This is a genomic window from Streptomyces sp. NBC_00510 (assembly GCA_036013505.1).
GTDB lineage: Bacteria > Actinomycetota > Actinomycetes > Streptomycetales > Streptomycetaceae > Actinacidiphila.
Genome location: CP107851.1, coordinates 4722410 through 4777735, shown reverse-complemented (window position 1 = coordinate 4777735; position 55326 = coordinate 4722410). Strand labels below are relative to the sequence as shown.

Genomic DNA, 55326 nt, shown 5'->3' with positions numbered 1-55326 from the left:
ATGACGATGGTGAAACGCTCCTTGAGCTCACCGATCAGGTCCTCGATGGCGAGGGTGGAGATCGGGTCGAGCGCGGAGCAGGGCTCGTCCATGAGCAGGACCTGGGGCTCGACCGCGATGGCGCGGGCGATGCACAGACGCTGCTGCTGACCGCCGGACAGGCCCGAGCCGGGCTTGTTGAGGCGGTCCTTGACCTCGTTCCAGAGGTTGGCGCCGCGCAGCGACCGCTCGACGATCGCGTCGAGGTCGCTCTTCTTCTTGACGCCGTTCAGCTTCAGGCCGGCCGCGACGTTGTCGTAGACCGACATCGTCGGGAACGGGTTGGGGCGCTGGAAGACCATGCCGACCGTGCGGCGCACGGAGACCGGGTCCACGCCGGGGCCGTAGAGGTTCTCGTCGTCCAGGAGCACCTTGCCCTCGACGCGGCCGCCGGGGGTGACCTCGTGCATGCGGTTGAGGGTGCGCAGGAAGGTGGACTTGCCGCAGCCGGACGGGCCGATGAAGGCCGTCACCGTGCGCGGCTCGATGTTCATCGAGATGTCGTCGATCGCCCTGAAGCCGCCGTAGTACGCGGAGAGTCCGCTGACGTCGATTCGCTTGGCCATGGTGGTGATGCTCGCAATCCTTGGGTCGCTGATGTTGGCCGCGTCAGCGACCGGTCTTCGGGGCCTTCCAGCGCGCGATGCCGCGCGCCATCAGGTTGAGGATCATGACGAAGGCGATCAGCACGAGTGCCGCCGCCCACGCCCGGTCATAGCTCGCGTCGTTGCCGTTCTGGTACTGCTGGAAGATGTAGAACGGCAGCGAGGCCTGAGGGCCGTTGAACGGGTCGTTGTTGATCAGGTTGTTGCCGAAGACCAACAGCGCGATGGGGGCGCTCTCGCCGGCGATGCGGGCGACCGCGAGCATGACGCCCGTGGTGATGCCGCCGATCGCGGTCGGGATGACCACCTTCACGATGGTGCGCCACTTGGGGACACCGAGCGCCAGCGAGGCCTCGCGCAGCTCGTTCGGGACGAGCTTGAGCATCTCCTCGGTGGAGCGGACGACCACCGGCATCATCAGGATGGCCAGGGCCATGGCGCCGGCGAAGCCCGAGGGGCCGAAGCCCAGCAGCAGGTTCCAGGTCGACAGGATGAACAGACCGGCGACGATCGACGGGATGCCCGTCATGACGTCGACAAAGAAGGTCACCGCCAGGGCGAGCCGGCCCTTGCCGTACTCGACCAGGTAGACGGCGGTCAGCATGCCGATCGGGGCCGCGATGGCGGTGGCGATGCCGACCTGCTCCAGGGTGCCGATGATGGCGTGGTACACACCGCCGCCCTCGCCGATGGTCAGCACGCCGTTCATGGAGTGCGACAGGAAGGCGCCGTCGAGGATCTTGACGCCCTTGCTGACCGTGGTCTGGATCAGCGAGTACAGCGGGAGCGCGGCGAGGATGAAGGACGCCCAGACGACGCTGGTGGCGACCCGGTCCTTGGCTTGGCGGCGGCCCTCGACCGCCGTGGCGATCGCGTAGGTGCCGAGCACGAACAGCAGGACGGCGATCAGGCCCCACTGGAGCTTGCTGTCCAGGCCGGCACCGAGGCCGATGCCGACGGCGAGCACGAGCGCGCCGGCCGCTATGCCCGCGGGGGCCCACTTCGGGAGCCGGCGCTGGGCCAGGGCCCGCTGCGGCACCGCGGGGGCGGAGCGCTTGTCTGCTACTGCGTGGCTCATGCGTTGGCCCCCGAGTATTCCTTGCGCTTGGCGATGATCGCGCGGGCGGCGCCGTTGACGAGCAGGGTGATGACGAAGAGCACCAGACCGGAGGCGATCAGCGCGTCACGGCCGAACTCGTTGGCCTCGCCGAACTTGGCGACGATGTTCTGGGAGAAGGTCCCGCCGACCGGGTCCAGGACGTGCACCGACAGGATGGGCGCGGCGGACAGCACCGTGGCGACGGCCATCGTCTCGCCGAGCGCGCGGCCGAGGCCGAGCATCGAGGCGCTGATGATGCCGGACCGGGCGAAGGGGAGCACCGACATGCGGATGGTCTCCCAGCGGGTCGCGCCGAGGGCCAGGGCGGCCTCCTCGTGCATCCGCGGCACCTGCCGGAAGACCTCGCGGCTGACGTTGGTGATGATCGGGAGGATCATGATCGCCAGCAGGATGCCGACGGTGAAGATCGAGCGGGCCGCGCCCTGCGGGTCTTCCTTCTCGAAGACGACGGTCCAGCCGAGGTACTCGTCCAGCCACATGTTGAGGCCGGTCAGGTGCGGGACCAGGAACAGCGCGCCCCACAGGCCGTAGATGATGCTGGGCACGGCGGCGAGCAGGTCGACGATGTACGAGAGCGGGGAGGCGAGGCGGCGCGGCGCGTAGTGCGAGATGAACAGCGCGATGCCGACCGCGATCGGGACCGCGATGGCCATCGCGATGATCGAGCTGACGATCGTGCCGTAGGCCAGCACCGCGATGCCGAAGACCGGCGGGTTGGCGTTGGCGTTCCACTCGAAGGTGGTCAGGAAGTTGCCGTGGTCCTTGGAGATCGCGTTGATCGCGCGGATCGTCAGGAAGATCGCGATCGACGCCATGACGACCAGCAGCAGGATGCCGGAACCACGGGACAGGCCCGAGAAGATCTTGTCGCCAGGGCGCGTGACGTTCGCCCCGGCGTGCTTCGCGGCCGTTGGCGGGGTGGGGTTCTGTGTAGTTATAGCCATCGGTTTTTTCTCCGGTCTGGGTGGGGGATCACTCCCCCGGCGGCGGTGCACCGGAAGTGCGACCGGCCCCGCGACGTGCGTCGCGGGGCCGGTCGACTGGGTTAGGACAGGGCGTCCACGGTGGAGCGGACCTTCGTGGCGATCTCGGCCGGGAGCGGCGCGTAGCCGGCCTCGGACAGGATCGACTGGCCCTCCTCGGAGGCGGTGTAGCCCAGGAAGGACTTCACCAGCGGCAGGGTGTCGGCCTTGTTGCCCTTGTCACAGGCGATCTCGTAGGTCACCAGGACGATCGGGTAGGCGTTGTCGGCCTTGGTGGTGTACGCGGCGGACATGTCCAGGGACAGGTCGGCACCGGTGCCCACGACCTTCGCCTGCGCGATGCCGGCGGAGGCGTTGTCGGCGGTGGCCTCGACCGGGGCGGAGGCGCCGGTGTCGACCTTCACCGTCTTGATGCTGTTGGCGGTCGCGTAGGAGAGCTCGAAGTAACCGATGGAGCCGTTGACCTGCTTGACCTGGGCCGCGACACCGGCGGACTTGGCGGCGGACTGGCCGCCCTTGCCCGCCCACGCCTTGGCGTGCTCGTACGGCCACGCGTCCTTGGCGGCACCGTTGAAGTACTTGGTGAGGTTGTCCGTGGTGCCGGACTCGTCCTGACGGTGGAAGGTCTGGATCTTGGAGCTGGGGAGCTTGGCGTCCGGGTTCAGCTTCTTGATGGCCGCGTCGTCCCAGGTGGTGATCTTCGAGTCGAAGATCTTGGCCAGGGTCGGGGCGTCCAGGACCAGGTTGTCCACGCCGGAGACGTTGTAACCGATGGCGATGGGGCCGCCGACCATCGGGATGCTGATGCCGGTGCCGTCGGTGCAGACCTTCTTGGACGCCTCGACCTCTTCGGGCTTCAGCGGCGAGTCGGAGCCGGCGAAGCCGTCCGTGCCGTTGTTGAAGTCGATGATGCCCTCACCGGAGGACGACGCCTTGTAGTTGATCTGGGCGTCGGCGCAGGCCTGCTGGTAGTTCTTGACCCAGGCGTCCATGGCGTTCTGCTGCGCCGAGGAGCCCGAAGCGAGGAGCTGGCCGCCCTTGTCCGCGCACTTGATGCTGCTGGACGAGGTGGGCGCCTTGCTGCTGTCGCCGCCCGCGTTCGTGTTGTCGTCCGAACCGCACGCAGTGAGCATGAGGGCACCGGAGACCGCGACCGCGCCGACGGTCAGGGCGCGGAGCCCGCTCTTACGCTGAAGCTTCACCTTTGGTGATTCCTTCCTGAAGCCCGCCGGTGGACGGCGAAGCAGAGGTATGGATTTCTGCATCCACCCGGCGGCTGCTCGCTCACCGGTAAGGCCGAAATTAGGCAGATCAGGTGAAGTGGTCGACGGCCAAGGGTGAACGCAAGGTGAACCTCGCATATCAGTGCGGTGCTGTAGCCCACACCGAGTGGCGTACGTCTCAGCGTGCCATCGTCACCTGCGCGTTCCGCGCAGGAACGCGTCGAGCACGGCACGGTCCCGCTCATGGGTGAGCCGGTTGCGCGCGGCGGCCGGCGGCAGCCAGACCATGCGGTCGACCTCGTGGTTCGGGGCGAAGGAGCCCTCACGCGCCTCGGCGGCCCAGTAACGCACGATCTTCGTGCGCCCCTCCACGACGTACGTGGAGGAGGGGAGCACCCGCCCGGGCACGCAGTCGAGCCCGGTCTCCTCCTTGACCTCGCGGAGCGCGCCGTCCAGCGCCGTCTCCCCGCGCTTCAACTTCCCCTTGGGAAGCGACCAGTCGTCGTACTTGGGGCGGTGGATCAGCGCGATCTCCAGGCCGTCGTCGAACGGGGAGCGGCGCCACAGCACCGCTCCGGCGGCGAGGATCGGGGTGTCGGCGGTTCCGGTGGAGGCGATGGCGGTGCTCCTTTCCGGGCGGGGCTGCGGGTCACGGGCCGCTCCCGCGGGCGGGCGGACGCTCAGTGCGACCGTCAGCGTGACCACAGGTGGGCGAAGGCGTACCGGGCCGCCTCCACCTCCAGGCGCTGGTCGGCGTGGAGCACGCCCAGCGCGTAGGCGGTGGCGGGGGCGATCCGCGGGGTGCGTGCGGCGGCGGTGACGGCGGTCGCCGCCTCCGAGGCCTCGCGGTGCTGCTCCAGCACCCGCGCCGCGGCGGCCAGCCGGGCGGCGGAGTCCCCGTCGTCGTAGGCCAGCACCTCCTGGGCGTAACGGCGCAGGCGCAGCAGGACGCGGACCCGGTTCCACGCGGCGTCCTGGCGTTCGGCGGGCAGTTCGCCGGCGAGCGCGGCGTGGAGCGTCTCGCCGTTGTACGGGTGCCGTGCGCGCGTCAGCGGCAGCGCGGCCGCGGCCTCGGTGAGCCGGGCGTGGGCCTGTTCCGCCAGCAGCGGCAGCACGGTGGCGGCGGGTTTGCGCGCCGCGGGGGACAGCGGCACCTCGGAGGCGAGCACCGCCACCGCGTCCACCACCGCGTGGAACCGCGAGGAGCCCATGGCCTGCAGGGCGGCGGAGTGCGCCCGGGTCCGGGCGAGGGTGAGCTGACGTTCCAGCAGGGCACCGGCCCGGGCGGCGCCCACGGCGAGCGGGCCGCTCGCGGCGCCGCCGCGTTCGGCGGCCTGCGGCGGAGCGGGGGAGCGACGGGTCCCGGCGGCGTGGGCCACCGCGGTCAGCGGTTCCGGGAGCTCGGCGGGCGCCTGGGGCGCGGCCGCCGTGCCGCGCGGGGTCTCCGCGACGCCGCCCAGGCGCTCGCGGGGCGGTTCGGACACCGCGGCCGCCGGGTCCGGCGCGGTGGGCACCGGCAGCCACAGGCCGAGGTCGTCGTCGGAGGGAGCGGCGGGGATGCCCCCGGTGTCCTCCGCGGAGGCCAGCCGCTGCAGTGCGCCGATCAGCCGGCTGAGCCGGGCGGCGTAGCGGTGCTCGCGGCCGAGGGTGTCGGTGAGCCAGCCGAGCTCGGCCCGCAGGGGGTCGGCCCAGCCCGGGTCGGTGAGCGACCCGAAGGTGTGCAGCGTGCCGGCGATGCGGCGGGCCGAGCGGCGCATCTGGCGGCCGCTCTCGGCGGTGTCGTCCTGGGGGCGGCCGGGTTCGCCCTCACGTGGTGCCAGTGCGCGCAGAAAGGCCGTGGCCTCCTCCCGCAGGTACTGTCCGAGGACCGCACCGGCCTCACGGTCGGGGAGCCCGCCGGCGGTCAGGCCGGCGGGCGTCGCTGCCGTGTCAGGGTGTCGCTGGGCCACGCCGGCGCCTCCGCGCATCGATGAGCATCTCCTGGATGTGGGGCAGCGGACGCCCTTCGGCGTCGGTGCTGTGCCGGGTCCAGTCCCCGTCCGGGCCGAGCCACCAGGACGAGGTGGAGTCCGAGGTTCCGGTCTCCAGGAATCGGTTCAGGGAGGCGCGGTGCGCCGGGTCGGCGACCCGGACCAGCGCCTCGATCCGGCGGTCGAGGTTGCGGTGCATCATGTCGGCGCTGCCGAGCCACACCTCGGGGTCGCCTCCGTTGCCGAAGACGAAGACCCGGGAGTGCTCCAGGAAGCGGCCGAGCACGCTGCGCACCCGGATGTTCTCCGACAGCCCCGGCACCCCCGGGCGCAGCGCGCAGATGCCGCGCACCCAGACGTCGACGGGCACGCCGGCCATGGAGGCCCGGTACAGGGCGTCGATGATCGCCTCGTCGACCATCGAGTTGGCCTTGATCCGGATGTACGCGGGCCGGCCCTCGCGGTGGTGGGCGATCTCCGCGAGGATCCGCGAGACCAGCCCGTCGCGCAGGCTGCGCGGGGCCACCAGCAGCCGGTTGTAGGTCTCGCGGCGCGAGTAGCCGGAGAGCCGGTTGAACAGGTGGGACAGGTCGGCGCCGACCTGCGCGTCGGCGGTCAGCAGCCCGAGGTCCTCGTAGAGCCGGGCGGTCTTCGGGTGGTAGTTGCCGGTGCCGACGTGGCTGTAGCGGCGCAGCGTGTCGCCCTCCTGGCGGACCACCAGCGACAGCTTGCAGTGCGTCTTCAGCCCGACCAGGCCGTAGACGACGTGGCAGCCGGCCTCCTCCAGCTTGCGGGCCCACTTGATGTTGGCCTGCTCGTCGAAGCGCGCCTTGATCTCGACCAGCACCAGCACCTGCTTGCCGGCCTCGGCGGCGTCGATCAGCGCGTCCACGATCGGCGAGTCGCCGGAGGTGCGGTACAGCGTCTGCTTGATGGCCAGGACGTCCGGGTCCTGCGCGGCCTGCTCCAGGAACCGCTGCACGGAGGTGGAGAAGGAGTTGTAGGGGTGGTGCAGCAGCACGTCGCGCTCGCGCAGCGCCGCGAAGACGTCGGTGGCGTGCGCGGACTCGACCTCGGCCAGGTCCGGGTGGGTGCCGCCGACGAACTTCGGGAACCTCAGCTCCGGACGGTCCTGCCCGGCGATCGCGAACAGCCCGGTCAGGTCGAGCGGTCCGGGCAGCGGGTAGACCTCGGCGTCCTCTATGTTCAGCTCCTGGACCAGGGTGTCCAGGGCCTGCGGGGAGATCGACTCCTCGACCTCCAGGCGGACCGGGGGACCGAAGCGGCGCCGCAGCAGCTCCTTCTCCAGGGCCTGGAGCAGGTTCTCCGCGTCGTCCTCCTCGACCTCCAGGTCCTCGTTCCGGGTCACCCGGAACATGTGGCTGTCCAGCACCTCCATGCCGGGGAACAGCTCCTCCAGGTGCGCGGCGATGACGTCCTCCAGCGGGACGAAGCGCTGCGGGCCGGCCTCGAGGAACCGGGACAGGATCGGCGGGACCTTCACACGGGCGAAGTGGTCGTGACCGGAGACCGGGTTGCGCACGGTGACGGCCAGGTTCAGGGACAGGCCGGAGATGTACGGGAACGGGTGCGCCGGGTCGACGGCCAGCGGAGTCAGGACCGGGAAGATCTTGTTGCGGAAGAGCGTGAAGAGCCGGGCCTGCTCCTTCTCGGTGAGGTCGCTCCACCGGATGATGTGGATGTCCTCCTCGGCCAGCGCCGGGGCAACGTCGTTCTGGAAGCAGGCGGCGTGCCGGGCCATGAGCTCGCGGGCGCGGGTGAGGATGTTCTCCAGCACCTTGGTGGGCGACAGGCCGGAGGCCGAGCGCTGGGCGACGCCGGTGGTGATGCGGCGCTTCAGGCCGGCGACGCGGACCATGAAGAACTCGTCCAGGTTGCTGGCGAAGATCGCGAGGAAGTTGGCCCGTTCGAGGAGGGGCGTGCCCGGATCCTCGGCGAGTTCCAGCACGCGCTCGTTGAAGGCCAGCCAGCTCTGCTCGCGGTCAAGGAAACGGTTCAGCGGGAGCTCTTCGTCCGTGCCCTCGTCCACCGCCGCGTCGGCCGGAAGGGCCTCGCCCGACTTCTCCGCCGGCCGCGGCACGGTCGCGAGGCCGTCCAGGCGCTTGAGCTCGGGGTGCAGGGGCGGGACGACGTGCGGGCGGCCGTAGGACGGGGACTGCTCCGCCGGGGGCTGTTCCGCCGGGGTCTCGGACTCGGCGGGAGCACCGGAGCCGGACCGCTCGGTCCGGGCGTTCGTCGGGAAATTCATCGAGGCCATGGGTGCGAGCCCTCCTCCGGATCCGGCACGTCGTTCACGTGGACGGCGGCGCACGGAACCCGGCCACCGACCATGCCTCCATTGTCCCCGGCGCGCCGGGATACCGGCAGGTCGAGAGGGGGGAGGTGGGTCGCGGCGGGCGTCTGCATTCACAGATGCTCGCAAGCGAGTTTGAATCGCCGGTAACGGGCAGGTGGCGGTCAGGAAATCGCCGTACGTACCGGCCGTGTCCGGGCGGGCACCCGGATGGCTCCGCCGGAGGCCCGATCGCCCGCCCGCGGGAGCCTCAGGTCTCCGTCCGGTACATCAGGTCGACCTCGTGCGTGGTGAAGCCGAGACGTTCGTAGACGGCGAGGGCGGGGGCGTTGTCCGCGTCGACGTAGAGCATCGCGGTGGGCAGGCCGCGGTCGTGCACGAGGTGCCGCAGCCCGATCAGGGTGAGCGCCCGGCCCAGGCCGCCGCCCTGCTCCTCGGGGTGGATGCCCAGGACGTAGACCTCGCCGAGACGCTCGCGCTCGTGCACCTTCGTCCAGTGGAAGCCGGCCAGCCGGTCGCCGCGGAAGGCGAGGAAGAAGCCGGCCGGGTCGAACCAGGGCTCGGCCTTGCGGTCGTCGAGGTCGCGCTGGGTGAGGCTGCCCTGCTCGGGGTGGTGCGCGAAGGCGGCGGCGTTGACCGCCAGCCAGGCGGCGTCGTCCTGCCCGGGGACGAAGGCGCGCACGGTGACGCCGGCGGGGAGCACGGGCTCGCCCAGCGGGGGCGCGCCGGCGCCCTCCTCCAGGGGGCGGCGCAGCTGCCGCAGCTCGCGGAAGAGGGCGAGGCCGAGCAGCCCGGCCAGGTGGCGGGCGGCGGGATGGCCGCCGTGCGCCCACACGCGCAGCCGTTTGCCGGAGGCGCCGAGCAGTGCGTGGCCGAGGGCGCGGCCGTGACCCTGCGCGCGGTACGCGGGGTGGATGACCATCTCGGCGGCGGGGGCCTCGACCGGGTCGGTGTCCTCCAGTTGGGCGTACCCGACGAGCACGCCGTCGCTCTCGACCACCAGGTGGCGTACGCCCTCACGGGCGCTGCCGCGCAGGTTCAGCCGGCCCTGCTCGGAGACCGCGGCCTGGCCGTCGACCGCCGCGGCCGCCTCGATCAGGGCCAGGACCGCCTCGGCGCGGCCGGGGCTCAGCGCGTCGAGGGTCTCGATCCTGCGTGGGCCCACGGCGGTCTGCTGCGCTGCTGCGTCGGTCATGGGACCGAGCTTACGGCCGTGGGGGTGCGGGAGGTGTCCATCGGCACCAGTGCCGCCGCACCGCAGGCCACGGCCGCCGCGGCGGCGAGGGCGGGCCAGTAGCCGGTGGCCGAGATGAGGGCGGCGCTCAGCGGCGGGACGACGGCGGCGGTCAGGTTCTGGCCGGTGTTGTGGACGCCGAGGGCACGGCCGGACCAGGACGGGCCGGCGCGTTCGGCCGTGGCGGTGAAGGACAGGCCGTTGGTGCTGGCGGTGATCCCTATGGACAGTACGAGGGCGGCGGCGGTCACCGGGGAGGGGAAGGCCGCGGTCACGGCCGCCGCGACGACCACCACGGCGGTGGCGACGGCGAGTTGCCGCATCGGCCGCAGCCGGCTGCCGACCCGGTCCGACCAGCGCCCGGCGGCGATCCGGAAGCAGGCCCCCAGCACCTGCGCGAGGGCGATCAGCCGGCCGGCGCCGACCGGGGACCAGCCCCGGGTGTCCACCAGCAGCACGAGGGCGAAGGCCCCCGCCGTGAACTGCGGTACGACCAGCAGCGCGCCCGCGCCGTGGATCCGCCACAAGGTCGCCGAGCCCCGGTAGGGGTTGGCGGCCGGCGCCGCGCCGGGACCGGTCCGCGGGCGTACCGGGTCGACGGCGAACAGTGCGACCAGGCAGGCGACGACCCCGCACACGGCGGCCAGGAAGCCGAAGGCGCCGTGCACCCCGTACGCGGCGGCGAGCGGGGGCATGGTCAGTGCGGCCACTCCCATGCCCAGCGGGGTGGCGGTCTGCCGGATGCCCATGGCCAGCCCGCGTTCCCCGGCGGAGAACCAGCCCATGACGAGGCGTCCGCTCGCGGAGTACACCGAGGCCCCCGCCGCTCCCGCCAGGGCGAGCAGCGCGCCCAGCGCCGTCGTGCCGCCCCCGGTACCCACCGCGCCGGCCGCGACGGCGAGCAGCGCGGCGGCGCCGCCCAGACCGGTGGCGATGACGACGCGTTCGCCGTACCGGTCGGCGGCGGCGCCCCACACGACGAGGGCGGCGACCAGGCCGGCGGTGGGGCAGGCGATGAGCAGCCCGATCTGCGGCAGCGTCAGGTGCGCCGTGTCCCGCAACGTGGCGGCCAGATAGGGGACTCCGTAGACGAAGGCGCAGGCGGCGGTCTGTGCGGCGGTGCCCAGGGCGAGCATCAGCCAGCGACGGGGCATGGGTGCACCTCCTCGGTCGGTGGTGGATCCAACTATGTCGCTTGTTTGAATGGCGAGACAGATCATTCCGGTGGGTGAGACGGAATTCCCGGCTGCCCGTCATGTACCGATCAGTCGAAACCTGCCCGTAACCGCAAAGCCACTGACAACTACGCGCGTTGACAATAGGCTGCGGCCGTCCTCCGCCTCCATCCATCGTTCACGTCCAAGGGGACCCATGTCAGTGACCCACCCGCGTCGCCGTGCCGCACGCCGCGTCGCCGCCGCGACCGCCGGTCTGGCGGCGGTCGGTGTGCTCGCGATAGCGAGCCCGGCCGCCCAGGCCCACGAGACCCACCACGGGGGTCACGGCCACGGCAGCCGTACCGTCGACCTCCAGCTGCTCGCCGTCAACGACTTCCACGGCAACCTGGAGCCCCCGGCCGGTTCCTCCGGCCGCGTCACCGAGCTCCAGGCGGACGGCACCACCAAGACCGTCGACGCCGGCGGCGTCGAGTACCTGGCCTCCAGCCTGCGCACCGCCCGCAAGGGGCAGGAGCGTTCGCTCACCGTCGCCGCCGGCGACATCGTGGGCGCCAGCCCGCTGCTGTCCGGCCTGTTCCACGACGAGCCCACCGTCGAGGCCATGAACAAGCTGGGCCTGGACGTCACCGGCGTCGGCAACCACGAGTTCGACGAGGGCAAGGACGAGCTGCTCCGCCTGCAGAACGGCGGCTGCCACCCGATCGAGGGCTGCTACGAGAAGGGCCGCACGTTCAAGGGCGCGGACTACCCGATCCTCTCGGCGAACGTCGTCAACGAGAAGACCGGCCGCCCGCTGCTCAAGCCCTACACCATCGAGAACGTCAAGGGCGTCCGCGTCGGCTTCATCGGCGTCACGCTCGAGGGCACCCCGAACATCGTCACCGCCGAGGGCGTCAAGGGCCTGAAGTTCCTCGACGAGGTCGAGACGATCAACAAGTACACCAAGGAGCTCAAGCGCAAGGGCGTCAACGCCGTCGTCGCGCTCGTGCACGAGGGCGGCTTCCCCGCCTCCTCCGCGTACAACTACGACTGCGACGCCGGCGGTGCGGGCACCGGTCTGTCCGGCCCGATCGTCGACATCGCCAAGAACACCTCGGCGGACGTCGACGCGCTGGTCACCGGCCACACCCACAACGCGTACGTCTGCACCATCCCCGACCCCAAGGGCAACGACCGCCTGGTCACCAGCGCGGCGTCCTTCGGCCGGCTCTTCACCGAGCTCGACATGAAGTACGACCTGCGCACGCACGACATCGTGCGCGCCTCGGTCGAGGGCTCCAACCACGTCGTGGACCGCACCCAGACCAAGGCCGCGGACATGACCTCGCTGATCAGCCGCTGGCAGACGCTGGCCGCCCCGGTCGCGGGCCGCACCGTCGGCTACATCTCGCAGGACATCACCCGGGCCGGCAACGAGTCCGCCCTCGGCGACCTCATCGCCGACGCGCAGCTCGCGTACGCCAAGACCCTCGACCCCTCGGCCACGATCGCGCTGATGAACCCCGGCGGGATCCGCACCGACCTGGTGCACAAGGCCACCGGCAGCGAGGGCGACGGCGTCGTCACCTACGCCGAGGGCTTCGCGGTCCAGCCGTTCAGCAACACGGTCAACCTGCGGACGCTGACCGGCGCCCAGCTGGTCACCGTGCTCCAGCAGCAGGTCAGCGGCAGCAACGAGGCCGCCCCGAAGATCCTGCAGATCTCCAGCGGCCTGACCTACACGCTGGACCTCACCAAGACCGGTGCCGCCCGTGTCGTGACCGACTCGATCCGTCTCGGTGGCGCCCCGATCGACCCGGCGGGCAGCTACCGCGTCGCGATGAACTCCTTCCTGTCCGGCGGCGGTGACGGCTTCGGCGAGCTGGCCAAGGGCACCAACGAGCTCGTCGGCGGGGACGACCTGGCCGCGCTCAACGCCTACCTGACCGCCAACTCCTCGGCCTCCGCGCCGCTGGCGGCCCCGGCGGCGAACCGCATCACGATCGTCCAGTAGTACGCGGCACGAGCGGGCGGGTCCCGCGACCGTGCTCCGCCCCGGGGGCGGCCGTCGACACCGACGGCCGCCCCCGTCCTTCGCGGCGGGCCGCCCGCGACCCCGCTCTCGTGGCGCCGGCCCCTGGTGCCTACGCTGTGGACATGACGACCACGGAGCGACGGCGGTTCAGGTCCGGCACGGTGATCCTCGGCGGCATGGGCGTGCTGGCCGCCGCGCTGACCGCGTGCGGCTCCGAGCCCGACAAGCGCTGCGTGGACCCGGACACGTACCGGACGCTCCCGGTCAAGGAGTGTGACGACGACAGCGGCCACGGCCGCTACTACTACGGCGGCAGCGTCCGCAACGGGAAGGCCAAGGGCGGCAGCTTCGACAAGTCGTCGGTGAAGACCGGGGGCTTCGGCGGCCACGGCTCGGGCCACGGGTCCGGCGGCGGCTGATGCGCCGGTACGCCGTCGAGCCGCGCCCGGGCTGGCAGCGGATCGTGGAGGACCAGGGCGTCGTCTACCCGCTGACCCGTTACCCCGACGGCTCCCTGCGGCCGTACTGGGACGAGAGCGGGTACTACGCGTTCTCGCTCCCGGAGGTCGAGGCCCTGGAGGAGACCGTCGCGGAACTGCACGCGATGTGCCTGGCCGCCGCGGAGCACATCGTGACCGAGGACCGCTTCGCCGAGCTCGGCGTCCACGACCCGCGCCTGGCGGGGCGGATCGCCGAGTCCTGGCGGCGGCGCACCGAACTCCCCTCCCTCTACGGCCGCTTCGACCTGCGCTACGACGGGACCGGCCCGGCGAAGCTGCTGGAGTACAACGCCGACACCCCCACCTCGCTGGTGGAGGCGGCCGGCGCCCAGTGGTTCTGGATGGAGGACCGTTTCCCCGGCGCCGACCAGTGGAACTCCCTCCACGAACGCCTCGTCGACGCGTGGCGGCGCCAGGCCCCGCTGCTGCCGCCCGGCCCGGTGCATTTCGCGCACACCGAGGCCGACGAGCTCGGCGAGGACCTGATGACGGTGGCCTACCTGCGGGAGACCGCCGAACAGGCCGGACTCGACACCCACGCCCTGTCCGTCGAGGCGATCGGCTGGGACGAGCTGTCCGGCCGCTTCGTCGACGACCGGATGCGCTTCATCCGCAGCTGCTTCAAGCTCTACCCCTGGGAATGGCTGGCCGGCGACCCGTTCGGCGGCCACGTCCTGGACACCCTCGACAACGGCGGCGGCACCGGCACCACCTGCTGGATCGAGCCCGCCTGGAAGATGCTCCTGTCCAACAAGGCGCTCCTGGCCGTCCTGTGGGAGCTCTACCCGGGCCACCCCAACCTCCTCGCCGCCCACCTCGACGGTCCCCGCGACCTCGCCCGGACCACCGGCTGGGTCGCCAAGCCGCTGCTCGGCCGCGAGGGTGCCGGCGTCACGGTGCACCGCGCGGGCGAGGCCGCCGTGCCGCGCGTCGACGAACCCTGCTGCTACCAGGAACTGGCCCCGCTGCCCGTGTTCGACGGCAACCACGTGGTGCTCGGCGCGTGGGTCGTGGCGGACGAACCGGCCGGGCTCGGCATCCGCGAGTCTGCGGGCCTGGTCACCGACACGTACGCGCGCTTCCTGCCGCACGTCATCCGCTGAGCGGGCGCGACCTCGGCGGTAGGGGTCGCGGCGGTCCGGCGCGTCCACCGGACGGTCCACGCCGGGCGGGGTGATGCCGCCCCGTGACGCGGCGCTGCTGGGGCCGGTCCGTCGCGACCCGCCCCGCCGCCGGACCGACGGAGCGGCGGCACAGGGTGACCCCTCGGCCGCAGCGCGTGGACTGAAGGCGCTTACCCCTTGTCGGGCAGGGGAGTTACCAGCGGAAACACTTTCCTCGGCAGTAACTTGTGGCCCACCATGGGCAACCCTGTCCCTCCAGACCCATCGACGTGTCCGGGTGGTCCGCCGTGTCCCAAACGCACCAAGAGCCCGTCTACGACGAGTTGTCCGACGCCGCTCTCACCGAGCGGGTACGGGCCGGCGCACCGACCGCCTACCCGGCGACCGAGGAACTGCGTCGCCGTCACCTCCCGGCCGTCGTCTGCTACGCACGGCTGTGCGTCCGCGGACAGTCCGCCGCCGACCAACTCGCCGCGCAGGCCTTCGCGCTGGCCTGGCAGGAGGTGCACCGGGGGGTCGACCCGCGCGGTCCCTGGCGGCACCGGCTGCTGATGCTCGTCCACCAGGCCGCCGCCGTGTGGGCGGGCGGCAGCCGCCGCGAACGGCTCGGTGACGCGTACGCCGCCTTCATCGACGACATCCGCGGCGCCGAGCAGCGCGTCCCCGGGCTCCCGGGCCTGCCCGTCCACCCCCGGCTCCACCTGGCCGAACGCTCCGTGCTGTGCGGTGCCTTCGCCGTCCTGCCGCAGCACACCCAGGGCGTGCTGTGGCACGCGGTCGTCGAGCGGGAGGGCGACACCGAGGTCGCCCGGTGGACCGGTGACAGGGCCGCGGAGGTGCCGGACCTGACCGCCAGGGCCCGGGACGCGCTGCGCGAGGCCTACCTGCGGACGTACCTGGAGCGCAGCGAGGACCCCCGGTGCAAGGGCTTCGGCCGCCTCCTCGACGCCGCCGCCCGCCGTGACGACGCCCGGCAGAACGAGGACGTGGAGCGGCACCTCGCGCACTGCCAGGGCTGTGCCGGTGCGCTGGAGACGCTGATCGTCCTCGAACGCGACCCCCGGCCGCTGCTCGCCACGGCCCTGCTCGGATGGGCGGGGCCCGCCTACCTGGCGGCCCGGTCCGCCCCCGCGCTGCCCGCCACCGCACCCGCCCCGCCGGCTCCGCCCCCGACGTCCCGCCGGCGCCGGCGGCCCGGACCGCTGGAGCGGCTGCTGAACCTGCGCGCCCGCCACCCCTCGCCCCTGGTCTCCCTGGTGCTGGTCGCCGCCGCCAGCCTGGCAGCCACCGGCCTGGTGTACGCGACGGGTGACGACCCCGCACCGACCGGCAGCAACAGGGCACTGCCCCAGCCGCCCACGGGCTCGGTCACGGTCACCGCGACCGCCACCGCCACCGCCACGCAGACCCTCACCCCGAGCCCCGCGGGGACCCCGAGCGCCTCCGCGACCCGCTCGCCCACGCGGCCCGGCGCCGGGGCCACCCACGAGGCCCCGGCGACGCGCACGCCGAGCGCCGGCCCGCCGCGGAGGGTGCCGGGCAGCAGCTACGCCCAGATCGTCAACGACGCGTCCGGCCTCTGCCTGGACGTACGGGACGAGGAGTTCGACAAGGGCGACGACGTCATCGTCGCGGGCTGCGACTCCGGCTCGGCCTCCCAGCAGTGGCGGGTGGACTCCCGCGGCCTGCTGGTCAACGGCGCGGACTCCTCGTTCTGCCTGGACTCGCGCGGTGACACCGACCGCGGCCTCGGCATCTGGGCCTGCTCGTCGGCCGAGGGCAGGAACGCGCGGAACCTGCAGTTCCTGGTCGACTCCCTGGGCCGGGTCCGCCCGCTGATCGACCTCGGCACCGCGATGCAGCCGGACGGCTCGACCCCCGGCTCCACCCTCTCCTTCGCCTCCGCCGGCAGCGGCGACGCGCAGCGCTGGCACGCCGGGTAGCCGGCCCGGACGGGCGGTCGCGCAGGCGGTCTCAGACGGTCTCGGGTGTGCCGGGCCTCTCCGGTGTCCCGGGCGTCTCGGGCGTCTCGGGCGTCTCCGGCGCCTCGGGCGGCGGGGTCTGCGCCCCGGGCAGCCGTACGACCGCCACGGTGCCGCCGCCCTGCGCGGGGTGCAGGGCGATGGTGCCGCCGAGCTGCTGCACCGTACGGGCCACGATCGACAGGCCGAGGCCCGAGCCGGGCAGGCTGCGGGCGGAGGCCGAACGCCAGAAGCGCTCGAAGACGTGCGGCAGGTCCTCCGGCGGGATGCCCGGGCCGTGGTCCCTGACCGTGAGCTCGCCGCCGTGCAGGTCGACCTCGATCGTGCCGGCCGGCGGGCTGAACTTCACGGCGTTGTCCAGGAGGTTGATCACCGCCCGTTCCAGGGCGGAGGGTTCGGCCCGCAGGTACCAGGGGGCCAGCTCGGTGGTGATCTTCAGGTCGGGACCGGTACGGCGCCGGGCCCGCTCCAGTGCCGCCTCCACGACCTCGTGGAACGCCACGGTCTGCGAGGGCGACCCGCCGGGCGCCGCGTCCGGACGGGACAGTTCCTGCAGATCGCCGATGAGCGCCGCCAGTTCGCTCATCTGCGCCTTCACCGACAGCATCAGCTCCCGGCGGTCCTCCGGGGGCAGCTCCCGGCCGGTCAGCTCGCTGCGTTCCAGCAGTTCGATGTTGGTGCGCAGGGAGGTGAGCGGGGTGCGCAGTTCATGACCGGCGTCCGCGATCAGCTGCTGCTGCAGCTCGCGGGAGGAGGACAGCGCGGCCGTCATGGAGTTGAAGGAGGCCGACAGCCGGGCGATCTCGTCGCGGCCCTCGACCGGGATGCGGACGCTCAGGTCCTCGGTGCGGGCGACGTGCTCCACGGTGTCGGTGAGCCGGTCCACCGGCTTCAGCCCCGCACGGGCCACCCCGAGTCCGGCGACGCTGGCGCCGACCACCCCTATCCCGCTGACGGCCAGCAGGATCACGGCCAGGGTGTTCAGCGGCCCGGTCACCTCGCTGAGCGGGCGGCCGACCGAGATCGCGGCCCGCTCCGTCCGCTGGCGGGAGTACTCGATCTGGGCGGGCCGCGTCAGCACCCGCATCTCCGTGCCGTCCTTCGTGGTCACGGTCTGCAGGGACTCCGACGCGTCACCCCGGACCACGGCCAGGTCGGCCTCGCTCACCGGGAGCATCTCGTCGCCGAGCACCCAGCACCCCGTGCCGTCCTCGGTGACGAGCAGCACGGACGAGTGGTTGGGGTTGAAGGCGAGCGCCCCGTCGGACGTGTCGTTCTGGGGCTTGCTCAGACATCCGTAGTCCCCGAGCACGCTCCGGGCGGCGGGGGCCGCGTTGCCCGGCGCGCGCAGCGACTCGTCCAGCTGGTCCATCAGCTGCTTCTGCACGATGAACCAGCAGGCCAGCGCGCACGCGGCCACGGCGGCCGCCACGGCGGCCGCGGTGAGGATCGCCAGCCGGGACCGCAGCGGCAGGGAACGGAAGCGCGGGATGCGCGGCATCAGCCCTTGCCCTCCGCGGAGCGCAGCACGTAGCCGACGCCCCGCACGGTGTGGACCAGGCGGGGCAGGCTGCCGGACTCGGTCTTGCGCCGCAGGTACATGACGTACACGTCCAGGGAGTTGGAGCTCGGCTCGAAGTCGAAGCCCCAGACCGCCTTGAGGATCTGCTCCCGGGTGAGCACCTGGCGCGGGTGCGCGAGGAACATCTCCAGCAGGGTGTACTCGGTGCGGGTCAGCTCGACCGGCACGCCGGCCCGGGTGACCTCGCGGGTCGAGGTGTCCATCCGCAGGTCCGCGAAGGACAGCACGCTCTCCTCGCCGTGGTCGCCGCCCGGCACCGTCGCGTACGCGCTGCGCCGCAGCAGCGCCCGCAGCCGGGCCAGCAGTTCGTCCAGCTCGAAGGGCTTGACGAGGTAGTCGTCGGCGCCCGCGTCGAGACCGGTGACCCGGTCGCCCACCGTGTCGCGGGCGGTGAGCATGAGGATCGGTGTGGTGGTGCCGCCGGACCGGAGCCTGCGGGCGGTGGTGAGGCCGTCCATGCGCGGCATGAGGACGTCGAGGACGATCGCGTCGGGCCGGTAGGAGGCGACCTGGTCCAGGGCGGCCAGGCCGTCCTCCGCCAGCTCGGTCTCGTATCCCTCGAAGGCGAGGCTGCGCCGGAGTGCTTCGCGGACCGCGGGCTCGTCGTCCACGATCAGGATGCGGGCGGGGGCCTCGCCGTTCTCGCCGGGGCTCATGGTCTTCCACCTCGCGGGATGAGGGTCGGGGGCGGTGGGTGCCGCCGGGGTGCGGCGGGGTGCTCCGGTTCTTAGCCTCGCACGGCGGCGAGGCGGTGGGCCGCAATCGCCCGGCGGGCGTAGCGGCGCGCGTACCGGCGGGTGGTCGCGATCTCCGGCTCGCGGGCGGCCGGCTCCCGGTAGGGGATCAGCGCGCGGTCGGAGGGGCCGGACGGGACTCCGGCGGGGTGGAGGGAGGTGCTCAGGAAGACGTTCATGGTGCCCACGTCCCTTCGGTGCGGTGCGGTCAGCTGTCGCCGCCGCCGTTGCGCAGGGTGTCGAGGTCTGCCTTGAGGGTGTTCACGGGGATGGCGAAGCCGAGGCCGACGCTGCCGGCCTGGCCGGAGGAGGAGGAAGCGGCGGAGTACATGGCCGAGTTGATGCCGATGATCTCGCCGTTCATGTTGATCAGGGCGCCACCGGAGTTCCCGGGGTTGAGCGAGGCGTCGGTCTGGATCGCCTTGTACGTGGTCGTGGACGAGCCGACGTCGCCGTTGTACTGGCCGCCGCCGAACTCGAACGGCCACCGGCCGGTGCCGCCGCCGGGTCGCTGTCCCTGGCCCTGGCCGGTGGAGATGGTCACGTCGCGGTCGAGCGCGGAGACGATGCCGCTGGTGACCGTGCCGGTCAGGCCCTCGGGGGAGCCGATGGCGACGACCTGGTCGCCGACCGAGACCCGGCTGGAGTCGCCCAGCGACGCGACCGGCAGGCCGCTCACGCCCTCGGCCTTCACCAGCGCGAGGTCCTTGCCGCCGTCGGTGCCGACGACGGCTGCGGTGACCGTCTTGCCGGAGCTGAAGGTGACCTTGACCGAGTCCGCTCCGGAGACGACGTGGTTGTTGGTGACGATCTCACCGTCACCGGTGACGACCACGCCGGAACCGGTCGACTCCCCGGCGCCGGACGTCGCGCTGATCTCCACGATGCTCGGGCTGACGGCGGCGGCGACGGCCGCGACGCCGGTGCTGCCCGAACTGCTGGTGCCGATCACCTTGGTCGTGGTGCCCGCCACGGACGGCGAGGTGGTCGCCCGCCCCACCAGGGCGGCCGTCCCGCCGCCGATCAGCGCGGACACCAGTGCCACGGAGGCGACCAGGGCCACGGGGCGTCGCGTGCGTTGCTTGGGGATCCCGGTCGCGGGCGCGGGCGCCGGCATCGGCGTGGGCTGCGGTTGGGGCTGGGGCTGGGGCTGCGAGGCGTAGGGCGCCGGGTGTCCGTACGGGACGTGCGGCGCGTACGGCGGCCGGGACGGGTACCCGCCGGCGCCGGGGGACTGCTGCGGCTGCTGCGGGTCGTAGGCGTCGTCGTGACGGGTGCTCTCGTTCATGCCTATGACTGTGCTCGCCGAACATGAGAGCTTCCTGAGCGTGACCTGAGAACCGGGGCAGAGTTCCGTATGCCTGATATAAAGAACGAAGCGCCAGGTCAGGGCCTAGGCTTACACGGCCCGTAGACAGGTCGCCGGTCGCGGCGGGCGGGGCCCGCCGCGACCGGCGGAACGGTCAGTGGCAGCCGCAGCTGCGCCGCACGACCAGCCGGGACGGGAACTGCCGCAGCCGCTCCCGCCGCGAGCCGGAGACCCGCAGCCCGTCGTCCAGCACCAGGTCCACCGCCGCACGGGCCATCGCCTCGCGGTCCGAGGCCACCGTCGTCAGCGGCGGGTCGGTCAGCCCCGCCTCCTTGACGTCGTCGAAGCCGGCCACGGCCAGCTCGCCGGGCACGTCGATCCGCAGTTCGCGGGCCGCCCGCAGCAGGCCGATGGCCTGGTCGTCGGTCGCGCACACGATGGCGGTCGGCCGGTCGGGCCGGGAGAGCAGTTCCAGGCCGACCTCGTAGGCGTCGTAGCGGTTGTACGGGGACGAGTACAGATGGCCGTCGACGGGGAGCCCCGCCTCCTGCATGGCGCGGCGCCAGCCCTCGATGTGGTCCGTGACGGGGTCGCCGTGCTTCGGGGTGACCTCGGTGCCGCCGAGGCAGGCCACGTACGCGTGCCCGTGCTCCAGCAGGTGCCGGGTGGCGAGCTGGGCGCCGCCGACGTCGTCCGTCACGACCGCGACGTCGTCGATCGCCTCGGGCCGCCGGTGCATCAGCACGACCCGCGCGTCCCAGGCGTCGATCTCCGTCGCCGCGTGCTCGCTGAGGCCCTGGCTGATGAGGATCAGCCCGGAGACCCGCATGCCGAGGAAGGCACGCAGGTAGTGCACCTCGCGCTCGTCGAGGTAGTCCGAGTTGCCGACCAGCACCATCTTGCCGCGCTCGGCGGCCGCCCTCTCGACGGCGTGCGCCATCTCCGCGAAGAACGGCTGCCGGGCGTCCGGCACGATCAGGCCTATGAGGTCCGTGCGACGGCTCGCCATCGCCTGGGCCACCCGGTCGGGGCGGTAGCCCAGTTGTTTGATCGCCGCCAGGACACGCTCGCGGGTGGCCGGTGCGACCGGCCGGGGTCCGTTGTTGATGACGTAGCTGACGACTGCGGTCGAGGTCCCCGCAAGCCTTGCCACATCGTCACGCGTCACCTTTGCCACGGGCCGAGTCTACGCGGGTACACCCGCGCGTCCCACCGTCTGTCCACAGGCGTGACCACCGCGTGATCAGCCGTTCCGGGAGGCGGTGACGGCCGTTCCCTGCCCGGGTGCCTCCTCGGTCCGCGACGGCGCCGGCTCCTCCGCCGTCCGCTCGCCCTTCTCCGGGGTGACGAAGCGGTAGCCGACGTTGCGGACGGTGCCGATCAGGGACTCGTGCTCGGGACCGAGCTTGGCGCGCAGCCGCCGTACGTGCACGTCCACGGTGCGCGTGCCGCCGAAGTAGTCGTAGCCCCAGACCTCCTGCAGGAGCTGGGCGCGGGTGAAGACCCGGCCCGGGTGCTGCGCGAGGTACTTGAGCAGCTCGAACTCCTTGAAGGTCAGGTCCAGGACCCGGCCCTTGAGCTTCGCGCTGTACGTGGCCTCGTCGACCGACAGGTCCCCGTTGCGGATCTCCATCGGGCTGTCGTCGACGCTGATCTGCTGCCGGCCCATCGCCAGCCGCAGCCGCGCCTCGACCTCGGCGGGCCCCGCGGTGTCCAGCAGGACGTCGTCGATGCCCCAGTCCGCGGTGACGGCCGCCAGGCCGCCCTCGGTGACCACCAGGACCAGCGGGCAGCCGGGTCCGGTGGAGCGCAGCAGCTGGCACAGCGAGCGGACCTGCGGCAGGTCGCGGCGGCCGTCGATGAGGATCACGTCGGCGCCGGGGGTGTCCACCAGCGCGGGGCCCTCGGCCGGGGCCACCCTTACGTTGTGCAGCAGCAGTCCGAGTGCGGGGAGCACCTCGGTGGACGGCTGGAGGGCGTTGGTCAGGAGGAGGAGAGAGCTCACCGGCCGCTCCCGTCGTTCATCGTCCGGTCATGCGTGTTCCGCTTGCCCATTGCGACCCTCCTCGGTCCCTGCGAGGACGTGTGCGTCCGCCGACGTGTGCGCTCCGGTCGCCCGGAAAGCACGAAAGGACCCGGGGGCGACGCTGCCCGGATCCTCTTGACCCAAGAGAATAGCCCACATGGAGTCCGTAAGTGAGTCCGCGGTTGCGCGGTCGTGTGTCCCGTCGATCATTTCCGGTGGGTTGCGAGCGGTGCTGACGGCCGAGGACCGGGTGCCGATCGACGCCGCGTACCTGCCCGGAGCGACGCCCGGAGGGCTCGCGATCGTGGTCGCGCACGGCTTCACCGGCGCCCTGGAACGGCCGGCCGTGCGCCGCGCGGCGGAGATCTTCGCGCGGGTGGACGGCGTCGGCGGTGTGGTGACCTTCTCCTTCCGGGGGCACGGCCGCTCGGGCGGGCGCTCCACGGTCGGCGACCGCGAGGTCTGGGACCTGGACGCCGCGGTGCGCTGGGCGCGACGGCTGGGCCACCCCGCGGTGGCCTCGGTGGGTTTCTCCATGGGCGGTTCCGTCGTCCTGCGGCATGCGGGGCGCAAACCGGCGCACGACGGGGCGCACGTTGACGCCGTGGTTTCGGTGAGTGCGCCCGCGCGCTGGTACTACCGGGGTACGGCGCCGATGCGCCGGGTCCACTGGGCCATCACCCGGCCCGCGGGACGGCTGGTCTCCCGGGGGCTGCTGCACACGCGCATCCACGACAAGGACTGGGACCCCGTGCCCGTGGCCCCGGTCGAGGCGGTGCGGTCCATCGCGCCCACCCCGCTGCTCATCGTGCACGGCGACCGGGACGGCTACTTCCCGCTCGACCACCCGCTCTCCCTCGCCGACGCCGCGGGCGCCGCGGCCGAGCTCTGGATCGAGCCCGGATTCGGCCACGCCGAGAACGCCGCGGCGCCCGCCCTCCTGCGCCGCATCGCGGTGTGGGCGGCCGAGCGGGCCCGCCCCGCCGGTACGCCCGGCTGACCCCGCGGCCCGCACGCCCGGGGCCCGGCCACGTCGCGGCGCCCGCGCTGCGCCATCATGGACGGCGGCAGGACCCGCACGGGCGAACGGAAGGACCGCTATGGCGGCACACGGAACCATCCGGTACTGGGCCGCGGCCAAGGCCGCCGCCGGCGCCGCGGAGGAGCCGTACCGGGAGGGCACCCTCGCCGAGGCGCTGGACGCGGCGCGCGAGCGCCACGCGTCGCGCCCCGAGTTCGCCCGCGTACTGGCGAACTGTTCGTTCCTGGTCGACGGGAACCCCGTCGGCACCCGGGACCACACCGGGGTGCGGTTGGCCGACGGCGGCACCGTCGAGGTGCTCCCGCCGTTCGCGGGAGGATGAGCACGTGACCGACAACCACGACTGGTACGACCGCGGCGCGGGCGCGATGCCCGCGCACGACGCCACCGCCGTCCTCCCGCCCGTCGGGGGCGCCCCGCAGCCGCCCCCGGACGGCGGTCGCGCCGCCCGGCGCCGGCAGGCGTCCCGCACCGGCTCGCCGATCATCGCCCCCGGCATGCAGCCCGCCCTCGTCACGACCGCCCTGGCCCTGCTGCTGGCCGGCGGGGCGCTGCTGGGCCGCCCCGCGCTCGCCGCCGCGGGCGTGGTGCTGCAGGCGGTCACCGCGGCCGGCTGGTTCCGGCTGAACGGCATGTGGCCGGCGAGGCAGGGCATCGTGCTGGCCTTCCTGGCGGGCGTCACCGCCGAGGCCGCGGTGCTGATCGCCGGGGCGGACAACGCCCCGGCGGTGATCGTGGGCACCCTCGGCGTCTGGCTGCTGCTCGTCCTCGTCCTGCAGCTGCGCCACCGCGGCAGTCCCGAGGAGCGGCTCTCCTCGCTGACCGCGACCACCGCCTCGACGCTGATCACGATCCTGGCCACCGGGTTCCTGGCGACCACGGCGGACCCGCGGGGCACCGACGCCGTGGTGACCGCGGTGATCGCGGTCGCCGTCGCGACGCTCGCCCGGGCGATCCCGCTGCCCGGCGTCGTCTCCGTGGCCGTGGCGCTCGCAGCCGCCACCGGCAGCGGCATCGCCCTCGGACGGCTGGAGACCTCCGACGCGGCCCTGGTCGCGCTGGCCGCCGGGGTGTGCGCGCTGATCGGCCTGCGGGTGGCCAGCTACGACTTCCCGTCCCGGTTCGTCCACTTCACGGCGGGTGTGGCGCTGCCGCTGACCGCCGCGGCGCCGGGCGTCTACGTCATGGCCCGGGCCCTGCTGGGCTGACACACCGACTAGGGTCGGTCCGAACACCGACTCGGGGGTTGTCCGATGCGCGCTCTGAAGGTCCTGCTCGTCCTCGTCGTGCTCCTCGGCGGCCTGTTCGTCGCGGCGGACCGGATCGCCGTGCACTTCGCGGAGTCCGAGGCGGCGGACCGGGCGAAGACGACGCTGGGGCTGACCTCCCCGCCGGGGATCGACATCAAGGGCTTCCCGTTCCTCACGCAGGTGCTGGTCAAGAAGCTGGACGACGTCGCGGTGACGGCGGACGGCGTGCAGGCCGCCGGCACCGGCGGGCAGACGCTGCGCGTCACCCGCTTCCAGGCCGACCTGCACGGGGTGGACCTGGGCAGCGGCTTCAGCAGCGCGGTCGCCGACACCGCCGAGGGCACCGCCCTCGTCAGCTACGAGGACTTCGCCAAGGCCGCCCCGAGCGGCGTGACCATCGGCTACGGGGGCACCTCGGCGGACGGCAAGGGCCAGATCAAGGTGGGGGTCGAGGTCTCCACCCCGGTCGGCTCGATCAAGCGCAGCGTGGTGAGCGGGATCAGCCTGGCCGGCAAGGACAGCATCAAGCTGAGCGCGGGCAAGATACCGGACCTGGACTCGCTGCCCCCGGTCGTGGAGGACCTGGTCCGCGAGCGGATCGACTTCACCCGTGCGCTGTCGGGCCTGCCGGAGGGCATCGAGCTCACGTCGGTGACCGTGAACGCCGACGGCATCAGCATCGCGGCGACGGGCAAGAAGGTCGTTCTCGCCCAGTGAGACGAGGGTGTCCGCTCCGCAGTCGGGGCGGCACCAGGCGGGGGCGGGGCGGCCGCGCGGCCGCCCGGCACCTGATGTTCATCTCGTAGTGCGGACAATCTCATCTCGGGATGCGGACCGCCGGTGACATCGGCCGGTCCCCTTCCCTACGATCGAGCCCATGAAGCGACAGGCGGATCTCACGAAGCGGCGGGCAGTCGACCTGTGCCGTGTCGCCGCCATGCTCTGTCGCATCCCGTAGGGGCCCCCGCGCCGTCTTCCGGCGCCGCACGCAGCCCCGCCCTTCCCCGCGCAAAAGCCGCGACGCGCCCGTGCAGCGCCCCGGCACCTGTGCGCACCCGTCCGTGCGCCGAGACATCCGCAACTGCCCCGGAGGAGACAGCAATGAGCCGCAGTGACGTCCTGGTGGACGCCGACTGGGTCCAGGCCCGGATCGACGACCCGAAGGTGGTCATCGTCGAGGTCGACGAGGACACGTCGGCGTACGACAAGAACCACATCAAGAACGCCGTCCGGATCGACTGGAAGACCGACCTCCAGGACCCGGTGCGCCGCGACTTCGTCGACCAGGCCGGCTTCGAGAAGCTGCTGTCGGAGAAGGGCATCGCCAACGACGACACCGTCGTGCTCTACGGCGGCAACAACAACTGGTTCGCGTCCTACGCCTACTGGTACTTCAAGCTCTACGGCCACCAGGACGTCAAGCTCCTCGACGGCGGCCGCAAGAAGTGGGAGCTGGACTCCCGCGACCTGGTCGACGGCTCCGAGGTGCCCGTCCGCCCGGCCACGCAGTACACGGCCCAGGCCCAGGACGCCTCGATCCGCGCCTTCCGCGACGACGCGGTCGCCGCCATCGGCAGCCTCAACCTCGTCGACGTCCGCTCGCCCGACGAGTTCTCCGGCAAGCTGCTCGCCCCGGCGCACCTGCCGCAAGAGCAGTCGCAGCGCCCCGGCCACATCCCGACCGCCCGCAACATCCCGTGGTCGAAGTCGGCCAACGACGACGGCACCTTCAAGTCGGACGACGAGCTCAAGGAGCTGTACGAGGGCGAGGGCGTGGACCTGACCAAGGACACCATCGCCTACTGCCGCATCGGCGAGCGCTCCGCGCACACCTGGTTCGTGCTGCACGAGCTGCTCGGCCAGCCCAACGTCAAGAACTACGACGGTTCCTGGACCGAGTACGGCTCCCTCGTCGGCGTGCCGATCGAGCTCGGCGCCGCCAAGTAAGCCCCCCAGACCCCCGACCCGGAGGAACAGCACCATGTGTGGAGCGAAGACCGGCGGCCCGGACCTGGCCGGCATCGACGTGGCGACCGAGACGATCATCCAGGGTTCCGTGACCCGCGACGGCGAGCCGGTGACCGGCTACGTCCGGCTGCTGGACGGCGGCGGCGAGTTCACGGCCGAGGTCCCGACCTCGGCGACCGGCCAGTTCCGCTTCTTCGCGGCCCCGGGCTCGTGGACGCTGCGCGCCCTCGTGCCGGGCGCGACGGTGGACCGTTCCGTCGTGGCCCAGCAGGGCGACCTCACCGAGGTCGCCATCGCCGTCTGACCCGGCGACCGCGCGTACGACGAAGGGCCGCAATCCCACCGGGCCACCGACTGGGAGTGCGGCCCTTCGGGTCGTACCGTGGAAGGGTGTCCACGAGGCGGCGTCGTCGCTGGTATTACGCCATGATGGGCAGTTGCGTGCTGCTCTTCGTCCTGGCGTGGAGCCTCGTGCGCCTGTGGTCGGTGCCGGTGGCCGTGGGGATGTGCGTGGTGGCCATGGTCATCCCGCCGATAGCCGCCGTCGTGGCGAACCGCAGGGGCCCGGACGAGCACTGGTGGGACGAGACCGGAGACCCCAAGTCCGACGAGTGGTGGCGCGAGCTGGACCGCCGCGACGACCACCGCGACCAGCGCTGACGCGCCCGCGCGCCCCTGAGCCGGGCCGGCCGGGCTCAGTAGACGAGTGCCTGCGTGCCGTCGGCCATGGCCTCGCTGACGAAGACCTGCGCACCGGCGATCCGGATTCCGTCCAGCACGTCCTTCTCCGTGATGTCCCGGCGCGCCGCGCACTGCGTGCACAGCGTGATCCGGCCGCCCGCCAGGATCCCCTCGATCAGCTCGGGCAGCGGCGCGGCGTGCGGCAGCTCGAACTCCGCGGCCCGTCCCGGCAGCGCGAACCACGAGGACTCGCCGGTCAGCCAGAGCGACACCTCGACGCCGCTGGCGACCGCCACCGCCGCCACCGTGAACGCCTGGGAGCACCGTTCGGGAGCGTCCGCACCTGCGGTTACCTTGATCACGAGCTTCTTCGCCATGGTCATACCTTAGGGTGGCCCGTCTCACAGGAAAAACATTGGGAGCGTTTACCAGCGCTCGGCATAATGCGTTCGCCGCGTAGGTGCGATCAGCGCGCCGGCCGCGGATTTCTGCCCGGGGGGGCTTGTGGAAGCGCGTACCGATTCGCGTACCGGCGTCGTGATCGCCACGATCGTCGGACTTGTTGTGCTCGCGACATTGACCGCGGGGGCCGTCGTGGCGTTCGGCTCCTCGTCCTCGTCGACCGCGTCCTCGTCGACCGCGTCCGCGTCGCCGGGCGGGGCCGAGCCGAGCAGCCGGAGTCCGGAGACGACGGACCCCGCGACGCCGTCACCGACGGCGTCCCCGAGCCGCGGCGCGACGGCGGCGCCCTCGCCCGCCGGCACCCTCAAGGGCTCCGTGGACGACGGGAAGCACCGCGGCGACCTGCGCTACTTCCTGCTCGTCCCGCCCGCGGACGCCGAGGTCTACGGCGACGAGGAGGGCACCGATCTCTCCCGTTCCGAGGTCGCCGACTCCGCCGACGTGAAGCAGGCCCTGGCCACCTACGGCTTCAAGGCGGCGGCCCAGCGGACCTACCTCACCGGCGACGGCGAGTACGAGGTCTCCGCGCAGCTCGTCCGCTTCGCGAGCGCCGGCTCCGCCACCGGCTACTACAACGCCTTCTACTACCAGGGCACGCGGATCACGCTCCCTTCGTCGGGCAGCCCCGCCAAGGCCTACCGGCTGTCGTCCTCCTCCGCCGAGAGCACCGGCTCGGTGATCGTCCTGTCCCACCAGGGCGACGTGCACCTGACCCTCTCGGTCACCGGGGCGAAGACCCCCGGGCAAGGCCCTGCTCGCCCGGCTCCTCGACCAGCAGTACCGGCGCCTGAAGACCGGCCGCTGAGCCGCACACCGAAGTCACCGGCCGGCCCGCGCGCCGGCCGCGCCCACCCACGGACACCCCAGTGGAGAACCCTTTGTCCCAGGACACCCCCGTCCCGGAACAGGACACCCCTGTTCCGGACGGGCCCCCCGTCCGCCCGCCGCGCAGACGCGGCCGGACCACCCTGCTGATCGCCTGCGCGGCGGTCCTCGGCGTCCTCGCGGGCGCCGGCGCCGGGTACCAGATCCAGTACGACCGCCCCGAGACGCCGCTCCCCCCGCTCGCCCAGTCGAAGCTCCCGCAGCCCAAGGGCGCCGCCCCCGCGGCGAAGCCGCTCGCGGCGACCGAGGACACGCTGGCCAAGTACGACGGGGACCTGCGCAAGCTGCTGGTGAAGAAGCCGAAGGGCGCCAAGGACCTCGACGGCACGTACGGCGCCGACCATTGGCTCTCGCTGTACGACTACGCCGACACCTTCGAGGAACCGGACGGCATGTTCAGCGAGCTGAACGGCAACGACTTCCGGAGGGCGGCCGTCTCCATGTGGCGGACCGGTGGCTACGCCACGGCCGTCACCACCGAGGTCCGCCTGATCCAGTTCCGCGACGAGGCGGACACCTTCACCGACGAGATGCTTGACGGACAGCAGAGCTACATGGCCGGGAAGAAGTACGCGGGCAACAAGGGGACGGCCGTCCCCGGCGCCTTCGACGGCAGGGCGTGGGTGTACTCCAAGCCCTGGACGAAGCCGGGCTATCTGCCCCTGTACACGGCGCGCGCCCTGGCCCGCAAGGGCACGGTCATGATGGACATCTGGGTGCACTCGGACCGGCCGATCAAGAAGTCCACCATCATGTCCCTGGCCGAGCGGCAGTGGGAGCGGCTGTGAGCGACGAGAACACCCCTGTCCCCGCGGAGCCGCAGCCCGAGGTCCGCCCCGAGGCCCCGGCGACGCGGCCCGGGCCGCAGCCGGACCAGCCCCAGGGCCAGTCGGTCGAGCCCGATGTCCAGCCGGCACCGCTCGCCGGGCTTCCGCCCGCGGACGGGACCACCGGGCCGGAGACCATTCCCACGCCCCGCCGCGGCCGCCGTGGCCTCGCCCTGGGCATCGCGGCCGCGCTGGTCGCCGTCGTCGCGGGCGGTGGCATCGGCGTCGCCGTGCTGCAGCACCAGAAGGACGACGTCAAGCAGGCGAGCCCGCGGACCTGGAAGGCCCCCGAGCCGAAGAAGACCGGCGAGTACGGCAGCCAGTCCGGCGGCAGCCACTACGGCGCGCTCGGCAAGCTGCTGCTGCCCGTGCCCGATGCGTACATGCCGGGCCCGGACGTGGGCGAGTACGGCAACGACGCGGAGTTCACCGGCAAGGAGGCCGTGGCCGTCTTCGAGGGCGACCTCGCCGGGCTGCCGAAGAAGCAGCGGGACCGTCTGCACAAGGCCGTGGCGGGGCTGCACATCCAGGGCGTGGGCCTGCGGACGTACCGCGAGGTGTCGGGCGAGGCGGTCTTCGAGACGCAGATCGTCCAGATGAAGAACAAGCGCGCGGCGCGCGCCGGCACCGAGTTCTTCACCGAGTTCACCAAGGCGCTCGGGGTCTTCAGGAACGGGCCGAAGATCGAGGGCCACGCCAAGGCGCGCTGCGTCCTGCCGCCCAAGAAGCCCGGCGCGAAGCTCGACACCATGATCTGCGAGGCGACCGAGGGCGACCTGACCATCCGCATGTCCGTCTCGGGCGCCTCGCCGCTGAAGAAGGACGACGCCGCGGATCTGTTCAAGCAGCAGCTCGACCGCGTACAGGACCCGGGAGAGGCCGCATGACCGAGCAGACCCAGAGCGACGACGTGAAGATCCCGGCGCAGGCCGCCGCCCCGGCGGAGGAGACCCTCACGGACGCCGCCCCCGAGGCGGCTCCCTCCGGGGGCGACGCGGCGGAGGCCGTGCCTGCGGAGGCCGCCGAGCCCGTCGTCGCCGAAGCCGCGACGGAGGCCGCGTCGGCGGAGAACGCCCCGGTGGAGCCCGCGCCTGGGGACGCCGCCTCCGCGGCGGAAGCCGTGGTGGAGCCCGTGCCCGCCGAGGCCGTCTCCGAGGCCGTCTCCGCGGAGCCTGCCGCGCCCCGCCCGCGGAAGCGGCTGCGGGAGCGCAGGGGGCTGCGTGCCGCCGTGCGGTGGACCGCCGCCGTCGTGGCGTTCGCGGCTCTCGGCGGGGCCGCGGCGTACGCCGTCACGCAGCCCGAGCGGACCGAGATCCCGGGTCTGCGGACCCCGGACGACGGCCGGTGGACCTACCCCGCCCTGAAGCTGCCCAAGCTGCCGGCCGGGGCGCCCCGGCCGCTGGACGGGGACCACAACCCGCCCCGCCGGCACTACGCGGACATCCGCACCCTGCTGCTGCCGGCGCCCGCCGGGGCCAAGGTCGACAAGACCTTCCCGGGCGCCACCGGGTGGCTGCCGACCCGCGACTTCCTGGAGGTCTTCCGCGAGGACGACCGCAAGGAGCTGACCGGGACGCTCGAGCAGAACACCCTCCGGCACATCGCCGCCCGCGCCTGGACCATGGGCGACGGCACCCGCGCGGAGGTCTACCTGCTGCAGTTCGCGACCTGGGGGTACTCGAGCGACGTCAAGGACGCGCTCATCGACGACGGCGCCCTCGCCAAGGCCGAGGCGGCCGACTACGACACGGACTGGGATTCGACGTCGCTCGACGACTCCGAGCTGCACCTGTCCCTCTACGACGAGGACAAGCCGCGCGGCGCCGAGCACGTCCGGTACGGCTACGTCCAGTCCGGCGACGTCCTGGCCATGGTCGTGCTCTCCAAGGCCGGGACCCAGCCGGCCGTCCCGTTCCACCAGGCCGTGCTGCTGCAGGCGCAGCTGCTCGGCTGACGAGGGCAACGGGACATCGGGGGCGGGCGCGGCGCGTGGAGCGGACCTCACGCGGCCGCGCCCGCACCCGACCACTAGACTCGTAGCTGGCCCACCGGGCCGCCGACCGTCCGCGCCTGCCCGAGGAGCACGCTCGTGAGCGCCATTGAGTTCTTCTTCGACACCCTGCTCGTCCTGGTCTGCCTTGGCGTCATCGCGTTCTCCGCTCTGGCCGTGAAGAAGCTCTACCAGGGACAGCGCTGAACATGATCGAGATCCCCTCCGACCTGCATCCCGAGCTGGTCCCGCTCGCCTTCCTCCTGGGCACCTGGGAGGGCGCGGGCGTCTTCGACTTCCCCGGCGCCGAGAAGTGCAACTTCGGGCAGGAAGTGATCTTCAGCCACGACGGACGGCCGTTCCTGGAGTACACCTCCAAGTCCTGGGTGCTGGACGCCGAGGGCAAGCCGGTGAAGCCGCTCGAGAGCGAGTCGGGCTTCTGGCGGATCGACAAGGACCGCAAGGTCGAGATCACCATGACCCGCGACGACGGCGTGATCGAGATCTGGTACGGCGAGCTCGCCGAGGGCAAGCCGCAGATCGACCTGGTCACCGACGCCGTGGCCCGGCTCGGCGACGCGCCCCCGTACAGCGGCGGCAAGCGCCTGTACGGCTACGTCAAGAGCGACCTGATGTGGGTGGGCGAGAAGGCCACCCCCGAGGTGCCGCTGCGCCCCTACATGTCGGCGCACCTGAAGAAGGTCGTCAACCCCAGCGAGTGGGCCAAGGACCTCAAGGACCTCCCGGACGACGGCATCGCCTTCTTCCGCTGAGCCGCCCCGCGGGTCCGGCGCGACCCCCGAGGGGGATCACGACTCCGTGATCCCCCTCTCCCTTGCCTAGACTGTCCTCGTGGTCACCACGGACTGGAAGAGCGACCTGAGGCAGCGCGGCTACCGGCTGACGCCGCAGCGGCAGCTTGTCCTGGAGGCGGTCGACACGCTGGAGCACGCGACGCCGGACGACATCCTGACCGAAGTGCGCAGGACCGCCTCGGGCGTCAACATCTCCACGGTCTACCGCACCCTGGAGCTCCTGGAGGAACTGGGCCTGGTCAGCCACGCCCACCTCGGGCACGGCGCCCCCACCTACCACCTCGCCGACCGGCACCACCACATGCACCTGGTGTGCCGGGACTGCGAGTCGGTCATCGAGGCCGACGTGTCCGTGGCCGAGCCGCTGACCGCGCGGCTGCGCGAGACGTACGGCTTCGAGACCGACATGAAGCACTTCGCGATCTTCGGCCGGTGCGCGGACTGCGCGGGGAAGCCCCGAACGCCTGAGGGTTCAAGTAACCGGACGTAGGCTGGTGGGCATGCAGCGACAAACAACGACCAGTCCCCTGCTGTCGCTCCCCGGCGCCGTTCCCGCGGAAGGCCCCGACGAGGGAGTCGCCGCGCACTACGGAGACCTCTTCCGCGAGCAGCGCGCCCTGGCGGACGGCAAGGGATTCGTCGACCTCTCCCACCGTGGCGTCGTCGCCGTCACCGGCCAGGACCGCCTCGCGTGGCTCCACCTGCTGCTCACCCAGCACGTCAGCGACCTCCCGCCCGGCCGGGCCACCGAGGCGCTGGTCCTCTCCGCCCACGGCCACATCGAGCACGCCCTCTACCTCGTCGACGACGGCACGGCCACCTGGATGCACGTCGAGCCCGGCACGCAGGCCGAGCTGATCGCGTACCTGGAGAGCATGAAGTTCTTCTACCAGGTCGACGTCTCGGACCGGACCGGCGAGTACGCCGTCGTGCACCTGCCGGCGGGCAGCATCGCCGCCGTCCCCGGGGACTGGCCGGTGCGCGAGGTCCCCTACGGCCGCGACGTGTTCGTGCCGCGCGGCGAACTGGAGGCCTATGCCCGCCCGTCGCCCGCCACCGCCCTTTCAGAGAGCTCCGCGCGCTTCTTTTCCGAGGTCGGCACCCCCGTCGGCGTGCTGGCCCTGGAGGCCCTGCGGATCGAAGGGCACCGGCCGCGGCTCGGTCTGGAGACCGACCACCGCACCATCCCGCACGAGCTGGGCTGGCTGGACACCGCCGTCCACCTCGACAAGGGCTGCTACCGCGGCCAGGAGACCGTCGCCCGGGTGCACAACCTCGGCCGGCCGCCGCGCCGCCTGGTCTTCCTCCACCTGGACGGCAGCGAGGTCAAGCTGCCCGGCCACGGCGCGCCCGTACGGCTCGCCGCGGACGGACCGGACGGCCGCCCGGTCGGCACCGTCACCTCCTCCGCCCGGCACTGGGAACTCGGCCCGATCGCCCTCGCCGTGATCAAGCGCAACACCCCGGTGGACGCGGTGCTGCTCGCGGACGGGACGGCGGCGAACCAGGAGACGGTCGTCGAACCCTGAGGGACGCGCCTCACATCTCCAGCACGACCGTGAACGGGCCGTCGTTCGTGAGCGAGACCTTCATCTCCGCTCCGAAGCGGCCCGTCTCCACGTGCGCGCCCAGCGCCCGCAGTTGTGCCACCACCTCGTCCACCAGCGGCTCGGCGACCGGGCCGGGCGCCGCCGCGTTCCAGGTGGGGCGGCGCCCCTTGCGGGCGTCACCGTAGAGGGTGAACTGGGAGATCACGAGCAGCGGCGCGGCGATGTCCGAGCAGGACTTCTCCCCGGGCAGGATGCGCAGCCCCCACAGCTTCCGCGCCAGCTGGGCCGCCTTCTCCGCGGTGTCGTCGTGCGTCACCCCCACCAGCACGCACAGGCCGGGACCGACGATCTCGCCGACCGTCTCGCCGTCCACCACGACACTCGCTTCGCTCACCCGCTGGGCCACCGCACGCATGCCGCCATTGTCCCGGGTCGGTGGGGGCGCGCGGCGCCCGGGCCGTACGCCCGCTTGGACTCACGCACAACTGTCCGGAGCCGCCGTTCGGGTGCAGGTGCCTGCGCGACGCAGTTACTCGGTGGCACGATCGAGATCTGCCCGACGTGGGGGACGAGGGGACGGACAGCGATGAAGCACAGCATCACGACCGGCACGGCGGAAGGCGATCGCATGCTCAAGGCACCGGGCCCGCGCTCCCCCCTCACCGCCGGCACCCCCCAGCCCGACTTCGCCGACCTCACCCTCGAAGGGCTGCGCACCGCGCGCCGCGAGGCCCAGCTGGAAGAGGCCGACCTCTCCTACCTGCGGCGGCTCCTGCAGGGCCGGATCGACATCCTCCGCGCCGAACTCGCCCGGCGCACCGCCCCGGACGCCCCCGTGCTCGACCGGCTCTCCGAGATCCTCACCGACACCCCGTCCCGGCACCGCACCTCCGCCCGCCACGTCACCCTGGGCACCCCGCACAGCGAGCGCTACCGGCAGCTCGCCGAGGAGATGCTCTCCGAGGTCCAGCTCTCCGACCTCGAGGCCCGCACCGACCAGGAACTCCACGACGCGATGGGCCGGCTGGTCCGGCACGAGCAGCAGGTCTCGCGCTGCCGGCAGTCCCTGCAGCGGACGGTCGACGGCTGCAGCACCGAGATCGCCCGCCGCTACCGCGAGGGCGAGGCCCGGGTCGACGACCTGCTCGCGGGGGACTGACGGCGACGCGGCGAAAACGGGATGCGGCCGGGCCGGGGGTCCGCCTACCGTGCGGGGCATGAGCCTTGAGGTCCGTACGATCGGTGAGTCCGACTTCCCCGGCTGGCTGCGCGCCGTCAACACCGGCTTCCACCGGCCGCCGTCGGTGACCGAGGAGGAGATCGCCCTCCGCCGCTCCCAGACGGACCTGGACCGCACGCAGGGAGCGTTCGACGAGGGCCGCTGCGTGGCCACCTTCCGCAGCATGCCCCGTGAACTCACCGTGCCCGGCGGCGCGGTGCTGCCCGCCTCGGCGATCACCAACGTCTCCGTCACCGCCACGCACCGACGCCGCGGCCTCGCCTCCCGCATGATGACCGCGGAACTCGACGCCTCCGTGCGCCGCGGCGAGCCGGTCGCGATCCTCGTCGCCGCCGAGTACCGGATCTACGGCCGCTTCGGCTTCGGCCCCGCCGCAGGGGTCACCGAGTGGGAGGTCGACACCGCCCGCGCGGGCCGCCCCCAGGGAGCACCGTCCGACAGCGGCCGCATCGACCTGGCGGACCCGTCCGAGGTCCTCAAGCTCGGCCCCCAGCTCCACGACCGGGTGCGGCTGCGCCATCCCGGCGCGATCAACCGCACCGAGCGCTTCTGGGAGTACGCCACGGGGACGGTGGTCAACCCCGCCTTCCCCTGGAAGGAACCGATCTTCGTCCTCTACCGCGACGCCTCCGGCCGCGTCGACGGCCTGGCCGCGTACACGGCCGAGGACACCTGGCACGGGATGTTCCCGAAGGTCCCGCTCACCGTGCGGGAGTTGTTCGCCGCCACCCCCGAGGCCGAACGCGCCCTGTGGCGCTACCTGCTCGCCATCGACTGGGTCGCCACCGTACGCACCGGCTTCCGCGGCCCGGACGACGTCCTGCCGTTGCTGCTCGGTGACCCACGCGCCGCGCACGTCCACTCCACCAGCGACTTCCTGTGGCTGCGCCTGCTCGACGTCCCCCGCGCCCTGTCCGCCCGCACCTACGCGGCGCCGGGCTCCGTCGTCCTCGACGTCGCCGACCCCGACGGCCACGCCGCCGGCCGCTTCCGCCTCGAAGCCGCCGCCGACGGCACCGCCATCGCCGAGGCGGCCCCCTCCGCCGCCCCGGACGTCCACCTCACCGCCGCCGCCCTCGCCTCCCTCTACCTCGGCGACGAGTCCGCGGCCCGCCTGACCATCACCGGCGGCGCCACGGAATCCCGCCCGGGCGGCGTGGCCCGCCTCGACGCGCTGTTCCGCACCGCGCGCAGGCCGTGGCCGATCGACACGTTCTAGTGGTGTCCGTAGGACACCAGCACCAGGAGGACGAGTACCCCGCCGACGCACATCGCATAGCTGGAACGGGCCTTGAGCCCGACACCCACCAGCAGTACGCCCAGCCCCATCAACGGCCCGTACTGCCACGCCAGGTACTGCTCCAGCAGTGCCGCCGTCACATGGCTCCACAGCATGACCCACCCCCTTCCCAGGTGGCCGACCGCAAGGCGCGGGCCCGCTGCCGTCCTGGCCCTACTGGGCCAGGAGCAGCGCGATCACCGCGAGTCCGACGCACGTGAACGTCGTGTTCCGGGCCTTGTGGCCCACCGTGAACAGTCCGACGGCGAAGGCGCCGGCCGCGCCGTACCGCCACTGGACGAGCTGCTCGAACGCGAAGGCACACAGAGCGATAGCGGGCATAGCGATTCACTCCTTCGAGGCGCGTGGGATCGATCCCTCCGCGCGTAGAGCGCGGAGGGGGCAGATTTGACCCGTGGGTCGGCATGTGGCTGAGCGGAAGCGTGGTGCTGCTGATGCGTGCGAAGCGTCGTGGCGCTGCACTGTCACCCGCGGCCATCCCCGGCGCGTCGTCGGGACGGAGAGGCTGCGGCCCCCGATGGCATCGACTGGTTCAACTCGACTGTAGGGTGACCCAGTTGACTGCACTTCTCTACGGTCATGTTGCCGCTGACTGCAGATCCCTAAACTCCATGCAGTCAACTCCACTTGTCTGGCGTGAAGCTGTAGTGTGGGTCACGTGAGCAACGACCGCACCGTCGGTGGAGCCAGGCGCGAATACGAGCGCGTGGCCGATGTGTTGCGTCACGAAATCGAGGACGGCGCCATCGCAGCGGGCGATCAACTCCCCACGCACGCCGAGTTGAAGGACCGCTTCGACGTGTCCCGCGATACCGTTCAGAAGGCGATCAAGGCGCTCGAGGGCAAGGGCTACGTGGAGTCGGCCCAGGGCAAGGGCGTCTTCGCCCTCGACTGGCGGAAGTCCGCCGTCGCCACCCACGCCAACGGGACCGCCACGGCGACCGTGGAGGCCGGCAGCGTTGAGCTGGACGACGCCATCGCTGAGGCGTTCAGGGCGAATGACATCACGATCGACGCGTACTGCCTGACTGCAGAGTCGCTCAACGCGGCCATCGTGCCGCTGGCGCGCCGCATCCTCAGGGGCGAGCTCCGGCCCTCGTCTATCAAAGTGCGACTCCTGCTGGCTCGTCCTGGTGCACATCTGGCGATCCCCCGAATTGTGGGGCAGCCGGAGGACACCCGGCCGCTCGACCGGCTGTCCGAGCTGATCGAGCGCCACGCGTTCACCCTGCGCAACCTGCTGGAGGACCTGGGCAGACGGAACGTCGACGTGGCCGTCGACATACGGACCCTGCCCATCACGCCGGTGGCCAAGTACTACCTGCTCAATCGACATCAGGGGCTCATGGGCTTCTACAAGGTCGAGGCGAACACCGTCGACCTCCCGGACGGCGAGAGCGCTCAGATCCACGACGTCCTGGGTCTGGGGGCGCGTCTGTATCTTCAGGGGCCCGAGCAACGGGCAGAGTGCCAGCAGTGGTTCGACTCCTTGTGGAACACAATCGCCGAATCGGTGTGACACTCACTGAATGGCTTCGATCGACCCTGAGCGGCTCCTGAGCCGCGTACGAGGCGTCAAGGTTGTCCTCTTCGACTTCGATGGGCCGCTTTGTGACCTGTTCGCCGTGTACACGGCCGCAGCAGTGGCCGAGAGCATGAAGGAGTACCTGCGTCGCGAGCTACGGCTCCTATCGGAACGCGAGCCACAACTCCTATCGGAATTCGAGTCGTACACAGATACGCATCAACTGCTGTACGACGTCGCAGAGCGGGACGACATACCTGGCGACATACATCGAGGCCTCGACGAGGTGCTCGCTGAGGCCGAGCGGAAGGCCGCGGAGGTGGCGCCGCGCCCCACAGAGGGTGCGGCGGAACTCGTGGAGTTGCTGGACGGCGCACAACTGCCGATCGCGATCACGACGAACAATTCTGCGGCAGCGGTTCGGCTCTACCTGAAGAAACACGGGCTAGACCGCCCATTCGGTGAAAGAATCTTTGGCCGAGAGGCTCCCCAGCTCATGAAGCCGAACCCCAATTGCCTCCTCATGGCCATGCGGCACATCGGATCGGAAGGAGACCCGGGCAATTGCCTCATGATTGGTGATTCCGTGCGCGATCTGAAGGCTGCCAGCAGTGCGGGGGTCAGATTTCTGGCATATGACACCCCCGACGAGCGCGATCCAGAGCGCGGCAAGCGGCTACTGGGGGCCGGTGCGGATTTCCTGGTCAGCGACATGCGTGAGGTGACGGAAGCTTTCTCCCGGGCTGATCTCGACTGCCGGAGCGCTCCTGTGAGGGAGTGATGCGCGGAAATTTCGATTGACAGAACTCGAGGTTTCGATTCGCATCACGCGGAAGACTCGTATAGGCTCGGCCCTCATCCACACCGTATCAAGTGGTGATTCCCTGCTGGGTCGATCTCAAACGGTCGGTGCAACTTATGACGATGGCTGCGCCTACGAGTGCCCGGGGTGCCGGCACAGCGCCCTCGCGCCACATCGTGCGCAGTCGGCTGCACGAGCCTCTTGTGCGCTGGCACTACAACCGTCGGAAACGTGACGGGGGGACCCTGATCCTGACGGGTCATCACAATTCCAATGAAGTCGTGACGCTGGACAAGCGACTCGCCTGGTTGGCCCAAGTGACGCTGGACGAGGCCGCGCGCATCAAGCTGCGGGTGCCGCTCGCGACGCCCAAGGTCGTCATGCGCACGTGGCCGGACGAGGCCGAGGTCCTGGCAGCGCTGAACGAGGCCGTCGCAGGCCAGCAGCTCCGGCCGAACTTCGGTATCCCGCAGTGCCTGGTCACCTTCGGGCGGGCGTCCCTGCACCGATTCGTGGACGGGGAGGCGCTGTCCCAAGAGGCACCCTCCGGCGCTCCCATCCGGGAGAAGCGCCTGCGGGACATCGCGGAGGTCTTCGCCTATGCGGCGACGGTCCGGCGCGATCAGTTGCCGAAGCTGCCCGCGCGATGGCCGGGAGACGAGGACAGCGACGGGTTCCTGGACCTCCTGGTCGAGTACGCGGAGCGGGTGCACCAGGACCACCGTCCCGTGTACGGCCGCCTCTTCGACGCCCTCGGTGTGCCGGTGGACGCACTAGAGCGTTTTCGGGAAGGGGTGCGGCAGCGGATCGGAGCGCTCTACCCGCGGCCCTACTCGTTGCTGCACACCGATCTCCACCGCGACAACATCGTGCTGCTCAAGAACGGCAGCCTCTTCATCCTCGACTGGGAGCTCGCCACGTTCGGCGACCCTCTTCATGATCTTGCGACTCATCTGGTCCGGATGGAGTACACCGACCGCGAGCGCGAGCGGATGAAACGGGAGTGGGAGAGGACCCTCAACCTGCGCGGCCATTCGGCGATGACCGCCGGAATGGCGACGGACCTGCAGGCTTACGTCGACTTCGAGTACGCCCAGTCCGTCTACGCCGATGTGGTACGGGCCGCCTTCAGACTCGGGGACGTTCCCGGGAGTCCGCTGCTCGGTCCCTCCGTCAGCCTGGTCCTGCGGGCGCTGCAGCGAGCCGAGGTTCCCTTCGGACTCGCATCCGTCCCCGGGGAGCACGAGGTCGAGACCGCGCTGAACGAGTGGCATGCCCGGCGTTACCCCGAGCGACGCCGGAGGTGGGGTTTCGTGGAGAGGCGGGCCCGCAGCCAGGCCCATGCCTTCTAGCGCCACGGCCCCGGAGGCCGTCGACGACGCGTCGGCGCTACTGGGGCGCGCGAGCTGCGTGCTCTTCGACTTCGACGGTCCCCTCGCGGACCTTTTCGCCCGCCGCCCGGCTGCCCGCATCGCTGAGGCTCTTCGAGCCCGAACAGTGGACCTGGATCTTCAGCCGGAGGAGCTGAACGGTGTCAGCGATCCCCTGCGCGTGCTGCAGATCACCGCGAAACGCGATGCGTCCGGTCGTCTTACGTCGGAACTGGAGGGGCTCCTGGCCCAAGAGGAGGTCCTGGCTGCGGCGACCGCTCTACCGACACCGCATGCCCGCCGTCTGGTGCATTCCCTTGCGGAGAGCGGCCGGAAGGTCGCCATCACCACCAACAACTCCGCTGCGGCGGCAACCGCCTATCTGCACCGACGCGGGCTGTCGCGGTACTTCGGCGCTCATGTCTACGGGCGGGCGGCGGACCTCGGCCTCTTGAAGCCGGATCCACACTGCCTGACGCGTGCCATGGCCTGCACGGGAGAACCGCCCGAGAGCTGCTTGATGATTGGGGATTCCCCCAGCGACCTCCTGGCCGCTGAGAGCGCGGGTGTGGCGTTCCTCGGCTTCGCCCGTGACGAGCGTAAGGCGTTGAGTCTTCGCCAGGCCGGAGCAAGGCATGTCGTGGCGTCCTTGGAACATCTGTCAGTGGTAGCAGTGCCGGTGTAGGTGAGGGACCAATTACCCTGATAAGGCGTCAAGTTGTACGCTCGGGGACATGTCAAGCGATCGCACAGCCGGCGGGCCCAGGCGCGAGTACGAGCGTGTGGCCGATGCGTTGCGTCACGAGATCGAGGGTGGTGACATCGCGGCGGGCGCACAACTTCCCACACATGCTGAGCTGGTGGATCGCTTCGATGTCTCCCGCGCCACTGTCCAGAAGGCGATCAAGGCGCTTGAGGGCAAAGGTTACGTGGAGTCGGCCCAGGGCCGGGGGGTCTTCGCCCGTGACTGGCGTAAGTCCGCCGTCGCAGCCCACGCCAACGGGACTGCCGCGGACACCGCGAGAGCCAGCGGCATCGAGTTGGACGACGCCATCGCGGAGGCGTTCGAGGCGGAGCACGTTACGATCGACGCGTACTGCCTGACTGCGGAGTCACTCAACGCGGCCATCGTGCAGCAGGTCAAACGGATCATCCGCGGGGAGATCCGGCCGTCCTCGATCAACCTTCGTTTGCTGCTGCCGCGCACCGACATACGACTTGCCGTTCCGCGCAACGTCGAGGACCCCGATGACGAGCGCCCCATGGAGCGGCTCGACAGTCTGTCCGTGGCTCATATCCGGGCCCTGAGGAACCTGGAGAACCTGGCCGGTCAGGGCGCCGTACCCGAGGTGAAGGTCGAAGTGCGCCTGGTTCCGGTCACACCTCTGCACAAGCTCTATCTGATCAATGGAGACCTGGCCCTCGACGCCATGTACGTCGTCACCGACAACGTCATCAACGTCGACGATGCGACCATCAAGATCCATGACGTCCTGGGCGTCGGGGCCAAGCTCTATCCACAGCCGAGGGAACGCGTGGAGCTCTCTCAAGAGTGGTTCGACTCCCTGTGGACGAGGCTCGCCAAGCCCGTCTGATGGTCACCGCCGATCAGAGCGCGGGCCTCACATCACCAGTGACATCCAGTGCCCCGGCACCTCCAGCGGCTCGAACCCCACCTTCGCGTACACCCCGTGCGCGTCGTGCGTCGCGAGGAGCACGCGCCGCACGCCCAGGCCCTCCAGGTGGTCGCGGGCAGCGGTCGCCAGGGCGGTGGCGAGGCCGTGGCCGCGGGCGGAGGGGGTGACGTAGACGTCGCAGAGCCAGGCGAAGGTGGCGTGGTCGGTGACGACGCGGGCGCAGGCGACCTGGGTGCCGGTCTCCTTGTCGTACGCGCCGAAGTTGAGGGAGGCGGCGATCGCGGCGTCCTGGACGGCGCGGGGGCGGCCGAGGGCCCAGTAGGCGTCGGTGGAGAGCCAGTGGTGGACCAGGGCGGCGTCCACGCGGGCGGGGTCGGCGGAGATCTCGTACCGGTCTTCGGCGATGGTCATGGGCGGAGGTTAGCGGAGCGTCCACGGTTGCGCGGCGCGGTTCGTGCAGCACTGCTTACCGGTGCGATGAAGGACTATTAACTGGACCTTGAGGGTGCCGTGGGCCCACGCTCGATGGCATGGGTATTCACGTACCGCTCATCACGCCCTTCGACGAGGCCGGCCGCGTGGACGCCGGCGCGTTGGAGCGGCTGGCGCACGAGGTGGCCGACGGGGGTATCGCCGGGCTGGTGGCGCTGGGGACGACCGCCGAGGCGGCGATGCTGGACGAGGCCGAGAAGGCGGTCGTCCGGGAGACCGTGGGGCGGGTGTGCCGCGAGCGGGGGCTGCGGTACACCGTGGGCGCCGGGGGGCCGGACACGCGCAGGGCCGCGGCGGAGCTCGCGGAGCTGGACGCGGACGCCGCGCTGGTGTCCGTGCCGTCGTACGTCAGGCCCTCGCAGGACGGGGTCGTCGCGCACTTCGAGGCCCTGGCGCGGGCGTCGGCGGTGCCGCTGGTCGTCTACAACATCCCCTACCGCACCGGGCTCGCCCTCACCGCGGACACGGTGCGCGCGATCGCGGCGATCGACGGGGTCGCGGGCTTCAAGCACGCCGTCGGCGGCATCGACCAGGACACCGTGCTGCTGGTGGGGGAGGTGCCGCTGTACGCCGGGGACGACGTCTTCGCCCCGGCGCTGCTCGCCCTGGGCGCGCAGGGGGCGATCGCCGCGTCCGCGCACCTGGCCACCGAGCGGTGGGTGGAGGAGGCCCGTTTCCACGACGCGGAGCGCGGGCATGCGCTCGCGAGGCTCGCCGCCGCCTGCTTCGCCGAGCCGAACCCCACGGTGATCAAGGCGGTGCTGCACGCCCAGGGACGCATCCCGACCCCCGACGTGCGGCTGCCGCTGCTGCCCGCCGGGCGACCGTCGCTCGAGACGGCACTCCGGGCACTCGCCGCATCGGGGGATACTCGGGACCGTACGTACGCACTGATCGGAGAGACCGGATGAGGATCGGAATCGTCGGAGCCACCGGCCAGGTCGGCGGTGTCATGCGCAAGGTGCTGGCCGAGCGCGACTTCCCGGTGGAGCGGCTGCGGCTGTTCGCGTCGGCCCGTTCGGCGGGACGTGCCGTGCCGTGGAAGGACGGCGAGGTCACGGTCGAGGACGCGGCCACCGCGGACTACTCGGGTCTCGACATCGTGCTGTTCTCCGCGGGCGGCGCCACCTCCAGGGAGCTGGCCCCCAAGGTCGCCGCCGCGGGCGCGGTCGTGATCGACAACTCCTCCGCCTGGCGGATGGACCCCGAGGTCCCGCTGGTCGTCGCCGAGGTCAACCCGCAGGCGATCGCCGACCGGCCCAAGGGCATCATCGCCAACCCGAACTGCACCACCATGGCCGCCATGCCCGTGCTGCGCCCGCTGCACGAGGAGGCGGGGCTGACCGCGCTGGTCGCCACCACCTACCAGGCGGTCTCCGGCTCCGGTCTGGCCGGTGTCGCCGAGCTCGACGGCCAGGTGCGCAAGGTCGCCGACCGGGCGACCGAGCTGACCTTCGACGGCGAGGCCGTGGAGTTCCCCGAGCCCGCGGTCTACCAGCGGCCCATCGCGTTCAACGTCGTCCCGCTGGCCGGCAAGATCGTCGACGACGGCCGCTTCGAGACCGACGAGGAGCAGAAGCTCCGCAACGAGTCCCGCAAGATCCTGGACATCCCGGAGCTGAAGGTGTCCGGCACCTGCGTCCGCGTGCCCGTGTTCTCCGGGCACTCGCTGCAGGTCAACGCACGTTTCGAGCGTCCGGTCAGTGTGGCGCGCGCGTACGAGCTGCTGAGCGCGGCCCCGGGCGTGGAGCTGTCGGAGATCCCCACCCCGCAGCAGGCCGCGGGCAAGGACCCCTCCTACGTCGGCCGGATCCGGGTGGACGAGACCGTCGAGCACGGCCTCGCGCTCTTCCTCTCCAACGACAACCTTCGCAAGGGCGCCGCGCTCAACGCCGTCCAGATCGCGGAGCTGGTCGCCGCCGAGCTGCGCGGCTGACCCCGCTCGCCCCCGGATCCCCCGAGATGCCCCGGCGCCGACCGCGCGCCGGGGCATCCGCCGTCCCGCTTGACCCTCACACCGTGTGAGGCGCTGGACTCGGAGACGTCATGTTCGGAATCGGAGACTTCGCCAGGCACGGCCGCGTGTCGGTCCGCATGCTGCGTCACTACGACGCCGTCGGACTGCTGCGCCCCGACCGTGTCGACCCCGCCACCGGCTACCGCAGCTACGCCGCCGGGCAGCTCGCCCGGCTCAACCGCATCATCGCCCTCAAGGACCTCGGCTTCACGCTCGAACAGGTGCGGTCGATCCTCGACGAGGAGGTGAGCGCGGAGCAGTTGCGCGGCATGCTGCGGCTGCGCCGCGCCGAGCTCGCGGCGGCGATGGCCGCGGACGCGGCCCGGCTGGCGGGCGTCGAGGCGAGGCTCCGGACGATCGAGAGCGAGGGACGGATGTCCACCGACGACGTGGTGATCAAGAGGGTGCCCGCGGTGCGGCTCGCGGAGCTGACGGCGACCGCGGCGGGTTTCGAGCCGGCGCAGATCGGGCCCGTCATCCAGCCGCTGTACGACGAGCTGTGCCGGCGGCTGGACGCGGCGGGCGTGCGGCCCGTCGGGCCGGGGATCGCGTACTACGAGGACGCCCCGGAGGGGGAGGGCGCGATCCTCGTCCACGCCGGGCTGCAGGTCGCGGCCGAGCCGGACGGCGGGTACGACTTCGCGGTCGTCGACCTGCCGGAGCTGGAGAGCGCGGCGACGATCGTGCACCGCGGCTCCATGGACGACGTCCTGCGCAGCGCCCAGGCCCTGGCGCGGGGGATCGACGCCCAGGGCCACCGGTCCCTCGGCTACCCCCGGGAGCTGTACCTGGAGTGCGAGGGGCATCCCGACACATGGGTGACGGAGCTGCAGGAACCGGTGGCCACCGGGGCGTGACCGGTCAGCCCATCGGCTTCCCCTGCTGAGCCGCCTCGGCGACCAGCTCGAAGGCCGTCCGGCCGTCCAGGGACTCGCGGATGACGTCCGCGTGCCCGGCGTGCCGGGCGGTCTCCTCGATCAGGTGGAGCAGGATCCAGCGGGCGCTGACCTTCATGCCCGGCGGGTTCCAGGGCGCGTCCGGCAGCGGCACCACGACGTCCAGGTCGGGCAGCGCCAGGACGGCCTCCTCGGTCTCCCGGCCGATCCGCGCGTACTCCTCCAGCCAGCCGGCGAGGGTCTCGCCCTCCAGCAGCCGGAAGCCGTCGAGGTAGTCCGCCTCGGTGCCCTTCTTGTCCTCGTGGCCCAGCAGCAGGCCCTGCACCCAGGACTCCTCGGTCCTGGCGACGTGCTTGACCAGCCCGGCGAGGCTCATCTCGCTGACGCTCGGCCGCGAGGAGGCCTGCTCGTCGGTGAGCCCGAGCACCGCGCGGCGCATCCCGCCGCGCTGCGCCTCCAGGTACGCCAGCAGCGCGTCCCGCTCGCCCGTCTCGTTCCGTACCACCGTCGGCATCGCGCGCTCCCTTTGGCCATGGGCCTCGGTCGTGGGCGCCGGTGTTCCGGCGTCCTTCGATGTCTTCGACGTTACGCACCCATGCGGTCAGTTCCGGTCCGCGATGGGCCGCGAGGAGAAGGCTCCCTCGGAGAGGACCGGGACGACGGAGGCGGCGTCGAACTCGGTGGCGATCGCGACGTCCTCGGGGAAACCGCCGCCGCTGAGTTCGCGCCCGGAGGCGCAGGCCGCGACGGTGCCGGCGGGGTCGGGCGCCCCGGTGAAGGCGGCCGCCGCGGCGCGCGCCTCGGGGGAGAGCGTCACGGCGGGGGCCTGCCCCCGCAGCGCGGCGACGACCGCACCGGCGCCGAGCAGGTCCTCCAGCGCGGGCCGCAGGGTCCCGTCGGGCCAGCGCTCGCCCGCGGCGATCACCGCGACGGGGCGGTCCCGGACGCCGTAGCCGTGCCGGGCGAGCCACGCGCCGACGGCGGTCGCGTTGCGCAGGCAGGCGGCGACGACGGTCGCCGCCTCCCCGGCCGCCGCGGCGATCGTCGATCCGTTGGGCGAGGGCAGCACCAGCCGCGGGGTGTACGGCGCACGGCGCAGGGCGGCGGGGGACAGCGACCACGGCGAGCGTTCGCTGACCTCCCGCCGCCCCACGGCCAGCCGCGCCCCGACCCGCCGCGCGTACGCGGCCGCCGTCGCGTCGCGCCAGGCGTACGGGTGCACCGCGGTGCCAGCCTCGACGGCCACCGTCACCGCGGTGGTGAAGGACAGGACGTCGACGACGACCAGGCACGCCACGTGCGCCCCGATCCGCCGGGCGCCTTCCGGTCCCCACTCGAACCGCACCCCGTGGCGTGTCTGCAGAAACCATTCCTCGCTCATGGGCGAGGACTATGCCGCCGCGGACCTCTCCTGTACATCGGCGACCGCGCAACTGACGTTGTCCGGACCGCCGGCGGCGTTGGCCAGCCCGACCAGCGTGCGCACCGTCTCCCCGGGTCCGGCGCCGGAGGCGAGTACCCGGCGCAGCTCGTCGTCCGGGACGACGGTGGACAGGCCGTCCGTGCACAGCAGGTAGCGGTCGCCGGGACGCGGGTCGTGCAGCCGCAGGTCGGGCAGGCGTCCGGCGGGACGGGTGCCGGAACCCAAGGCCCGTACGAGCAGCGACCGCTGGGGGTGCGAGGCGGCCTCGGCCTCGGTCAGCCGGCCCTCGTCCACCATCGACTGCACCATCGTGTGGTCGTGCGTGATCCGGAACAGCTCGCCGTCGCGCAGCAGGTACGCCCGTGAGTCCCCGATGTGGACGAGGGCCAGCCGCTCCCCGGACCACAGCAGCGCGGTGAGCGTGGTGCCCGAGTCCGCGAAGCCGCGCACGGTCTCGTCGGCCCGGTCCAGGGCGTCCTGCAGCAGGTCCAGCAGACCGCCGGGGGCGGCACCGGCGTCGAGCTCCTTCAGCGCGTCGACGGCGGCGGCGCCCGCCGGCGCCCCCTCGCCTCCGAAGCCGTCGGCCACCGCCAGCAGCCGGGCGCCGGCGTAGGCGGTGTCCTGGTTGCCGGGCCGGACCAGGCCGGCGTCGGAAAGAGCGGCGTAGCGCAGTTCCAGGGAGTGGTTCGCGTCGTTCGCGTCGTTCACAACGGAGTCCTTCCGGGACAGGTGATCGACGAGGAAGGCGGCCAGGTCCCGCCGCGCGCCGTGCGCTGCCTCGACCTGCGCCCAGTACGCCCGGATCTCCCGTGCGGCGGCGGGCGCGTCCAGCGCGCACACCTCACGTATGCGGGCCAGCGGCATACCCAGGCGCCGCAGCCACGCCACGAGCCGGGCGCGCTCCAGCTGGGCGGGCGCGTAGTGGCGGTAGCCGGTCAGCGGATCGACCCGCGCGGGCGTCAGCAGCCCCAGCTGGTCGTACAGCCGCAGCGCCTTCGGCGACAGCCGGGACGCCTTCGCGAACGCCCCGATCGTCAGCGAGTCCATGGCGGGCTCCCTCCCTCGGGCCGGGCACGCCGCCCGGCCGCTTCGATGCTGTGGCCTGCCCCAGGGTCAGGGTCAACCGGCCACCCGCGCCCGGTTCACAGGGCGATCGGCCGGTAGGCGAGCGCGGCGTCGACGATCCGCCCGGGCGGGGCGTCCTCGAGGCCGGCCGGCGGGTGGAAGAGCAGGTCGCAGGCCCGGGGGTGCGGGGTGTTGCAGTCGAAGAGCAACAGGTAGTGGTCGGTGTCCTCGCCGGCCGGGTCGGCATCGACACGGCGGACGATCTCGACGAGTTCCTCGCGCGTGATGTCCGCCACCCGCGGCCGGGCGGGCCGGGCGGCCTCCCGGGCGAACTCCTCCAGGCCGCGCGACGCGTCGTACCAGGCGAAGTCGGACGGCAGGTAGGCGTGGCCCGTGCGCTCGTTGAAGGCTGCCACGGCTTTCTCCGCCGGTTCGCCGGACCCGGCGAGGTCCGCGATGCGCTCGATCTCACGGGCGACCTCCGCCAGTCGTTCCGGGCTGACGGGCGGCGGGAGCAGTTCGGTGCGCAGGTCCACGGCGGCATTATGCGCGCCGGGGCCGACAGCGGGCCGGGGCGGCCGGCTGGGCCGTGCGGGGGATGTCACATCCCCTTAACGAGACTTTTGCAAGCACCTTGCTTGCAAAAGTTAGCACCGCGCGGCATCCTCGGAGGCATGGCTTCACTGAACGTCGGCACCCTCGGCGAGTACCTGCGGGAGCAGCGCCGCAACGCGCAGCTGTCCCTGCGTCAGCTCGCCGACGCCGCGGGGGTGTCCAACCCCTACCTCAGCCAGATCGAGCGCGGGCTGCGCAAGCCCAGTGCCGAGATCCTGCAGCAGCTCGCCAGGGCGCTGCGCATCTCCGCCGAGACCCTGTACGTGCAGGCGGGGATCCTCGACGAGCGGGACCAGGGCGAAGGGATGGAGGTGCGGACCGCCATCCTGGCCGACACGGCGATCAACGAGAAGCAGAAGCAAGTCCTCCTGCAGATCTACGAGTCGTTCCGCAAGGAGAACGCCGCAGTGGAGGAAGCTCTTGACGAGCAGCCCGCCGCGCCGCGCGAGCACGTGGCGAAGAAGGCGGCGAAGAAGGCTGTCGCCGTGCTGAAGCCGAACGCGTCCGGACCGGCCGGACCGGGCAGCGGCGACGACGCCGCGGCCGCCGGGTGACCGGCTGCGCCCGGTCGCGCGGAACGGGCGACTGAACAGACGTACACGCCACCATCCTCAAACGGGAGAAACCCTCATGGCGATCACCGAAGACATCGTCAAGACCCTCAAGGACCCGACCCCGCTGTACGCGCTGGCCGGGACCGCGGACCTCGCGGCCGAGAAGCTCAAGGAGGTCCCGCCGCTGATCGAGAAGATCCGCGCCGAGGCCCCCGAGCGGATCGAGAAGATCCGCGGCACCGACCCCAAGGCCGTGCAGGAGAAGGTGACCGCGCAGGCCAAGGACGCCCAGACCAAGGCGCAGGCCAAGGTCAACGAGCTCCTGGGCACCATCGACGGCGACCTGCGCAAGCTGCGTGACTCCGCGCAGGACTTCGCGCTGCAGCAGGTGGGCCGTGCCGCCGAGTACGCGGTCCGCGCCAAGGAGGCCTACGACGGCCTGGCCGAGCGCGGCAAGGACGCGGTCGCGACCTGGCGCGGCGAGGCCGCCGACCAGGTCGAGGACATCGCGGTCGCGATCGAGCCCGAGCCCGTCCCGGCCGCGCGTCAGGCGCCGGTCGCGGACATCAAGCCCGCCCCGGCTCCTTCCCCGGCCCCCGCCCCCGCCCCCGCCCCGGCCCCGGTGCAGGACAGCCAGGCGAAGAAGGCCCCGGTCAAGAAGGCCCCCGTGGCCAAGAAGCCCGCGACGCCGGGCAAGCCCGCTTCCTGAGCGGCCGGAACATCACGGGCCGGGCACGCGCGGCGTGCCCGGCTCGTTGTGCCGGTACGGTGGGAGCCGATGACGGAGGTGGACGGCAATGCTGGTGCAGGGCTTCTACGACTTCATGGGCTGGATCTCCATCGCCCTGCTGGTCTTCGCGCTGTTCGCGCTGGTCGACGCGGCCATCCGGCGTGAGGACGCCTACCGGGCGGCGGACAAGAAGACCAAGGCCTTCTGGCTGATCATCCTCGCCGTGGCGGCGGCGCTGATCGCGATCCTGCCGATCATGTCGTTCCTGCCGGTCATCGGCCTGATCGCGGTGATCGTCTACACGGTGGACGTGCGTCCCGCCCTCAAGCAGGTGTCCGGTCCGCGGCGGCGCGGCGGCGGCAGCAGCAGCGACGGCCCGTACGGCCCTTTCAACCGCTGAGGCGGAGTCCCCCCGGCCGGCGGACCGGCCGGGCCCGCGGATCAGGCGCCCGACTCCAGGAGCATGAGGGCGACGTCGTCCGTCAGCTCCCCGCCGTTGAGCTCCCGTACCTCCGTCATGGCCGCGTCCAGCAGCTCCTCGCCGGCGAGTCCGGCGGACAGCTGCCGCCCGACCAGCTCGACCATGCCGTCCTGGCCCAGCCGCTGCGCGCCCAGGCCGATCCGGCCCTCGATGAGCCCGTCGGTGTAGAGCATCAGGCTCCACGCCTCGCCCAGCTCGAAGCGCGCGCCCTCCCAGCAGTCCCTCTGGGGCAGCAGCCCGAGCGCCGGACCGCCGTGCTCGTACGGCAGCAGCTGCGGTGCCATCCCGGACAGCGACACCAGCGGCGCCGGGTGACCGGCCAGCCAGAGGTCGGCGGCGCGGCCGTCCGGGCTGATGTCGACCTGGCAGAGGGTCGCGAAGATCTCGTCGTCGGACCGCTCGTGCTCCAGGACCTCCTGCAGGGTGCCCAGCAGGGCGGCCCCGCACAGTCCGGCCAGCGTCAGCGCGCGCCAGGCGATGCGCAGCTCGACGCCGAGGGCGGCCTCGTCCGGGCCGTGGCCGCAGACGTCGCCGATCATCGCGTGCACGGTGCCGTCCGGGGTGCGGACGGTGTCGTAGAAGTCGCCGCCGAGCAGGGCCCGGCTGCGGCCGGGCCGGTAGCGGGCGGCGAAGCGCAGGTCGGCGTCGTGGAGCAGCGGCGTGGGGAGCAGCCCGCGTTCCAGCCGCGAGTTCTCCTGGGCGAGCAGCCGGGTCTCGGTCAGCTGGCGCTGCGCGACGTCGGCGCGCTTGTGCTCCACGGCGTAACGGATGGCTCGGGTCAGGTGGGACGGGTCCAGGTCGGCCGGGGTCAGATGGTCCTGGGCGCCGACGCGGACGGCCTCGGCGGCGCGCTCGGCGTCGGTGTCCGTGCCGGCGGTCAGCACCAGCACGGCGGTGCGCGGGGCGAGCCGCAGCAGCTGCCGCAGGCTGTCCAGCCCGTCGGAGACGCCCTCCGCGGCGGGGGCGGACAGCTCCAGCAGGATGCAGTTGACGTCGTCCCTGAGCAGCCGCTCGGCCTCGGTCAGGTTGCGGGCGCGGCGGATGCGGACCCGGGTGCCGGAGACGTCCAGCAGGTCGGGGACGGTGAAGGCACCGACCGGGTCCTCACCGATGACGAGCAGGGTCAGGGCAGGGGAGGTCCGGCCGTCGGCCAGGGTGGTTTCCTGGCGCGGCCCCGGCACGGCGGCGTACTGGTCGGTGCGCCGCTCGGTCGCGGACATCGGCGACATCGGACAATTCCTTCCCTCCCCCCGAGGGCAACGTCCCGGAGCGGTCGGATCGGTCGGATCGGTTGCTCAGCTCCGAGAACACTGAAGGGCGACCATAGCGGTAGCGCCCGGCGGCGGGGGAGGCCCTGTTGGTAAACCGCCCGTGTCATATGCGGTTCTGAGCTGCGGATTTCGGCCGCGGAGGGACGAAGCGGGCATGACCAACGTCACGTTTGCTCGGACACGGGGTGGTACGGGTCACGCGGCCGGGGTCACAGGACGCAGGTCACAGCGCGGCGGCCGCCCGGCACGGCCGCGTGCGGTCATCCGGGGCGCACGACGCCGAGGACGGGCATCGACCCGGCCCCCGCCATCGTGATCCGCCGCCCGGGGCGCGGCGCGTGGACGATGGCTCCGTCGCCCACGTAGATGCCGACATGGCTGGCGTCGTCGAAGTAGACGACCAGGTCGCCCGGGCGCATCGCCGCCACGGGGACGTGCGGCAGGAGCCGCCACTGCTCCTGCGAGGTGCGCGGGATGCCGATCCCTGCGGCGCGCCAGGCGGCCCGGGTCAGCGCGGAGCAGTCGTACGCGGCGGGGCCGTCCGCTCCCCATTCGTAGGGCTTGCCGATCTGCGCCGCGGCGAAGGCGACCGCGGCGGCGCCCTGCCGTGTGGCGCCCGCGGCGTTGCGGCGCAGGTGGGTGGCGGCGTCGGTGCGCAGCCAGGCGACCTGCGAACGGTAGGCGGCCTCGTCCTCCAGCCGTTCCAGCCGTGCCCGCTCCCGGGCCTCCAGGCCGGCGAGCAGGCGCTTCGCCCGGGTCAGACGCGCGGTGACCTCCCGCTCGGCGTCGGCCGCCTCCTTCTGGTCGGCCATGAGGCGCTCCCAGGCGACGGTGGCGGAGTGGGCGTAGGCGCCCAGCTCCGCCGTGGTGGTGCGCAGCTGCTCGATCGTGGTGTCGGCGGCCTGGGCGCCCCGGTCGGCGAGGGTGAGCCCGTCCAGGAAGGCGTTCGGGTCGTCGCTGAGCAGCAGGTCGAGCCCGGGGCCGATGCCGCCGCCGCGGTACTGGGCGCGGGCGAGCGCGCCTGCCTGGGCGGTCAGGGTGCGCAGCCGGATCTGCTCCCGGTCGATGACGCGGGCGAGCGCGACGATCTCCTTCTGCTGGGCGAGGACCCGTTCGTGCGCGGCGTTGTAGGTGTCGGTGGCCCGTTCGGCCTGCCGGTAGAGGGTGCCGACCTCGGCCCGTACGTCCTGGAGCGTACGGGGCGGATCGGCGTGCGCGACCGGCACGGGGGCGGCGAGGAGCAGCAGCGCGGCACAGGCCAGGCAGGCCGTACGCTTCATGCGGGCACCTCCGCAGCGTATCTGACGGTCCGTCACATGGCTGTGGATGGTGCCACGGAAGACGCGAATCGGCCAGAGCCGTGGGCCGGTGCATCGCCCTCCGGCGCCATGTCGGCCCGGCCCGGCACGTGTTCGGTGGCTGTGGACGGCTGCCGACGGCTGCCGACGGCGGGCGGGATCGGGCCGGTCCGGCGGGGCGCCTGCGTCGTCGTGTACGGATCTGACACGGGTCCCGCGCATCGTCCGGGCGGCGTGGCGGCCGCGGCCGCGGGGATCAGTCCGCTGCCGGGGCCAGGGCCTCCCAGCGGACGGTCACCTCGCCCTGGCGCCAGCGGGACGGGGTGTCGGTGACGGGCCAGCCGCCCGGGCCCGCCAGGCTGCGCACCGTGCGGATCCAGCGCTGCCGGGCGCCCAGGGAGGCGAAGGGCGCGGCGGCCGCCCACGCGCGGTCGAAGTCGGTGAGGAACGCGTGCACGGGCTCGCCCGGCACATTGCGGTGGATCAGCGCCTTGGGCAGCCGTTCCGCCAGGTCGGAGGGGCGCTCCAGCGAGCCGAGCCGGGTGGCGAAGGTCACCGTGCGCGGGCCCTCGGGGCCGAGCGCCACCCACACGTGGCGGCGCCCGATCTCGTCGCAGGTGCCCTCCACCAGCAGCCCGTCCGGCGCGAGCCGGGACCGCAGGCGCGTCCACACCTCGGCGACGCGCTCCTCGTCGTACTGCCGCAGCACGTTCGCCGCCCGGATCAGGGCCGGCCTGCGGCCGTCCGGGAGGGGCACTTCGAATCCGCCGTGCGCGAAGGAGAGCCCCTCACGGGCGTACGGCCGGGCGGCGGCCACCCGGGCCGGGTCGATCTCGATGCCGACGACCTCGGCGTCGGGGCGCGCGGTGCGCAGCCTTCCCAGCAGCTCCAGGGCCGTCCAGGGAGCGGCGCCGTAACCCAGGTCCACGGCGAGCGGGTCGTCGCTGCGGCGCAGCGCGGGTCCGTGCTGCGCCGCGATCCAGCGGTCCATGCGGCGCAGCCGGTTGGGGTTGGTCGTCCCCCGGGTCACCTCTCCGACCGGCCGTGTCGCGCGCATGCGCCGAGCCTATGCGAGCCCGCAGGCGCCGGATCCGGGCCGTGTCGACGGTCACGCTTTGGCAAAGCGGAAATGGATCTAGGCCTTCCACTGGTTGTCACCGTTCAGGGGCGGCCTCCGCTCGGCCGCCCGTCGGAGAAGTGGAGGACGCGACGTGAGCCAGTACGTGGCGAAGGTCCTGGCCGGTGGTGCCCATCGCCGGTTGCGCCGCCATGGCGTCGGTGGACGCCGTCCGCGACGCGTGGCCATGCTCAGCGTGCACACCTCGCCCCTCCACCAGCCCGGCACCGGGGACGCGGGCGGTATGAACGTCTACATCGTCGAGCTGGCCAAGCGGCTCGCGGAGGGCCCCGGCGTGGAGGTCGAGATCTTCACCCGCGCCACCACGGCCGCCCTGCCGCCCACGGTCGAGCTGGCCCCCGGGGTCCTGGTGCGGCACGTGGACGCCGGCCCGTACGAAGGCCTGGCCAAGGAGGACCTTCCCGCGCAGCTGTGCGCCTTCACCCACGGCGTGATGCACGCCGAGGCCAGCCACCGGCAGGGCCACTACGACCTGGTGCACTCGCACTACTGGCTCTCCGGCCACGTCGGCTGGCTCGCCGCCGAGCGCTGGGGCGTCCCGCTCGTCCACGCCATGCACACCATGGCCAAGGTCAAGAACGCGGCGCTCGCCGAGGGCGACACCCCCGAGCCCACGGCCCGGGTCATCGGCGAGACGCAGATCGTCAACGCCGCCGACCGGCTGATCGCCAACACCGCCGAGGAGTCGGACGAGCTGATCCGGCACTACGAGGCCGACCCCGGCAAGGTCGCCGTCGTCCACCCCGGGGTGAACCTGGACCGCTTCCGGCCGGACGCCCACGGCGGCCGCGCCGGGGCCCGCGCGCGCCTCGGCCTGCCGCAGGACGCGGTGATCCCGCTCTTCGCCGGCCGGATACAGCCCCTCAAGGCGCCGGACATCCTGCTGCGCGCCGCGGCGATCCTGCTGGCGGAGGACCCGTCGCTGCGCGACCGCCTCGTCGTCCCGGTCGTCGGCGGGCCGAGCGGCAGCGGCCTGGCCAAGCCCGAGCGCCTGCAGAAGCTCGCCGCCCGGCTCGGCATCTCCGACCTCGTGCGCTTCCAGCCGCCGGTCGCCCAGGACCGGCTCGCGGACTGGTACCGGGCCGCGTCCGTGCTGGTCATGCCCTCGTACAGCGAGTCGTTCGGGCTGGTCGCCATCGAGGCGCAGGCCTGCGGCACGCCGGTGGTGGCGGCCTCGGTCGGCGGGCTGCCGGTGGCCGTGAAGGACGGCGAGACCGGCTTCCTCGTCGCGGGCCACGACCCGGCCGACTACGCGCGCGCCCTGCGCCGCTTCGTCGAGCACCCGGAGCTGGTGCCCGCCATGGGCGGGGCCGCCGCCCGGCACGCGGGGTGCTTCGGCTGGGACGCGGCGGCCACCAGGACCGCCGAGGTGTACGCGGGTGCGATGGCCGAGCGGCGGCGTCGCCTACGATCGCCGCATGGGTGAGCGGGAGCAGACGGCGGCGCGCGCGGCGGTCGAGCGGGCACTGGAGGACGCGGAACTCGGCTGGGAGACCGGCGCCGGGGGCGAGTACGTCGTCAAGCTCCCCGGCACGCGCAAGCTGTCCACCACCGTCGCCCTGGCCGTGGGACGGCACACCCTGACGGTCAACGCCTTCGTCGTGCGCCGCCCCGACGAGAACCACGAGGCGTTCTACCGCTGGCTCCTGGAGCGCAACACCCGGCTGTACGGCGTGGCCTACGCCATCGACGCGCTCGGCGACGTCTACCTCTCCGGCCGGCTGCCGCTGGTCGCGGTGACGCCCGAGGAGGTCGACCGGCTGCTGGGCGCCGTCCTCGAGAACGCGGACGGCAGCTTCAACACGCTGCTGGAACTGGGCTTCGCCGACGCGATCCGCAAGGAGCACGCATGGCGGACCGCGCGCGGCGAGTCCACGCGCAACCTCGACGCGTTCACCCATCTGATCGGCAAGGCCGGCAAGCGTGCCGAGTAGCGTCGCCGCCGCCTGAGCGTCACCAGGGTCTTCGACGACGACGGCTCCCACGGCGGCGACGCGTCGGCGGGACCGCCGTACGGGGCGCGCTTCGCGCTGTACGAGGCGCAGCGCGCCCTGCGACTCCCGCG

General features: G+C 72.3%; 60 protein-coding genes and 1 pseudogene (1 of these 61 running past the window's edge). 33 read left to right on the top strand and 28 right to left on the bottom strand.

The window, feature by feature from the left end; genetic code table 11:
* From pstB to OG937_21400, 9 genes are all read right to left on the bottom strand, one after another.
* Positions 1-605, bottom strand: the 5' portion of a protein-coding gene (gene pstB, locus OG937_21440) for a phosphate ABC transporter ATP-binding protein PstB (GenBank protein WUD74073.1). Its footprint begins 172 nt before the window's first position; the window shows 605 of its 777 coding nt (coding positions 1-605); its start codon is at positions 603-605; its stop codon lies beyond the left edge, outside the window.
* Between the two features lie 43 nt (positions 606-648).
* Entirely contained in the window at positions 649-1722 is a 1074-nt protein-coding gene (gene pstA, locus OG937_21435) for a phosphate ABC transporter permease PstA (protein ID WUD74072.1), read from the bottom strand.
* Positions 1719-2708 carry a phosphate ABC transporter permease subunit PstC gene (gene pstC / locus OG937_21430; GenBank protein WUD74071.1) on the bottom strand — a complete coding sequence of 330 codons (990 nt, stop codon included), beginning with the start codon at positions 2706-2708 and terminating at the stop codon, positions 1719-1721. Before pstC ends, pstA begins: the two co-directional genes overlap by 4 nt.
* Before the next feature lie 101 nt (positions 2709-2809).
* Complete coding sequence (gene pstS, locus OG937_21425) at positions 2810-3949, bottom strand: phosphate ABC transporter substrate-binding protein PstS (protein WUD74070.1); 1140 nt, start codon at positions 3947-3949, stop codon at positions 2810-2812.
* A gap of 213 nt (positions 3950-4162) precedes the next feature.
* Positions 4163-4588: an NUDIX hydrolase gene (locus OG937_21420; protein WUD78834.1), complete on the bottom strand. Its 426-nt coding sequence runs from the start codon at positions 4586-4588 to the stop codon at positions 4163-4165.
* A 74-nt stretch (positions 4589-4662) separates the two neighbouring features.
* A complete protein-coding gene (locus tag OG937_21415) occupies positions 4663-5937 on the bottom strand; it encodes a CHAD domain-containing protein (GenBank protein WUD74069.1) in 1275 nt (424 codons plus the stop codon).
* Complete coding sequence (locus tag OG937_21410) at positions 5900-8218, bottom strand: RNA degradosome polyphosphate kinase (GenBank protein ID WUD74068.1); 2319 nt, start codon at positions 8216-8218, stop codon at positions 5900-5902. Before OG937_21410 ends, OG937_21415 begins: the two co-directional genes overlap by 38 nt.
* A 286-nt stretch (positions 8219-8504) precedes the next feature.
* Positions 8505-9449 (bottom strand): mycothiol synthase, encoded by a 945-nt coding sequence (gene mshD, locus OG937_21405; GenBank protein WUD74067.1) that lies wholly within the window; start codon positions 9447-9449, stop codon positions 8505-8507.
* A complete protein-coding gene (locus tag OG937_21400) occupies positions 9446-10642 on the bottom strand; it encodes an MFS transporter (GenBank protein WUD74066.1) in 1197 nt (398 codons plus the stop codon). Before OG937_21400 ends, mshD begins: the two co-directional genes overlap by 4 nt.
* A gap of 217 nt (positions 10643-10859) precedes the next feature.
* Between OG937_21400 and OG937_21395 the strand changes: the two genes are divergently transcribed.
* From OG937_21395 to OG937_21380, 4 genes are all read left to right on the top strand, one after another.
* The gene (locus tag OG937_21395) at positions 10860-12659 is read left to right on the top strand and encodes a bifunctional metallophosphatase/5'-nucleotidase (protein ID WUD74065.1); all 1800 of its coding nucleotides are present in this window, start codon (positions 10860-10862) and stop codon (positions 12657-12659) included.
* A gap of 143 nt (positions 12660-12802) precedes the next feature.
* Positions 12803-13099 (top strand): hypothetical protein, encoded by a 297-nt coding sequence (locus OG937_21390; protein WUD74064.1) that lies wholly within the window; start codon positions 12803-12805, stop codon positions 13097-13099.
* The gene (locus OG937_21385) at positions 13099-14283 is read left to right on the top strand and encodes a glutathionylspermidine synthase family protein (GenBank protein WUD74063.1); all 1185 of its coding nucleotides are present in this window, start codon (positions 13099-13101) and stop codon (positions 14281-14283) included. Before OG937_21390 ends, OG937_21385 begins: the two co-directional genes overlap by 1 nt.
* A gap of 308 nt (positions 14284-14591) precedes the next feature.
* Entirely contained in the window at positions 14592-16247 is a 1656-nt protein-coding gene (locus OG937_21380) for a ricin-type beta-trefoil lectin domain protein (protein WUD74062.1), read from the top strand.
* A 31-nt stretch (positions 16248-16278) separates the two neighbouring features.
* On the opposite strand, the gene OG937_21375 is transcribed toward OG937_21380, so the two are convergent.
* From OG937_21375 to OG937_21350, 6 genes are all read right to left on the bottom strand, one after another.
* The gene (locus OG937_21375) at positions 16279-17787 is read right to left on the bottom strand and encodes a HAMP domain-containing histidine kinase (protein ID WUD74061.1); all 1509 of its coding nucleotides are present in this window, start codon (positions 17785-17787) and stop codon (positions 16279-16281) included.
* Positions 17787-18524 carry a response regulator transcription factor gene (locus OG937_21370; protein ID WUD74060.1) on the bottom strand — a complete coding sequence of 246 codons (738 nt, stop codon included), beginning with the start codon at positions 18522-18524 and terminating at the stop codon, positions 17787-17789. The genes OG937_21375 and OG937_21370 overlap by 1 nt, the downstream gene beginning before the upstream one ends.
* A 71-nt stretch (positions 18525-18595) precedes the next feature.
* Complete coding sequence (locus OG937_21365) at positions 18596-18781, bottom strand: hypothetical protein (protein WUD74059.1); 186 nt, start codon at positions 18779-18781, stop codon at positions 18596-18598.
* Between the two features lie 29 nt (positions 18782-18810).
* A complete protein-coding gene (locus OG937_21360; GenBank protein WUD74058.1) occupies positions 18811-19890 on the bottom strand; it encodes a trypsin-like peptidase domain-containing protein in 1080 nt (359 codons plus the stop codon).
* 175 nt (positions 19891-20065) lie between these two features.
* Positions 20066-21088: a LacI family transcriptional regulator gene (locus OG937_21355; GenBank protein ID WUD74057.1), complete on the bottom strand. Its 1023-nt coding sequence runs from the start codon at positions 21086-21088 to the stop codon at positions 20066-20068.
* Positions 21089-21154: 66 nt separating this feature from the next.
* Positions 21155-21916 carry a response regulator transcription factor gene (locus tag OG937_21350; protein ID WUD74056.1) on the bottom strand — a complete coding sequence of 254 codons (762 nt, stop codon included), beginning with the start codon at positions 21914-21916 and terminating at the stop codon, positions 21155-21157.
* A gap of 178 nt (positions 21917-22094) precedes the next feature.
* Between OG937_21350 and OG937_21345 the strand changes: the two genes are divergently transcribed.
* The 7 genes and pseudogenes from OG937_21345 to OG937_21315 all read left to right on the top strand — a co-directional run bounded on the left by OG937_21345 (position 22095) and on the right by OG937_21315 (position 26857).
* Positions 22095-22937 carry an alpha/beta fold hydrolase gene (locus OG937_21345; protein WUD74055.1) on the top strand — a complete coding sequence of 281 codons (843 nt, stop codon included), beginning with the start codon at positions 22095-22097 and terminating at the stop codon, positions 22935-22937.
* Between the two features lie 100 nt (positions 22938-23037).
* Positions 23038-23301 carry a MoaD/ThiS family protein gene (locus OG937_21340; protein WUD74054.1) on the top strand — a complete coding sequence of 88 codons (264 nt, stop codon included), beginning with the start codon at positions 23038-23040 and terminating at the stop codon, positions 23299-23301.
* Between the two features lie 145 nt (positions 23302-23446).
* A pseudogene (locus OG937_21335) lies at positions 23447-24187 on the top strand (hypothetical protein).
* Positions 24188-24232: 45 nt separating this feature from the next.
* The gene (locus tag OG937_21330) at positions 24233-24946 is read left to right on the top strand and encodes a DUF2993 domain-containing protein (GenBank protein ID WUD74053.1); all 714 of its coding nucleotides are present in this window, start codon (positions 24233-24235) and stop codon (positions 24944-24946) included.
* Positions 24947-25330: 384 nt separating this feature from the next.
* Positions 25331-26176, top strand: a complete 846-nt coding sequence (locus OG937_21325; protein WUD74052.1) for a sulfurtransferase — start codon at positions 25331-25333, stop codon at positions 26174-26176.
* A 34-nt stretch (positions 26177-26210) separates the two neighbouring features.
* Positions 26211-26501, top strand: coding sequence for a DUF1416 domain-containing protein (locus OG937_21320; protein ID WUD74051.1), 291 nt, complete (start codon positions 26211-26213; stop codon positions 26499-26501).
* Between the two features lie 86 nt (positions 26502-26587).
* Positions 26588-26857 carry a DUF3099 domain-containing protein gene (locus OG937_21315; GenBank protein WUD74050.1) on the top strand — a complete coding sequence of 90 codons (270 nt, stop codon included), beginning with the start codon at positions 26588-26590 and terminating at the stop codon, positions 26855-26857.
* A 35-nt stretch (positions 26858-26892) separates the two neighbouring features.
* Here the strand turns inward: OG937_21315 and OG937_21310 are convergent, their stop codons facing one another.
* On the bottom strand, positions 26893-27255 hold the full coding sequence (locus OG937_21310) for a DsrE family protein (GenBank protein WUD74049.1): 363 nt from the start codon (positions 27253-27255) through the stop codon (positions 26893-26895).
* Between the two features lie 48 nt (positions 27256-27303).
* Positions 27304-27642 (bottom strand): hypothetical protein, encoded by a 339-nt coding sequence (locus OG937_21305; GenBank protein ID WUD74048.1) that lies wholly within the window; start codon positions 27640-27642, stop codon positions 27304-27306.
* 13 nt (positions 27643-27655) lie between these two features.
* Between OG937_21305 and OG937_21300 the strand changes: the two genes are divergently transcribed.
* The 7 genes from OG937_21300 (at position 27656) to OG937_21270 (ending at position 33386) form a co-directional block, all read left to right on the top strand.
* Complete coding sequence (locus OG937_21300) at positions 27656-28315, top strand: hypothetical protein (protein WUD74047.1); 660 nt, start codon at positions 27656-27658, stop codon at positions 28313-28315.
* The gene (locus OG937_21295) at positions 28219-29013 is read left to right on the top strand and encodes a hypothetical protein (GenBank protein ID WUD74046.1); all 795 of its coding nucleotides are present in this window, start codon (positions 28219-28221) and stop codon (positions 29011-29013) included. Before OG937_21300 ends, OG937_21295 begins: the two co-directional genes overlap by 97 nt.
* Complete coding sequence (locus OG937_21290) at positions 29010-29939, top strand: hypothetical protein (GenBank protein ID WUD74045.1); 930 nt, start codon at positions 29010-29012, stop codon at positions 29937-29939. Before OG937_21295 ends, OG937_21290 begins: the two co-directional genes overlap by 4 nt.
* Positions 29936-31006 (top strand): hypothetical protein, encoded by a 1071-nt coding sequence (locus OG937_21285; GenBank protein WUD74044.1) that lies wholly within the window; start codon positions 29936-29938, stop codon positions 31004-31006. Before OG937_21290 ends, OG937_21285 begins: the two co-directional genes overlap by 4 nt.
* A 245-nt stretch (positions 31007-31251) precedes the next feature.
* Positions 31252-31815 (top strand): FABP family protein, encoded by a 564-nt coding sequence (locus OG937_21280; protein WUD74043.1) that lies wholly within the window; start codon positions 31252-31254, stop codon positions 31813-31815.
* A 79-nt stretch (positions 31816-31894) separates the two neighbouring features.
* Complete coding sequence (locus OG937_21275) at positions 31895-32347, top strand: transcriptional repressor (GenBank protein WUD74042.1); 453 nt, start codon at positions 31895-31897, stop codon at positions 32345-32347.
* Positions 32348-32357: 10 nt separating this feature from the next.
* Positions 32358-33386: a folate-binding protein gene (locus OG937_21270; protein ID WUD74041.1), complete on the top strand. Its 1029-nt coding sequence runs from the start codon at positions 32358-32360 to the stop codon at positions 33384-33386.
* A gap of 10 nt (positions 33387-33396) precedes the next feature.
* Here OG937_21270 and dtd read toward each other — a convergent pair whose 3' ends face one another.
* Complete coding sequence (dtd, locus tag OG937_21265) at positions 33397-33822, bottom strand: D-aminoacyl-tRNA deacylase (protein ID WUD74040.1); 426 nt, start codon at positions 33820-33822, stop codon at positions 33397-33399.
* Positions 33823-33993: 171 nt separating this feature from the next.
* Here dtd and OG937_21260 point away from each other — a divergent pair, with 171 nt between their 5' ends.
* Together OG937_21260 and OG937_21255 are read left to right on the top strand one after the other, a co-directional pair.
* Positions 33994-34566: an ABC transporter substrate-binding protein gene (locus tag OG937_21260; GenBank protein WUD74039.1), complete on the top strand. Its 573-nt coding sequence runs from the start codon at positions 33994-33996 to the stop codon at positions 34564-34566.
* Positions 34567-34624: 58 nt separating this feature from the next.
* Positions 34625-35866, top strand: a complete 1242-nt coding sequence (locus OG937_21255; GenBank protein ID WUD74038.1) for a GNAT family N-acetyltransferase — start codon at positions 34625-34627, stop codon at positions 35864-35866.
* On the opposite strand, the gene OG937_21250 is transcribed toward OG937_21255, so the two are convergent.
* On the bottom strand, positions 35863-36042 hold the full coding sequence (locus tag OG937_21250) for a hypothetical protein (GenBank protein WUD74037.1): 180 nt from the start codon (positions 36040-36042) through the stop codon (positions 35863-35865). The genes OG937_21255 and OG937_21250 overlap by 4 nt on opposite strands.
* 58 nt (positions 36043-36100) lie before the next feature.
* Positions 36101-36268 (bottom strand): hypothetical protein, encoded by a 168-nt coding sequence (locus OG937_21245; protein ID WUD74036.1) that lies wholly within the window; start codon positions 36266-36268, stop codon positions 36101-36103.
* A 337-nt stretch (positions 36269-36605) separates the two neighbouring features.
* Between OG937_21245 and OG937_21240 the strand changes: the two genes are divergently transcribed.
* The 5 genes from OG937_21240 to OG937_21220 all read left to right on the top strand — a co-directional run bounded on the left by OG937_21240 (position 36606) and on the right by OG937_21220 (position 41239).
* Positions 36606-37466, top strand: coding sequence for a winged helix-turn-helix domain-containing protein (locus OG937_21240; GenBank protein WUD74035.1), 861 nt, complete (start codon positions 36606-36608; stop codon positions 37464-37466).
* Positions 37467-37476: 10 nt separating this feature from the next.
* Positions 37477-38253, top strand: a complete 777-nt coding sequence (locus tag OG937_21235) for an HAD family phosphatase (GenBank protein WUD74034.1) — start codon at positions 37477-37479, stop codon at positions 38251-38253.
* A gap of 302 nt (positions 38254-38555) precedes the next feature.
* Entirely contained in the window at positions 38556-39626 is a 1071-nt protein-coding gene (locus OG937_21230; protein ID WUD74033.1) for a phosphotransferase, read from the top strand.
* A 58-nt stretch (positions 39627-39684) separates the two neighbouring features.
* Positions 39685-40329: an HAD family phosphatase gene (locus OG937_21225; protein WUD74032.1), complete on the top strand. Its 645-nt coding sequence runs from the start codon at positions 39685-39687 to the stop codon at positions 40327-40329.
* Positions 40330-40378: 49 nt separating this feature from the next.
* Complete coding sequence (locus tag OG937_21220; GenBank protein ID WUD74031.1) at positions 40379-41239, top strand: winged helix-turn-helix domain-containing protein; 861 nt, start codon at positions 40379-40381, stop codon at positions 41237-41239.
* A gap of 27 nt (positions 41240-41266) precedes the next feature.
* Here the strand turns inward: OG937_21220 and OG937_21215 are convergent, their stop codons facing one another.
* Positions 41267-41692: a GNAT family N-acetyltransferase gene (locus tag OG937_21215; GenBank protein WUD74030.1), complete on the bottom strand. Its 426-nt coding sequence runs from the start codon at positions 41690-41692 to the stop codon at positions 41267-41269.
* Positions 41693-41811: 119 nt separating this feature from the next.
* On the opposite strand from OG937_21215, the gene OG937_21210 reads away from it, so the two are divergent.
* The 3 genes from OG937_21210 to OG937_21200 all read left to right on the top strand — a co-directional run bounded on the left by OG937_21210 (position 41812) and on the right by OG937_21200 (position 44647).
* Entirely contained in the window at positions 41812-42684 is an 873-nt protein-coding gene (locus OG937_21210; protein WUD74029.1) for a dihydrodipicolinate synthase family protein, read from the top strand.
* Entirely contained in the window at positions 42681-43709 is a 1029-nt protein-coding gene (locus tag OG937_21205) for an aspartate-semialdehyde dehydrogenase (protein WUD74028.1), read from the top strand. The genes OG937_21210 and OG937_21205 overlap by 4 nt, the downstream gene beginning before the upstream one ends.
* A gap of 110 nt (positions 43710-43819) precedes the next feature.
* A complete protein-coding gene (locus tag OG937_21200; GenBank protein ID WUD74027.1) occupies positions 43820-44647 on the top strand; it encodes a MerR family transcriptional regulator in 828 nt (275 codons plus the stop codon).
* A 4-nt stretch (positions 44648-44651) separates the two neighbouring features.
* Here OG937_21200 and OG937_21195 read toward each other — a convergent pair whose 3' ends face one another.
* From OG937_21195 to OG937_21180, 4 genes are all read right to left on the bottom strand, one after another.
* Entirely contained in the window at positions 44652-45200 is a 549-nt protein-coding gene (locus OG937_21195; protein ID WUD74026.1) for a DinB family protein, read from the bottom strand.
* An 87-nt stretch (positions 45201-45287) separates the two neighbouring features.
* Positions 45288-46067: a 2-phosphosulfolactate phosphatase gene (locus tag OG937_21190; GenBank protein WUD74025.1), complete on the bottom strand. Its 780-nt coding sequence runs from the start codon at positions 46065-46067 to the stop codon at positions 45288-45290.
* Positions 46068-46076: 9 nt separating this feature from the next.
* A complete protein-coding gene (locus OG937_21185; GenBank protein ID WUD74024.1) occupies positions 46077-47156 on the bottom strand; it encodes a MerR family transcriptional regulator in 1080 nt (359 codons plus the stop codon).
* A gap of 95 nt (positions 47157-47251) precedes the next feature.
* On the bottom strand, positions 47252-47710 hold the full coding sequence (locus OG937_21180; protein ID WUD74023.1) for a bacteriocin immunity protein: 459 nt from the start codon (positions 47708-47710) through the stop codon (positions 47252-47254).
* A gap of 138 nt (positions 47711-47848) precedes the next feature.
* On the opposite strand from OG937_21180, the gene OG937_21175 reads away from it, so the two are divergent.
* From OG937_21175 to OG937_21165, 3 genes are all read left to right on the top strand, one after another.
* Entirely contained in the window at positions 47849-48343 is a 495-nt protein-coding gene (locus OG937_21175; GenBank protein WUD74022.1) for a helix-turn-helix domain-containing protein, read from the top strand.
* 76 nt (positions 48344-48419) lie between these two features.
* Entirely contained in the window at positions 48420-49052 is a 633-nt protein-coding gene (locus tag OG937_21170; protein WUD74021.1) for a hypothetical protein, read from the top strand.
* An 88-nt stretch (positions 49053-49140) separates the two neighbouring features.
* Positions 49141-49473: a DUF2516 family protein gene (locus tag OG937_21165; GenBank protein ID WUD74020.1), complete on the top strand. Its 333-nt coding sequence runs from the start codon at positions 49141-49143 to the stop codon at positions 49471-49473.
* A gap of 41 nt (positions 49474-49514) precedes the next feature.
* Here OG937_21165 and OG937_21160 read toward each other — a convergent pair whose 3' ends face one another.
* The 3 genes from OG937_21160 to OG937_21150 form a co-directional block, all read right to left on the bottom strand.
* Entirely contained in the window at positions 49515-50783 is a 1269-nt protein-coding gene (locus OG937_21160; GenBank protein ID WUD74019.1) for a fused response regulator/phosphatase, read from the bottom strand.
* A gap of 302 nt (positions 50784-51085) precedes the next feature.
* Positions 51086-52105, bottom strand: a complete 1020-nt coding sequence (locus tag OG937_21155; protein WUD74018.1) for a C40 family peptidase — start codon at positions 52103-52105, stop codon at positions 51086-51088.
* A gap of 274 nt (positions 52106-52379) precedes the next feature.
* Positions 52380-53180: a class I SAM-dependent methyltransferase gene (locus tag OG937_21150; GenBank protein ID WUD74017.1), complete on the bottom strand. Its 801-nt coding sequence runs from the start codon at positions 53178-53180 to the stop codon at positions 52380-52382.
* Positions 53181-53334: 154 nt separating this feature from the next.
* Between OG937_21150 and mshA the strand changes: the two genes are divergently transcribed.
* Together mshA and OG937_21140 are read left to right on the top strand one after the other, a co-directional pair.
* Positions 53335-54687: a D-inositol-3-phosphate glycosyltransferase gene (gene mshA, locus OG937_21145; protein WUD74016.1), complete on the top strand. Its 1353-nt coding sequence runs from the start codon at positions 53335-53337 to the stop codon at positions 54685-54687.
* Positions 54680-55195 (top strand): YbjN domain-containing protein, encoded by a 516-nt coding sequence (locus OG937_21140; protein WUD74015.1) that lies wholly within the window; start codon positions 54680-54682, stop codon positions 55193-55195. The genes mshA and OG937_21140 overlap by 8 nt, the downstream gene beginning before the upstream one ends.
* The last annotated feature ends 131 nt before the right edge of the window (positions 55196-55326 follow it).

Coding starts and splice junctions, on each gene's coding strand:
- OG937_21185 (WUD74024.1), bottom strand. CDS start 47,156: ATGGACTCGCTGACGATCGGGGCGTTCGCGAAGGCGTCCCGGCTGTCG.
- OG937_21375 (WUD74061.1), bottom strand. CDS start 17,787: ATGCCGCGCATCCCGCGCTTCCGTTCCCTGCCGCTGCGGTCCCGGCTG.
- OG937_21175 (WUD74022.1), top strand. CDS start 47,849: ATGGCTTCACTGAACGTCGGCACCCTCGGCGAGTACCTGCGGGAGCAG.
- OG937_21190 (WUD74025.1), bottom strand. CDS start 46,067: ATGAGCGAGGAATGGTTTCTGCAGACACGCCACGGGGTGCGGTTCGAG.
- OG937_21325 (WUD74052.1), top strand. CDS start 25,331: ATGAGCCGCAGTGACGTCCTGGTGGACGCCGACTGGGTCCAGGCCCGG.
- pstA (WUD74072.1), bottom strand. CDS start 1,722: ATGAGCCACGCAGTAGCAGACAAGCGCTCCGCCCCCGCGGTGCCGCAG.
- OG937_21415 (WUD74069.1), bottom strand. CDS start 5,937: ATGCGCGGAGGCGCCGGCGTGGCCCAGCGACACCCTGACACGGCAGCG.
- OG937_21370 (WUD74060.1), bottom strand. CDS start 18,524: ATGAGCCCCGGCGAGAACGGCGAGGCCCCCGCCCGCATCCTGATCGTG.
- OG937_21360 (WUD74058.1), bottom strand. CDS start 19,890: ATGAACGAGAGCACCCGTCACGACGACGCCTACGACCCGCAGCAGCCG.
- OG937_21395 (WUD74065.1), top strand. CDS start 10,860: ATGTCAGTGACCCACCCGCGTCGCCGTGCCGCACGCCGCGTCGCCGCC.
- OG937_21170 (WUD74021.1), top strand. CDS start 48,420: ATGGCGATCACCGAAGACATCGTCAAGACCCTCAAGGACCCGACCCCG.
- OG937_21195 (WUD74026.1), bottom strand. CDS start 45,200: ATGCCGACGGTGGTACGGAACGAGACGGGCGAGCGGGACGCGCTGCTG.
- OG937_21255 (WUD74038.1), top strand. CDS start 34,625: ATGAGCCTTGAGGTCCGTACGATCGGTGAGTCCGACTTCCCCGGCTGG.
- OG937_21260 (WUD74039.1), top strand. CDS start 33,994: ATGAAGCACAGCATCACGACCGGCACGGCGGAAGGCGATCGCATGCTC.
- OG937_21330 (WUD74053.1), top strand. CDS start 24,233: ATGCGCGCTCTGAAGGTCCTGCTCGTCCTCGTCGTGCTCCTCGGCGGC.
- OG937_21205 (WUD74028.1), top strand. CDS start 42,681: ATGAGGATCGGAATCGTCGGAGCCACCGGCCAGGTCGGCGGTGTCATG.
- OG937_21410 (WUD74068.1), bottom strand. CDS start 8,218: ATGGCCTCGATGAATTTCCCGACGAACGCCCGGACCGAGCGGTCCGGC.
- OG937_21285 (WUD74044.1), top strand. CDS start 29,936: ATGACCGAGCAGACCCAGAGCGACGACGTGAAGATCCCGGCGCAGGCC.
- OG937_21365 (WUD74059.1), bottom strand. CDS start 18,781: ATGAACGTCTTCCTGAGCACCTCCCTCCACCCCGCCGGAGTCCCGTCC.
- OG937_21160 (WUD74019.1), bottom strand. CDS start 50,783: ATGTCGCCGATGTCCGCGACCGAGCGGCGCACCGACCAGTACGCCGCC.
- OG937_21385 (WUD74063.1), top strand. CDS start 13,099: ATGCGCCGGTACGCCGTCGAGCCGCGCCCGGGCTGGCAGCGGATCGTG.
- OG937_21245 (WUD74036.1), bottom strand. CDS start 36,268: ATGCCCGCTATCGCTCTGTGTGCCTTCGCGTTCGAGCAGCTCGTCCAG.
- OG937_21155 (WUD74018.1), bottom strand. CDS start 52,105: ATGAAGCGTACGGCCTGCCTGGCCTGTGCCGCGCTGCTGCTCCTCGCC.
- OG937_21140 (WUD74015.1), top strand. CDS start 54,680: ATGGGTGAGCGGGAGCAGACGGCGGCGCGCGCGGCGGTCGAGCGGGCA.
- OG937_21150 (WUD74017.1), bottom strand. CDS start 53,180: ATGCGCGCGACACGGCCGGTCGGAGAGGTGACCCGGGGGACGACCAAC.
- OG937_21200 (WUD74027.1), top strand. CDS start 43,820: ATGTTCGGAATCGGAGACTTCGCCAGGCACGGCCGCGTGTCGGTCCGC.
- OG937_21235 (WUD74034.1), top strand. CDS start 37,477: ATGGCTTCGATCGACCCTGAGCGGCTCCTGAGCCGCGTACGAGGCGTC.
- OG937_21280 (WUD74043.1), top strand. CDS start 31,252: ATGATCGAGATCCCCTCCGACCTGCATCCCGAGCTGGTCCCGCTCGCC.
- OG937_21250 (WUD74037.1), bottom strand. CDS start 36,042: ATGCTGTGGAGCCATGTGACGGCGGCACTGCTGGAGCAGTACCTGGCG.
- dtd (WUD74040.1), bottom strand. CDS start 33,822: ATGCGTGCGGTGGCCCAGCGGGTGAGCGAAGCGAGTGTCGTGGTGGAC.
- OG937_21220 (WUD74031.1), top strand. CDS start 40,379: ATGTCAAGCGATCGCACAGCCGGCGGGCCCAGGCGCGAGTACGAGCGT.
- OG937_21320 (WUD74051.1), top strand. CDS start 26,211: ATGTGTGGAGCGAAGACCGGCGGCCCGGACCTGGCCGGCATCGACGTG.
- mshD (WUD74067.1), bottom strand. CDS start 9,449: ATGACCGACGCAGCAGCGCAGCAGACCGCCGTGGGCCCACGCAGGATC.
- OG937_21345 (WUD74055.1), top strand. CDS start 22,095: ATGGAGTCCGTAAGTGAGTCCGCGGTTGCGCGGTCGTGTGTCCCGTCG.
- pstC (WUD74071.1), bottom strand. CDS start 2,708: ATGGCTATAACTACACAGAACCCCACCCCGCCAACGGCCGCGAAGCAC.
- OG937_21270 (WUD74041.1), top strand. CDS start 32,358: ATGCAGCGACAAACAACGACCAGTCCCCTGCTGTCGCTCCCCGGCGCC.
- OG937_21340 (WUD74054.1), top strand. CDS start 23,038: ATGGCGGCACACGGAACCATCCGGTACTGGGCCGCGGCCAAGGCCGCC.
- OG937_21400 (WUD74066.1), bottom strand. CDS start 10,642: ATGCCCCGTCGCTGGCTGATGCTCGCCCTGGGCACCGCCGCACAGACC.
- OG937_21215 (WUD74030.1), bottom strand. CDS start 41,692: ATGACCATCGCCGAAGACCGGTACGAGATCTCCGCCGACCCCGCCCGC.
- OG937_21390 (WUD74064.1), top strand. CDS start 12,803: ATGACGACCACGGAGCGACGGCGGTTCAGGTCCGGCACGGTGATCCTC.
- OG937_21210 (WUD74029.1), top strand. CDS start 41,812: ATGGGTATTCACGTACCGCTCATCACGCCCTTCGACGAGGCCGGCCGC.
- OG937_21165 (WUD74020.1), top strand. CDS start 49,141: ATGCTGGTGCAGGGCTTCTACGACTTCATGGGCTGGATCTCCATCGCC.
- OG937_21310 (WUD74049.1), bottom strand. CDS start 27,255: ATGGCGAAGAAGCTCGTGATCAAGGTAACCGCAGGTGCGGACGCTCCC.